Genomic DNA, 57466 nt, shown 5'->3' on the forward strand with positions numbered 1-57466 from the left:
CCGGGCTCCAGCCCGATCACCCACTCCGGATGCGCGCGCGCCACCTCGGAGTCGAGGCTCACCATCTCGGGCTCCACCCACAGCCCGAAGTCCATCCCGAGCGTGGTCACGTGGTCGATCAGCGGATGCAGCCCGGCCGGCCACTTCTCGGGGTCGACGACCCAGTCGCCGAGGGCGCGGCGGTCGTCGGTTCGGCCGAGCATCCACCCGTCGTCGAGCACGAAGCGCTCGACCCCGACCGAGGCGGCCGCGTCGGCGAGGGCCTCGAGGCGCTCGAGGTCGTGGTCGAAGTAGACGGCCTCCCAGGTGTTGAGCATCACCTTCCGCGGCTCGGTGCCGGTCGGCGACTGGGCGCGGGCGTGCGCGTGCAGGCGAGCCGTGAGGCCGTCGAGGCCCTGGTCGGAGTGCGCCGCAACCAGCGACGGGGAGCGGTACCGCTCGCCCGGGGCCAGCACGATCTCGCCGGGCGAGAGCAGCTCGCCGCCGCCGAGCGACTGCCGGCCGGTGGCCGAGGCCTCGGCGAACAGGCGCTTGTCGCCCGACCAGGCGAGGTGCACCGCCCAGACCTCGCCCGAGCGGAAGCCGAAGCCCGGCGTGCCGGCCACCAGCAGGAAGGCGTCGTCGTGACCGGGCCGGCCGTGCCGGCTCTCGCGCAGCCAGGTGCCGTGCTCCATCGCGCGGCGCTGCGGCTGCCGCTCGCGCGGCCAGCGTCCGCTGAAGTCGAGCAGCTCGCGGGCGCGGCCGGGCAGCGGCAACGCGAGCTCGAGGGTGTCGAGCGCGAAGGGGGTGTCGCCGAGGTTCTGCACGGCGGCGCGGCTCTGCAGCACGCCGTGCGGGGTCAGTTCGAGGTCGATCTCGACGCGCACCGGATGCCCGGCGGCACCGCGCGGCACGAGCACCACGCGCACCGCGCTGGGGCTCAGTACCTCGACCGCCTCGAGGCGCAGCGCCGCGGGCGCTCCGCCGGGCAGGCCGAAGCCGGCGAGACCGGGGCGGGACGAGCATCCGTCGACCACCGCGGGGAGAAGAGAGGGCCGGGAGGGCTCGTCGATCGAGCTCGGCCCCACGGCCGGCACGAGCGAGTCGGCGAACGACTCCAGCTCGGCGGGGGAGAGGGCGCCCAGGTCGGCGCCCCAGTGCAGGACGGCGGGCACCGCCGTGCCGCGGGCGTCCAGCACGATGCTGGAGCCCGCGGCACGGAGGTGGTGGATCGCTGAGGTCACTTCGCGACGGGGATGCTCTGCGCCTCGAGAGCGGAGATGGTCTTCTCCTGGCCGTTCTTCAGCGCCTCGGTGAGGGTGCCGGAGCCGCCCAGCACGCCGCCGAAGCCGTCAGCCACGTCGGCGTAGGTCTGGGTCATGGTGGGCCCCCAGGTGAAGTCGGGGTTCACCTCGCCCGAGGCCTCGGCGAAGACGTCGTAGATGGCCTGGTCGCCGTAGAAGGGCACGCCGTCGGCGAGCACGGGCAGGGTCAGCCCGTCCTTCGTGGCGGGGTAGAGGTTGGCCTCCTGGTTCAGCGCGGTCAGCGCCTCGGGGTCGGTGTTCAGCCACAGGGCGAACTTCGTCGCCTCGTAGGGGTGCTCGCTGCCCTTCAGCACGGCGGTCGAGGATCCGCCCCAGTTGCCCGCGGCCTTCTCGCCGGCGTTCCACTGCGGCATCGGCGCGACGGCCCAGTTGCCCGAGGTGTCGGGGGCGCCGGTCGAGATGGAGTTCGCACCCCAGACGGCCGAGATCCAGGTCCAGTCGGAACCGGTGTTGTAGGCGTTGTTCCACTCGTCGGTCCAGGCCGGGACCTTGGAGACGAGGTCGTCGCCGATCAGGCCCTGCCAGTAGTCGGCGACCTTGGCCGACTCGGGGGAGTCGAGGGTCACGTTCCAGGCATCGCCGGAGTTGCTGAACCACTGGCCGCCCGCCTGCCAGACGAGGCCGGCGAACCAGTTCACGTCGTTCTGCGGGAAGTTGGTGATGTAGCCGCCCTGCGCGCGGATCTTCTCGGCGGCCGCCTGGTACTCGTCCCAGGTGGTCGGCACGGGGATGCCGGCCTTCTCGAACAGGTCCTTGCGGTAGTACATGGCCATGGGGCCGGTGTCCTGCGGCACGGCGTAGACCGCGTCGTCCTCGCCGAAGGTGACCTGGTTCCAGGTCCAGTCGATGAACTGGTCCTTCGAGTCGAGCACGCCGTCGCAGGCCGCGATGTTCTCGAGGCCGTCCTGCACGCGGAAGTTCGGCAGCGCGTCGTACTCGATCTGGCCGAGGTCGGGGGCGTTGCCGGCCTCGAGCTGGTTGAAGAAGTTCTTGTAGGTGCCGCCGTTGCCGTTCGGGCCGGTCTGCACGGTGACCTGGATGTCGGGGTTCTTCTCGTTCCAGAGGTCGACGACCTTGTCGATGCCGGGGATCCAGGAGGTGAAGCTCAGCTCCACCTTCCCGTCGGCGGGGGCGCAGTCGGCGGCGGCGGAGCCGCTGGAGCCCGAACCGCTGTTCGAGGCGCAGCCGGTGAGCGCCAGGGCGCTGAGCACACCGAGCGCGACGATGCGCGTGCTGTTCTTGCGGAGCATGGTTTCTCTTTCTGTGGGGTGGTGTGGTGCGGAGGTGATGCGGGGAGAGGAGCTACTTGACGCTTCCCGAGCCGAGGCCGCTCTGCCAGAAGCGCTGCAGGCTGAGGAAGGCGATGATCAGCGGGATGATCGAGACGAAGGCGCCGATGATGACGTAGGTGCGGATCTCGGGGATCTGGTTGACCTGCGAGTTCCAGGTGTAGAGACCGAGGGTCACCGGGAACAGCGACTCGTCGCGCAGCATGATCAGCGGCAGGAAGAAGTTGTTCCAGATCGCCACGAACTGGAACAGGAAGATCGTCACGAGCGCCGGGGTCATCAGCTTGCGGGCGATGGTGAAGAAGGTGCGCACCTCGCCGGAGCCGTCCAGGCGCGAGGCCTCGAGCAGCTCGTCGGGCACGCTCGCCGAGGCGTAGATGCGGGCGAGGTACACGCCGAACGGGTTCACGAGGCTCGGCAGGAAGACCGACCAGAAGGTGTTCGTCGCTCCGACCTGGCTGAAGATCAGGAACAGCGGCAGCGCCAGCGCCGTGGCCGGAACGAGCACGCCGCCGAGCACCACGTTGAACACGAGCTCCCGGCCCGGGAAGCGGTACTTCGCCAGGGCGTAGCCGGCCATGGCCGAGATGACCGTGCCGATCAGGGCGCCGGCTCCGGCGTAGAGCACGCTGTTGAGCATCCACCGCAGGTAGATGCCGTCGTTGTAGGCGAACAGGTTGCCGATGTTCTGGAACAGGTTGAAGTCGGCCAGCAGGAACCCGTTGGTCGAACCGAACTGCTCGCGGCTCTTCGTCGAGGAGACGAACAGCCACCACACGGGAAGTAAGAAGTAGAAGCACGAGACGACCATCACGATCATCGCGGCCGAGCGCGACATCAGCTTCTCGCGGGGGGCGCGGGGCTTTCGGTTCGAACGGGATGCGCCGGGCTCGCCCGAGGCGTCGGGCTTGCGGGCGGGGGCGCTCAGGGTCGCGCTCATTTCTCGGCCTTCCGCTGGGTGAACTTGAGGAACGCGAACGACATCGCGAAGGTGGCGAGGGCCAGCACCACCGACATGGCGGCGGCGAGGTTGACGTTCGGCACGGCCGAGGTGGCGTAGACGGCCATGTTCGGTGTGAAGGTGCTCGACACCGAGGAGGTGAAGCTGCGGAACACCTGCGGCTCGGCGAGCAGCTGCAGCGTTCCGATGATCGAGAAGATCGCGGTGAGCGTGATGGCGGGCACCACGAGCGGGATCTTGATCCGCAGCGCGATCTGCAGCTGGCTGGCCCCGTCGAGCTTCGCGGCCTCGTAGATCTCGGCCGGGATCGACAGCAGCGAGCTGTAGATGATGAGCATGTTGTAGCCCACGTAGACCCAGGTCACGACGTTCGCGATCGACCAGAGCACGAAGTCGGGCGAGAGGAACGAGACTTCGCTGGTCAGCGCCGAGAACGGCGAGAGGTTGGGGGAGTAGAGGTAGCCCCACATGATCGCGGCGATCACCCCGGGCACCGCGTACGGCACGAAGTAGGCCAGGCGGAAGAACTTCTTGCCCTTCACCAGCGGCGAGTCCAGCAGCAGCGCCAGCACCAGGGCGACGCCCAGCATGACCGGCACCTGCACGACGCCGAAGGCGAGCACCCGGCCGACGGACGACCAGAACGCCTCGTTCTGGAACACGGCGATGTACTGGGTCAGCCCGCCGAACACCTCGACCGGAGGCCCGAAGGTGCCGTCGCGCTCGACGACGAGCAGCGACTGGTAGACGGCGTAGCCGATGGGCAGCAGGTAGAACAGCGCGAACAGCACGCCGAAGGGCAGCAGGAAGACGAGCACGGCGCGCGCGTGGGGAACGCGGCGGCGGGGCGTCTTCGCCGGCCGGGCGCCGGCCCGGGTCGGCGCGGAGGGCGCGATCGAGGGAGCGGTCACAGCGCGACCCTCCTTTCGTGGGGGGCGGACGGGGAGGAGGAGTCGGCGTACTCGCGCTCGAGCTGGAGCACGGCCACGCCGCCGGGCGCGATCAGGTGGGTGTCGTCGGTGCTGCCGCTGATGAGCTCGTGGCCCGTCAGGTCGAGGGTGAGCGAGCCGGTGCCGGTGTTGAACACGAAGAGGAAGCGACCGTTCTCACCGCGACGCTCGATCACCTCGAGCTCCGGATGCGCGTCGGGCAGCGGCCGCGCCGCGCCCGCCTCGCCGAGGGCCCGGCCGAGGTGCCGCGCGAGCGAGTCGGCGTCGAGGTTCGTGGCGAGGTACCAGGCGGTGCCCTCGCCGTGGCGGTGTCGCGTCACGGCGGCGACGCCGGGCAGCGGCCCGTCGAGGTAGGAGGCGATGACCTCCGCGCCGCGGGGGTGCAGCAGCTCGGTCCAGATCGTCGCCGACGATCCGTCGTCGAGGTCGACGCTCTCGCCGGCGTGCAGCGGGAAGAACTCCTCGGTGCTGATGCCGAGCACGTCGCGGAGGGCTCCGGGGTAGCCGCCGGTGCGCACGCGGTCGTCGCCGTCGGTGATGCCGCTGAAGAAGGTGACGACCAGGTGGCCGCCCGAGGCGGTGTACCGGGCGAACTCGTCGGCGACCGCATCCGCCACGCTGTGCAGGGCGGGCACCACCACGAGGGAGTAGCCGGAGAGGTCGGCGCCCGGGCGCACGATGTCGACCGTCACGCCGTGCGAGCGCAGGGCCGCGTAGGCGCGGTGCACCTGCTCGAGGTAACGCACCTCGGTGCTCGGGTGGGAGTCGAGGTCGGTGATCCACCACGGCTCCCAGCCGAAGACGAGGGCGACGTCGGCGACGACCCGCGAGCCGGCGACGGGCGCGAGACGGGACAGCGTGGCGCCGAGCTCGACGCTCTCGCGCCACAGCTTCGACGCCGTGCCGGCGTGCGGCAGCATCGCGGAGTGGAAGCGCTCGCTGCCCTGCACCGAGGCGCGCCACTGGAAGAAGCTGATGCCGTCGGCCCCGCGGGCCACGTGCATCATCGTGTCGCGCAGCAGCTGGCCCGGCTCCTTGGCGATGTTGCGGGGCTGCCAGTTGACGGCGCTCGTGGCCTGCTCCATCAGCAGCCACGGCTCGCCACCGGCGAGGCCGCGGGTGGTGTCGGCCGCGAAGGCGAGCTCGGTCAGCGGGTCGGCGAGGCGGTGGTCGAGATAGTGGTCGTTGGCGATCAGGTCCATGTCGCCGGCCCACTGCCAGTAGTCCTGCTTGCTGATGTGCGCGGCGACCATGAAGTTCGTGGTGACCGGCACGCTGCTGTGCCGGCGGATGACCGCGGCCTCGGCCCGGTACTGCCCGAGCAGCTCGTCGGAGCTGAACCGGCTGAAGTCGACGGCCTGGCCGGGGTTGCCGGTCGAGACGGTGAGCCGCGGGGTCTGGATGTGCTCCCACGAGGCGTAGTGCTGGCTCCAGAAGGCGGTGCCCCAGGCGGCGTTCAGGGCCTCCAGCGTGCCGTGGCGCGCCTCGAGCCAGCGCCGGAAGGAGGCGGCCGAGACCTCGCAGAAGCAGTGCGCGTTGTGGCAGCCGATCTCGTTCGAGACGTGCCAGAGCTTCACGGCGGGGTGGCTGCCGTAGCGCTCGGCGACCCGCTCGACCAGGGCGAGCGAGCGCTCGCGGAAGATCGGCGAGCTCGGGCAGAAGGCCTGGCGGCCGCCCGGGAAGCGCACGGTGCCGTCGATCATCACGGGCAGGGTCTCCGGATGCTCGGCCGCGAGCCACGGCGGCGGCGAGGCGGTGCCCGTGCCGAGGTTCACGGCGATGCCGTGCTCGTGCAGCAGCTCGAGCACGGCGTCGAGGCCGCTGAAGTCGTACTGCCCGGGCAGCGGCTCGAGCTGCGCCCAGCCGAAGATGTTGACCGCGACCAGGTTCACCCCGGCCTCGCGCATCAGCCGCACGTCCTCGCGCCAGACCTCGGGGCCCCACTGCTCGGGGTTGTAGTCGGCGCCGTAGGTGAACCGCGGGTGCTGCGGGTCGATCAGCGCGGACACGGGGGTGGTCGTCACGGTGCGGGGGCTCCTCAGTGGTCGGGCCCGTCGTCGCGTTGAGGAGGACGGCCTCGGGAGCGTTTCTGTGAACGCTCCCAGATGTGGCGCCGACAACTCCTCGTCGAGAGTCTGGGAACGCTCCCAGAGTAAGCAGGCGTCCGGTCGCTGTCAACTCCGGATGCTCGCCCCGACCGCTATAGGGTGGTCGCATGCCGCCCAGACGGCCCGTTCAGCGGGCGACCATCAACGATGTCGCCCGGGTCGCCGGGGTCTCGCGCGGCACGGTCTCCCGGGTGCTGAACGGGGAGACGTACGTCTCCGACGCCGCGCGCACCGCGGTCGAGGCGGCCGTCGCCGAGGTGGGCTACGTGCGGAACGCGGCCGCCCGCAACCTGGTCACGCGCCAGTCCGGCGCCATCGGGCTGATCGTGCACGAGCCGCACTCGCTCTTCCTCGAGGACCCGAACATCGGCAGCATCCTGCTCGGCATCAACGCCGTGCTCTCCGAGGCCGACTACCAGCTCGTCTCGCTCGTGGTCGACTCCGACCGCGACGGCGCCCGCGTCGCCGCCTACCTCACGGGCGGCTACGTCGACGGGGTTGTGATCATCTCGGCCCGCGAGAACGACCCGATCGGCATCGCTGTGGCACGGTCGGGGCTGCCCGCGGCGTTCGTCGGGCATCCGATGGACATCGAGGGCGTGCCCTACGTCGGCATCGACAACCGCAGCGCGGCGCGGGCCGTCACCGAGCGGCTGATGGCCACCGGGCGGCAGCGCATCGGCATGATCGCCGCGGGCCTAGACCGCGACTCGGGTCAGGACCGGCTCGCCGGCTTCACGGATGCTCTCGGCGACCGCTTCGACCCGCGGCTGGTGGTCGAGGTGCCGCTGTTCGCGCACTCCAGCGGCATCGCCGGGATGCGCGAGCTGCTCACGCACGACGACCGGGTCGACGGGGTGTTCGCGTCGTCGGACGCCATCGCGGCCGGAGCCCTCGACGCGATGCGCGACGTCGGGCTGAGCGCGCCCGGCGACATCGGGGTCGTCGGCTTCGACGACAGCGCCTGGGCGCGGCGCACGCAGCCGCCGCTGTCGACCGTGCACCAGCCGGCCGACCTGCTCGGACGCCGGGCCGCCGAGCTCGTGCTCGCGCAGATCGAGGGGCGCACGGTCGAGGCCGAGGGCAGCTTCCTCGAGACGTCGATCGTCTGGCGCGACTCGGCCTAGGCGGGCTCTGCCGGCGAGCCCGGCGTCTCCGGCTCGCCCGCCGCGGGCCGCGGGCCGAGCAGGAACCCGACCAGGTCGAGGAAGGCCGGCACGTCGATCTCGTCCTTGCTCAGCACCTCGAAGATCAGGGCGCCGAACACGGCGTGGCCGAGCTGGTCGACCGGGGTGCCGGGCGGCAGCTCGCCCGTCGCCACGGCGGCCCGCAGCCGATCGGCGAGCAGGCGGTCGGCGCCGAAGGCGTCGCTGAGGTGCGCGCCCACGCCCGCCTCCTCGGTGGCGGCCGCGACGAGCGAGTGCAGCAGCGAGCGGCCGGTGGTTGTGTTCAGGAAGTGCAGCACCGGGGTCAGCCAGTCCCGCAGATCGCGCAGCAGCTCGCCCGTGTCGCCCACGGCGGGCTCGACGGCGAAGAACCGGCCGTCGAGCAGGCACTCGGCGACGAGGGCGCCCTTCGACGCCCACCACCGGTAGATGGTCTGCTTGCCCACCCCGGCCGCGCGCGCGATGCCCTCGATGGTGAGCCGGTCCCAGCCCTCGTCGACGAGCAGCCTGGCCGTCGCCGAGAGGATCGCCTCGCGCGCCGCGGCGCTGCGCACGGGCCCGCTGCGGTGCTCGGTCATCCGCTCAGGATAGTGTCAGGAGCTAGACGAGACGTCGCGTATGATCAAAGTCCGACGGCGCGCCCGACCCGACGGCGACCCGTCACGAGGGAGATCGCTCATGGCGTCATCGCTGTTCCGGCTCGGTTCGTTCGCCGCGCGTCGCGCGTGGGCGGTGATCATCACCTGGGTGGTGCTGCTCGGCGTCTCGGTCGGCGCGTTCCTCGCCTTCGGCGGAACGCTGACGAACAGCTTCGACATCCCCGGCACGGCCTCCGGGGCCGTCACCGATCAGCTGGCCGAGAAGCTGCCCGACACCGCGGGCGGCACGGGCACGGTGGTCTACCAGACCGACTCCGGTGAGGAATTCACGGATGCGCAGCGGCAGTCGATCTCCGAGCTCGCCGCCTCGGCCGCCGAGCTCGACGGCGTCGCCGCGGTCATCGACCCGTTCGACGCCCAGAAGCAGCAGCAGGACCAGGGCATCCGCCTCTCCACCGCCGAGGCCCGCCTGACCGAGGGCCGCGCCCAGCTCGACGCCGGGCAGCAGCAGCTCACCGCGGCGCGCGACCAGGCGGTCGCCGCCGGCGCCGGCCCCGAGCAGCTCGCCCCGTTCGACGCCCAGCAGGCCCAGCTCGACGCCTCCCGCACCGAGCTCGAGGCCGGCGCCGCTCAGCTCGAGACCGGCTCCGAGCTGCTCGAGCTCGCGAACGGCATCGGCGTGGTGTCGGAGGACGGCTCGACGGCGATCGTCAACGTCTCCTTCACCGACCCGCGGCTCGAGCTGTCGGAGGAGGTCAAGCAGGGCGTCATCGACCACTTCGACGACTCACCGGTGCCCGGCACGACCGTGGCCTTCGGCACCGACATCGCGCAGGGCGTGCCCCAGATCTTCGGCGTCGGCGAGGCCGTTGGCCTCGTCTTCGCGGCCGTCGTGCTGATCGTGATGCTCGGCTCGCTGCTGGCCGCCGCGCTGCCGATCGTCACCGCGCTCGTCGGGGTCGGCGTGGGCGTCACCGCCTCGCTGTCGCTCTCGGGCGTCATCGACATGGCCTCGGTCACCCCCGTGCTCGGCGTGATGCTCGGCCTCGCCGTCGGCATCGACTACTCCCTGTTCATCGTGAACCGGCACCGCAAGCAGGTGCTCGCCGGCGTGCCGGTGCGCGAGTCGATCGGGCTCGCGACCGGCACCTCGGGCACCGCCGTGGTGTTCGCCGGCTCGACCGTGATCGTCGCGCTGCTCGCACTGAGCGTCACGGGCATCCCGTTCCTCGGCCTGATGGGCACCGTCGGCGCCGTCTGCGTCGCGGTCGCCGTGCTGATCGCGATCACGCTCGCCCCCGCCATCCTCGGTCTCGTCGGCGAGCGGCTGCTGCGCCGCACGGCGCGGGCCTCGATCGGCCGCCAGAAGGAGCAGAAGCCGGCCCGCCCGATGTCGACCGTGCGCGCCGTGACGACCGTGCTGGTGAGCATCGTCGCGCTGCTCGTCATCGCGATCCCGGCCCTGTCGATGCGGCTCGGCCTGCCCGACGGCTCGACCGAACCCGAGGGCTCGACCAGCGCCCGGGCCTTCTCGATCGTCGACGACGAGTTCGGCGAGGGCGCCAACGGCCCGCTGCTGGTGACCGCGGCGCTCGAGCAGGGGGTCTCCGAGGGCGCCCTGCCCGACGCGCAGCTCGCGGTCGCGGAGGTGCTGGGCGCCCAGTCCGACGTCGAGGCGGTGGCGCCGATCGCCGCGTCGGAGGACGGGACGCTGCTGGCCTTCCAGGTGCTGCCGGCCGAGGGGCCGAACAGCGTCTCCACCGAGGAGCTGGTGCAGAGCATCCGGAACCTGCCCCCGGTCACGAGCGACGCCGTCACCGGCGCGATGACGCTCGGGGTCGCGGGCCAGGCGGCCACGAACATCGACATCTCGGAGGGGCTGAGCGCCGTGCTGCCGCTGTACCTCGTGGTGGTCGTGGGGCTGTCGCTCGTGATCATGGTGCTGGTGTTCCGGTCGCTGCTCGTGCCCGTGATCGCCACCGGCGGGTTCGTGCTGTCGCTGTTCGCGACCTACGGGCTGATCGTGTCGGTGTTCCAGTTCGGCTGGGGCGCGGAGCTGATCGGGCTGCACAGCACGGGGCCGATCCTGAGCTTCCTGCCGGTCATCCTCGTGGGCATCCTGTTCGGGCTGGCGATGGACTACCAGCTCTTCCTCGCGTCGGGCATGCGCGAGGCCTATGTGCACGGGGCGGATGCGCGGCTCGCGGTCGCGCAGGGATTCCAGGCCGGCCGCTCGGTCGTCATCGCGGCGGCGCTGATCATGATCGCGGTGTTCGGCGGGTTCATCTTCTCGGAGTCGACGATCATCCGCTCGATCGGCTTCGGGCTCGCGTTCGGGGTGCTGCTCGACGCCTTCGTGGTGCGCATGCTGCTGATGCCGGCGCTGATGCACCTGCTCGGCCGTTCGGCCTGGTGGCTGCCCCGCTGGCTCGACCGGCTGCTCCCGAACGTCGACGTCGAGGGCGCGGCCCTCGACCGCACCCACCCCGGAGCGCACCCCCGGGCTTGACGATTCCCACAACGGATCACCCCCGGCGGGCGGCCCGCCCTACAGTGTCGGCATGGCTGACGACGACGTTGCAGAGGGCCCCCGCCGACGGCGCGTGATCGAGTGGGACGACCCGTTCGAGACCTCGCGCCCCGCCGCCGGGCTGGCCGGGATCGACTACCTCCGGGGGCTGATCGACGGCACGTTCCCGCCGCCGCCGATGGGGCTCCTGATGGGAATGGACCTGATCGAGGTCGAGGTGGGCCGGGCGGTGTTCACCTGCCTGCCCGACGAGTCGCACTACAACACGATCGGCATCGTGCACGGCGGGCTGGTCTGCACCCTGCTCGACTCGGCGGCCGGGTGCGCGGTGCAGTCGACGCTGCCCGCGGGCGTCGGCTACACCTCGATCGACCTGAACGTGAGCTACCTGCGGCCGCTCCGGCACTCCACCGGGCGCATCACCGTCGAGGGCCGCGTCGTGAAGCCGGGCCGCCGGGTGGCCTTCACCGAGGGGCGGGTGACGGATGAGGCGGGCACGCTGCTCGCCACCGCCACCAGCTCCCTCCTCGTCTTCCCCCTCGACCCGCCCGCGCCCCCGCCCGGCCCCGCGCCCGCCTAGCGCCCGGTGTCGACCCCGTCCGTGAGTAGAAGTTGCTCATCCCGCCCCGGGCTCGAGCGGCTGTAGCGTCGCCGGATGCGCAGCCCGCGCGCCGATCCGAAGGACGCCCATGCCCCGCCACCTCCCCGCCCTGGCTCTCGCCGGTGGCGTCATCGCCGCTCTCGTCGTGCTGCCCGCAGTGCCGGCCTCCGCGTTCCAGCCCGTCGTGTCACTGCCGGGATACCGTTCGACCGATCAGGTCGCCGTGGACTCCCCGCTGCACCGGGTGTTCGTTCTCGGCGACGACGATGCCCGCCCGGGTGGTCGGCTCCTCGCGACCATCGACGCGCGCACCGACACCCTCGTCACCGACCCGGTCGCCGTCGCCGGCGGCGACTTCGTCGCGGTCGACCCCGTCAGTCACCGGGTGGTGCTGACCGACAGCGACGCCGGAACGCTCACGATCCTCGACGGGAGGACGGGAGCCACAATCGCGGTCTCGGCATCACTCGGCCTCCACATCGGCCAGGTCGAGGTCGACCCCTACGCCTCCCGCCTGTACGTGCTGAACGACCGTCATCAGCTCCTCACCCTCGACGAGAACGGCGCAGCCGTCGGAACCGGGATCCCGATCCCCCGCAGCGGCTCCCGGCTCGCCGTCGACTTCACGCGGCAGAAGGTCTACGTGCCGACGGACGACCGCCGAGTCGCGGTCGTCGACCTGGAGGCCGGGCGGGTCGTGTCGGACATCGCGCTCGGCGAGGTGCCGGGAGACGTCGTCGTCGACCCCCTCGACGGGAAGCTCCTGGTCTCGGTGCCGAGCGCGGTGATCACCGTCGACACCGGCACAGACACGGTTCTCGGGCGGCGGCCGATGCCGACCGACGCCGGCCGTCGGCTGGGGGTGGACATCGTCGCCCACACCTTCCTCGTGCGGGAGAGCGACACGGCCGTGGTGACGATCACGCGGGGCACGGCGAATCGGCTCGCCGTCGATGCGTTCGGCGCGATGGCGGTCGACTATCTGCTGCACAAGGTCTACGCCGCGTTCGCCGACCGTCCGTGGGTGTCGGTCGTGCATCTCTGAGCCGGGCAGCGAGAAGGCCCCCGGTCGCGGTGGGCGACGCGAGGGCCTTCGGGGAGTCGCGGGTTACTTCGCGCGGTTGGGGGTGCGGTTCTCGGCCGAGACCATCCAGGCGAACTGCTCGAGCTTGTCGATGATCGCGTGCAGGATGTCGGCGCTCGTCGGGTCTTCCTCGTCGACCTCGTCGTGCACCTCGCGCATCGTGCCGACCGTCGCCTCGAGGCGCTGCGTGATGAGGTCGACCGTCTCGGCCGTGTCGACCTCGCCGTTCGGGTACTCGGGCAGCGTCGTGGTGGCCGCGACGGTGTCGCTGCGGCCGTCGGGCGAGGCGTGCAGGGCGCGCAGGCGCTCGGCGACCACGTCGGAGAACTCGCGGGCCGCGTCGATGATCTCGTCGAGCTGCAGGTGCAGGTCGCGGAAGTTCTTGCCCACCACGTTCCAGTGGGCCTGCTTGCCCTGCAGGTGCAGCTCGATCAGGTCGACGAGCACCTTCTGGAGGTCGTCGGTGAGCTGCTTGGAGGCCGTGAAGCCCTTCTCGGCGTTCTGGCGTCGGGTGGTCTTGGCGCCGCCGTCGGCGGGAGCCTCGACAGTGCGTTCGATGGTGCTGGTCATTTACGAATCCTTTCGTCGCTGACCAGACCGACCGTACGCCCGGGCGCCGACATCCGCTCGTCTCTGCCGGGGGCGGTACGGCTAGACCTTGGCGTCCTGCTTCGGGAAGACGACCTTCTGCACGATGATGATCGCCGAGGCGGCGACCGGGATCGCGACGAGCGCGCCGAGCACCGAACCGAGCGTGCCGCCCGCCACCGCCGCGATGACCACGATCGAGCCGGGCACCGAGACCGCGCGGTTCATGATGCGGGGGCTGAGGAAGTAGGCCTCGACCTGCATGTAGACCAGGTAGTAGATCAGGGCGACCAGCGCCGTGACCGGCGAGGCGAAAAGGCACACCAGCACGATGATCAGCGAGCCGCTGAGTGTTCCGACGAGCGGGATGAGCGACGCCAGGAAGGCCACGAAGGCGAACAGCACGGGCAGCGGGGCGCCGATGATCGACAGGAAGATCAGGCTCAGGATGCCGTTGATCGACGCGAGGCCGATCTGGCCCACGACGTAGCGGCCGACGGCGCCGGTGACGTCCTCGGTGAGGGACGCGAACGAGGCCCGCTTGTTGGCCGGCACGAAGCGGTAGGTGACCTTCTTCATGCTGCGCAGCGACGCGAGGAAGTACAGGGTCAGGATGAGCACGATGACCGAGCCGGTGAGGCCGCTGGCGATGCCGCTGCCGACCGCGAGCAGGCCGCCGCCGAGGGCGAGCAGGTTGTTCGGATCCTGCACGAAGTCGGTCGCCGACTGCACGGCCTTGTTGATGTCGACGAAGTCGCCGAGGTTCGTCTGCACGGTCGCGACGAAGTCGCTCTTCTCGAAGTCGGTGACGAGATCGGGGAACTGGCGGAACAGGTTGCCCGCCTGATCGACCACCAGCGGGATGACCGCGAACAGCAGGCCCACGAACAGGCCGATCACCGCGGCGAACACGATCACGATGGCGAGCGGGCGCGGCATGCGGCGCTCGAGCCAGGAGACGAGGGGGTCGAGGCCGAGGGCGAGGAAGAGGGCGACGCCGACGTAGATCAGCACCGTGCTCAGCTGCGTGACGGCGGCACCGATGACGAGCGAGAGCAGCACTCCGAGCCCGCCGACGAGGCCGATGCGGAACGCGTTGATCCGCACCCCCGGCACGCTGTTCGAGCCGCCGACCTCGAGATCGGAGCCCGGCTGGAGCGCCGCCGTCTCGGGGGTGCGCGGCGATTTCTTCCTGAACACGAAGAGCCCTCATCTCGTCTGGTGATCGCAACACTAGCCCGTCGCACACCGGGGCGGCTCTCCGTGCGTTAATGGACTCACACCATCGCGCGCGGGAGGACTCTGGCAATGGGAAAGCTGCTGTACGGCACGTCGGGCATCGAGATCGAGTTCGACGACCGCACCCTCACCCACCTGCAGATCGTGATCGCCGCGAAGCTCCGCCGCAAGGAGAGCTTCTTCTTCTCCTGGAAGGACGACCCGGCCATCGGCGACGGCCGCTCGAGCATCTGGCTCGACTCGTCCATCCCGCTCTACTTCAAGTTCGCGGGCGGCCGCGTGCCCTCGATCAACCGCGAGTGGCTCGACGTGCTCACCGCCTCCTCGAACGGCTCCGGCGGCCTCCAGTTCACCGAGGAGCCCGGCTCGGGCGGCAGCAACGGCCACTCCCACGGCGGCGCCTCGGGCGGCCCCGCCACCGTGCGCTGAGCGGAGCCCGCGCCCGGGCCCGCGCCCGCGCGACCTCGACTCAGAGCGCCTCGGCCTGCGGCCCGGTGCCCGCCACCGGCTCGGTGCCCAGCCAGGTCAGGCGCACGGCGGCGCCGTCGAGCAGCCGCCCCACCTCCGCGGCGTCGATCGGGCTCGCCGCGGTGTAGTCGATCGTGTACCGCTGCTCGAGCTGCTCGTACCCGCCCGAGGCGGACATGGCGGCGTCGTGCTCCTTCAGCAGCGCGAACACTCGCTCGATCGACGCGTTCGACTCCTCGAGCGAAGGCCCGGCCGTGGTGACCACCTCGACGGCGAGCGGTGCCGTCTCCAGCAGCTGCCGCAGCTCGCCGGTCGCGGTTCCGAGCAGCACGACCCGCGCCGGCGGAACCTCGTCGGCCCTCCACTCGCCCTCGACGTACTGCCCCGGGAACCGCAGCGACAGCTCGGTCACCAGGGCGCCGAACTGCGCGTCGTCGCCCGGCTCGGCGCTCCCGAGCACCTCGCGCGCCAGCGCGGGAGCCTCCGTCGTGTCGGCGAGGTCGACCGTCGAGGGGGCCAGGGCGATCGCGGCCGCTGCGGGGGGAGTGGTCGCCGCCGAGGTGGGCGCCGGCGGGGTGGCGGCTGCCGGGGCGGGCGCCGGCGCCGGCGTGGCCGTGCAGCCGGCCACGGCGGCGGTCAGCACAGCGGCGGCGAGCAGAGCGGTGGCGGGCACGGTGCCGGGGCGCATCCTCATGGCGACAGCCTAGGCGCGGCGGGCGGAACGGCGCGGGCGGGTCGACGGCGGTCGGGGCGCGGAACTACGCTCTAGGTCAGATGCCCGGCCGGTGCGGCGGGGCCGTGGAGGAGTGGATGCCCGTGGGGCGGGGTGCGCTGCGGGTTCTGCTGGGGGCGGCGCCCGGCGTGGGCAAGACCGTGGCGATGCTCGACGAGGGGCGGCGGCTGGCCGGCGAGGGCCGCGACGTCGTGATCGCGGTGGTCGAGTCGCACGGGCGCACCGCGACCGAGGCCGCGGCCGAGGGGCTCGAGGTCGTGCCCAGGAGACGGGCCGAGCACCGCGGTGTCGGGCTCGGCGAGCTCGACCTCGAGGCGGTGCTGGCGCGTGCGCCCGAGGTCGCGCTGGTCGACGAGCTCGCGCACACGAACGCGCCCGGTCTCGCGCACGCGAAGCGCTGGCGCGACGTCGAGGCCCTCCGCGACGCCGGGATCGACGTGATCACGACCGTCAACATCCAGCACGTCGAATCGCTGAACGACGTCGTTCAGCAGATCACCGGGGTGCCGCAGCACGAGACGGTTCCGGATGCGGTGCTGCGCGACGCCGATCAGGTCGAGCTCATCGACCTCGCCCCGGGCGCGCTCCGCGAGCGGCTCGCCGCGGGCCGCGTCTACCCGGCGTCCCGGATCGACGCCGCCCTGTCGAACTTCTTCCGCCTCGGCAACCTGACGGCTCTCCGCGAGCTGGCGCTGCTCTGGCTCGCCGACGAGGTCGACTCCGCCCTGCAGCGCTACCGCGACGACCACGGCATCGGCGCCCCGTGGGAGGCGCGGGAGCGCGTCGTCGTCGCCCTCACCGGCGGCCCCGAGGGCGAGACCCTGCTGCGCCGCGGCGCCCGCATCGCGGCGCGGTCGGCCGGCGGCCGCCTGCTGGCGGTGCACGTGAGCGCTCCCGACGGGCTGCGGGAGCGGCATCCCGAGGCCCTCGCCCGCCAGCGCTCGCTCGTCGAGAGCCTCGGCGGCAGCTTCCACCAGGTGGTCGGGGACGACGTGCCGGGCGCGCTCGTCGGCTTCGCCCGCGCCTCGAACGCCACGCAGCTCGTGCTGGGGGCGTCGCGGCGCAGCCGGCTCGCCGCGCTGGTCACCGGGCCGGGGATCGGGGCGACGGTCATCCGCGAGTCGGGCGACATCGACGTGCACATCGTCACCCATGCCGCCGCGGGCGATCGGCGCCGGCTGCCCGGCACCCGCGGGTCGCTGACGGTGCGCCGCCGGGTCGGCGGCTTCGCGTTCGCGCTCGTCGCGGGCCCGCTGCTGACCTGGCTGCTCTCGGCCGTCCGCAGCGACGAGTCGATCACCTCGGAGGTGCTCGCGTACCAGCTTCTCGTGGTGGTCGCGGCGCTGATCGGTGGGCTCGGCCCCGCGCTCTTCTCGGCCGTGCTCTCGGGGCTGACCCTCGACTACTTCTTCGTCGAACCGCTCTACAGCGTCACCATCGCCGACCCGCTGCACGCCCTGGCGCTCGCGCTCTACGTCGTGATCGCGGTGCTCGTGTCGCTCGTGGTCGACCGCGCCGCCCGGCGGGCCCGCGCCGCCCGCCGCTCGGCCGCCGAGTCGGAGCTGCTCGCGACCGTGGCCGGCAGCGTGCTGCGGGGGCAGGATGCGCTGCAAGCCCTGGTCACCGTCACCCGCGAGGCGTTCGGGCTCACCGCGGTGCGGCTCGTGCGCGCCGGGCAGGTGCTCTACGCCACCGAGGGGCCGGCCGGGCCGGTCAGAGCGGATGCGCGGCCCGCGCCCGGCGACACCGACGCCGTGACGCGGGTGCCGCTCGCCGCCGAGGGCGACCCCGACCCCGACTCCGACGGCGACCCCGACGGCGCGGTGCTCGAGCTGCACGGCCGCACGCTCTCGGCCGCGGACCGCCGCATGCTCGCGGTGATCGTGGCGCAGCTCTCCGCCGCCCTCGAGCACCAGGGCCTGGCCGAGACCGCCAGCGGCCTCGCCCCGCTCGCGGCGGCCGACCGGGTGCGCTCGGCGCTGCTCGCCGCGGTGGGCCACGATCTGCGCCGCCCGCTGGCCAGCGCGACGGCCGCCGTGACCGGCCTCCGCTCCGAGCTGCCCGAGGCCGACCGCGAGGAGCTGCTGAGCACCGCCGAGGAGAGCCTCGGCGCCCTCGGCCGACTGCTCACCGACCTGCTCGACGTGAGCCGGGTGCAGGCCGGCGTTCTCGGCGTCTCGCTCGCCCCGGTCGACCTCGACGACATCGTGCCCGCGGTGCTCGACGAGCTCGGCGCCGGGCCCGAGCAGGTCGAGCTCGAGCTGCCGCCGGGGCTCCCGGCCTTCGAGGCCGATCCGGTGCTGCTCCAGCGGGTGCTCGTGAACCTGCTCTCGAACGCGCTGCGCTTCTCGCCCGCCGGGGAGCGGGTGGTGGTGTCGGCCAGCGCGTTCGCGGGGCGGGTGGAGCTGCGCGTCGTCGACCGCGGGCCGGGCATCCCCGCCGACCGGCGGAGCGAGGTGTTCGTGCCGTTCCAGCGGCTCGGCGACCTCGACAACCTCACGGGGCTCGGGCTGGGTCTGGCGCTGTCGAAGGGGTTCGCCGAGGGGATGGGCGGCACGCTCGAGGCCGAGGACACCCCCGGCGGCGGACTGACGATGGTGGTGTCGCTGCCGGTGGCGCACGACGACGAGGCGCAGGAGGCGCACGAATGAAGATCCTGATCGCCGACGACGACCCGCAGATCCTGCGGGCGCTGCGCATCACGCTCGGGTCGCAGGGCTACGAGATCGAGACGGCGGCCGACGGCGCCGAGGCGATCGCGGCGGCCGCACAGAGCTCGCCCGACCTGATCATGCTCGACCTCGGGATGCCGCGGCTCGACGGGATCGAGGTGATCGAGGCGGTGCGCGGCTGGTCGGCGGTGCCGATCCTCGTGGTGTCGGGGCGCTCCGGTTCGGCCGACAAGGTCGATGCGCTCGACGCCGGCGCCGACGACTACGTCACCAAGCCGTTCGCCATGGACGAGCTGCTGGCGCGCATCCGGGCACTGACCCGCCGCAGCACCCCGGGCCCGTCGGGGGGCGAGCCGGTGATCGCGTTCGGCGGCGTGACCGTCGACCTCGCGACGCACCAGGTCACGCACGACGACGACCGCAGCCCGGTGCGGCTGACGCCGACCGAGTGGAAGCTGCTCGAGCTGCTGGTGCGGAACCCCGGCCGGCTCGTCACCCACCAGGAGCTGCTGACCGAGGTCTGGGGCACGCACCGCGTCAAGGAGACGGGCTACCTGCGCCTCTACATCGGGCAGCTGCGCAAGAAGCTCGAGCCCGTGCCGGCGCGCCCGCGCCACTTCGTCACGGAGGCGGGCATGGGCTACCGCTTCCTCCCCGACCCGCCCGAGGCCGCCTGATACCGTCGAGGGCATGTCCCGACCGGTGCGCACCGCCGCGATCACCCTGGTCGCCGTGGGCTCGGCCGGCCTCGTGCTGATGCTCGCGGGCTTCCTGTTCCTGCAGAACGTCTCGACCGGCCTCGACTGCGAGGCCGCCGGGGAGTGCACGGCCCGACCCGACGACGTGGCCTACACGCTCGCCCAGGTGCTGCGGTCGGTGCAGTCGGCGGTCGCCTCGGGCTCCGCGCTGGCCGTGATCCTCGGTCTCGCCGCCCTCGTCGTCCGCGCCCGACCGATCGGAGCCTCCGTGTCCTCTTCCGCCGGGCGGTCGCTGCGCCCCGTCGCACTCGTCGTCGTCGCCCTCCTCGGACTCTCGTTCGCGGTTCTCGTCGTCACCTCGCACCCGATGATGCAGACCTTCTGGAACAGCGGGGTCTGCTCCTCGACGGGCTGCGTCTACCCCGTCGAGGCCCAGCTCGCCCTGCTGCTCGCGGCCCTCGCCCCGGCGGTGTTCTCGGCCGCGCTGATCGCCCTGCCGGTGCTGGTGCTGGTCGGCGCCCTGCTCCGACCGGAGACCGACGGCTCCGCGCCGGCCGAGGCGCCCGAGCGCGCGCGGGTGACGGAGTGGGACGGGCGGGACCTCGCGCCGTTCCGGCGTCCGGAGTAGGTCGGCGCTGGTAGCGTCACTCGGATGGACGCGCAGCACACCCCCGCCCCCCTCGCCATCGTGCAGGTCGCCATGGCCGACGAGGCCGCACCGTTCCTCGCCAGGGCCGAGGGCCCGGCCGGGGGGCCGGCCGGCGAGGGCGAGCGGGTCGGGCAGGCCGTGCTGCGTCACGTCGTGCTCGACGGCCTCCCGGTGCTGCTCGTGCACAGCGGCATCGGCTTCGTCAACGCGGCGTCGGCGCTGACCACGGCGATCGTGCGGGCGCGCGAGCAGGGTGCCGAGCATCCGCTCGTGCTCTCGGCCGGCACCGCGGGCGGTCTGGGCGCGGGCGTGGCCGCGGGCGACGTGGTGGTCGGCAGCCGGTACATCAACATCGACGCCGACGCGCGCGTGTTCGGCTACCGCCTCGGCCAGGTGCCCGGCATGCCCGCGGTCTACGACGCCGATGAGCGGATGCTCGCCGCCGTCGCCTCCCTCACCCCCGACGCCGGGGCGGACTGGGCGCTCCGCACCGGCCCCATCGTCTCGAGCTACTCCTTCGTGACCGCCGACCGCGCCGCGATCGCCCGCGCGAATTTCCCGGAGGCCGCGGCCGTCGACATGGAGTCCTCCGCGATCGCGCAGGTCAGCTACTCCAACGGCCTCGGCTTCGCCTCCGTGCGCGGCATCTCCGACCTCGCCACCGACGACGCCCCCGCCGACCACGTCGACAACACCGACCTGACCGCCGAGCGCTCGGCGCAGATCGTGCTCGCGCTGATCCGGGCCGCCTCGTGATCGTCGACAACGCCGTCTACGTCGAGGGCCGCCGCACCGCCGACCCCGAGTCGCTCGACGAGACCTTCGAGGTGCTGCGCGCCCGGCACGGCTTCGCCTGGATCGGCCTCTACCGCCCCAGCCCCGAGGAGCTCGACGCCGTCACCCGCGAGTTCGACCTCCCGGCGCTCGCCGTGGAGGACGCCCTGGCCGGCCACCAGCGCGCCAAGATGGAGAAGTACGGCACGGCAACCTTCGTCGCCCTGCGCCCGGCCCGGTACCTCGACGCCGAGGAGCGGGTGGAGTTCGGCGAGGTGCACCTGTTCCTCGGCGCCGACTTCCTGATCTCGGTGCGGCACGCCGAGTCGCCCGACCTCGCGCAGGTGCGCCGGCGGATGGAGAGCGACCCGTCGCTGCTCGCGAAGGGCCCGCTCGCCGCGCTCTACGCCGTGCTCGACCAGGTCGTCGACGAGTACTTCCCCGTGGTGGCGGGCGTGGAGAACGACATCGACGAGATCGAGGACCAGCTCTTCAACGGCGACCAGGAGGTGTCTCGCCGCATCTACGAGCTCTCGAGGGAGGTGATGGCGCTGCAGCGGGCCGTGCATCCGCTCGTCGACGTGCTCGAGAACCTGCGCGACTCGCTGAACGGGGCCGACGAGGAGCTGCGGGACGACTTCCGCGACGTGCACGACCACGTGCTGCGCATCACCGACCGGGTCGACTCGTTCCGCCAGCTGCTGCAGAACGCCCTGATGACCCACGCGACCCTCGTCAGTCAGGACCAGAACAACGAGATCAAGAAGATCTCGTCCTGGGCGGCCATCCTGTTCACCCCCACCCTCGTCGGCACGATCTACGGCATGAACTTCGAGTACATGCCCGAGCTGCACTGGGTGCTCGGCTACCCGTTCGCCATGGGGCTGATGCTGGCCCTCGGCTTCGCGCTGTACACGGTCTTCAAACGCAAGGGCTGGCTCTAGGTGGGATAGTTAAGGAGCCTAGGCATCTGCCCGGCGCCGGATCCCTCCGAGAGAGACCCCCACGTGCATTTCCTCGCCGTCCTCAGCATGAAGAACCGGGCGCTGATCGCGCTCGTCACGATCGTCGTCGCCGTGTTCGGCGGGCTCGCGCTGACGAGCCTGAAGCAGGAGCTCATCCCGAGCATCCAGTTCCCGCAGCTGGCGGTGCTCACCACCTACCCGGGCGCGAGCCCCGAGGTGGTGAACGACGACGTGTCGACGCCGATCGAGACCGCGATCGCGGGCGTCGAGGGCCTCGAGACCACGAGTGCGACCTCGAGCACGAACCTCAGCATCATCTCGGCGACGTTCACCTACGGCACCGATCTCGCGACGGCCGAGCAGAAGCTCACCCAGGCGATCAACCGCATCAAGTCGACGCTGCCCGCCGACCTCGACCCGCAGGTGCTGAGCGGCAGCATCGACGACCTGCCGATCATCTCGATCGCCGTCTCGGGCGACGACGCCAAGGCCCTCGCGCAGCAGCTCGAGACCACCGCCGTGCCCGCGCTCGAGGACGTCGAGGGTGTGCGCGAGGCGCAGGTGATCGGCCAGATCGGGCAGCGCGTCACCATCACGCCCGACCCCGCCGCCCTCGCCGCGCGCGGGCTCAGCTCGAGCGCCATCAGCGACGCCGTCGACGCCAACGGCCGGCTGATCCCGGCGGGCACCCTCACCGAGAACGGCCAGAGCTACGCGGTGCAGTCGGGCTCGAAGCTCGCCAGCACCGACGACATCGCGAACCTGCCGCTGCCCGGACTCGACGGCGACGGCAGCCCGATCACGATCGGCGAGGTCTCGACGGTCGCCCTGGTCGACGACCCGGTGACCTCGATCTCGCGCGTGAACGGGCAGGACGCCCTGACCGTGTCGGTCACCAAGCTGCCGAGCGCCAACACCGTCGAGGTCTCGCAGGGCGTGCGCGACCTGCTGCCGCAGCTCGAGGCCGACCTGCCCGGCGCCACGTTCACCATCGTGTTCGACCAGGCCCCGTTCATCCAGGAGTCGATCGAGTCGCTCGCGACCGAGGGTCTGCTCGGGCTCGTCTTCGCCGTGCTCGTGGTGTTCGTCTTCCTGCTGTCGATCCGGTCGACGCTCGTCACCGCGATCAGCATCCCGACCTCGGTGCTGATCACCTTCATCGGGCTGCAGGCCTCGGGCTACACGCTGAACATCATCACGCTCGGCGCGCTGACGATCGCCATCGGGCGCGTGGTCGACGACTCCATCGTGGTGATCGAGAACATCAAGCGGCACCTCGGCTCGCTCGCCGCCGCCGAGCTCGGGCCGCGGGAGTCGGGCATCGCCCGCGCCTCGCTGATCGTCGACGCCGTGCGGGAGGTGGCGGGCGCCATCACCGCCTCGACCATCACGACGGTCGCGGTGTTCCTGCCGCTCGCCTTCGTGGGCGACACCACGGGCGAGCTGTTCCGGCCGTTCGCGCTCACGGTGACGATCGCGCTGCTGGCCTCGCTGCTCGTGGCGCTGACGATCGTGCCGGTGCTCGCGTACTGGTTCATCCGCCCGCCGAAGCCGAAGGCCGCCGCCGCCGAGAACGAGGCCGAGGCCGCTGCCCCGGCTCCGTCGGCCCCGCACAGCCACGCCGGGCCGATGGTCGACGACCCCGCGCTCGACCCCGCCGTCGCCGGAACCCCGGGCGCCGTGCCCGGCACCGCCGTGGCCCTGATCGAGCCCACCCGCCGCCGCGCCCGCCCGAACGCGCACAAGGCGCTCGAGGAGGAGCCGCCCACCGCGCTCCAGCGCCGCTACCTGCCGATCATCGCCTGGACGCTGAAGCACTCCGTCGTCACCATCCTGATCGCGGTCGTGGTGCTGCTCTGCACCCTCCCGCTGACCCTGCTGATGAAGACCAACTTCCTCGGCGGCAGCGGCCAGAACACCCTCACCGTCACGCAGACCGTGCCCGTCGGCTCGAGCCTCGAGGCGCAGTCGGCCGCGGCCACCCAGGTGGAGTCGGTGCTCGAGGGCATCGACGGCGTCGAGACCGTGCAGCTGACGATCGGCTCGAGCGGATCCTCGCTCCGCGACGCCTTCTCGGGCGGCGGCGACAGCTCGATCACCTACAACATCACCACGGATGAGAACGCCGACCAGGAGAAGCTGCAGTCGACCGTGCGCAGCGAGGTCGAGGCGGTGCCCGACGTCGGCGAGATCAGCGTCTCGGCCGCAGCCGGGCTCGGCACCTCGTCCGACATCGCGATCGACGTGACGGCGACCAACCAGGGCGACCTGTCGACTGCCTCCGACGCGGTCGTCGCCGCCATGACCGACCTCGGCGCCGTCGAGCAGGTCTCGTCGAACCTCAGCGCCTCGCGCCCGTTCGTGCAGGTCGCGGTCGACCGGGCCAAGGCGGCCCAGGCCGGCCTCAGCGAGGTCGCCGTGGGCGGCATCGTCTCGCAGGCCATGCAGCCGACGAACATCGGCTCGATCGTGATCGACGACACCAATTACACGATCTACCTCGACAGCCAGAACCCGCCCACCACCCAGGCGCAGCTCGCCGAGCTGACCATCCCGACGGCGGCCGGCCCCGCGCGACTGGACTCGCTCGCCACCGTCTCGGTGGTCGACGGACCGTCGACGATCACCACCCAGAAGGGCGTGCGCACGGCGACCGTCTCGGTCACGCCGAACAGTGACGACCTCGGCACCGCGAGCGGCGAGGTGACGCAGGCGCTGGCCGACGTGTCGCTGCCGGCGGGAGCGACCGCCGCGGTCGGGGGCGTGGTGACCGACCAGCAGGACGCCTTCTCGCAGCTCGGGATCGCGCTGCTCGTGGCCATCCTGATCGTCTACGTCGTGATGGTGGCCACCTTCAAGAGCCTGCTGCAGCCGCTGCTGCTGCTCGTGTCGATCCCGTTCGCGGCGACCGGCGCCATCGGCCTGCAGGTCATCTCGGGCATCCCGCTCGGCGTGCCGTCGATCATCGGCGCGCTGATGCTCGTGGGCATCGTGGTGACGAACGCCATCGTGCTCGTCGACCTCGTGAACCAGTACCGCACCCGGGGTCTCAGTGTGCGCGACGCCCTGGTGGAGGGGGCGAGCCGACGGCTCCGGCCCATCCTGATGACGGCGCTCGCGACGATCTTCGCGCTGCTGCCGATGGCCGTGGGGCTCACGGGCAAGGGCGGGTTCATCTCGCAGCCGTTGGCGATCATCGTGATCGGCGGCCTGGTGTCGTCGACCGTGCTGACCCTGATCGTGCTGCCGGTGTTCTACAACCTCGTGGAGGGGGCGCGTGAGCGTCGTCGGCTCCGCCGGGAGGAGCGGGCACAGGCCACCCCGGCACGCTAGGATGTGTCGATGATCGACGTAAGTCTGCCCGGCCGCGCTCCGAACTCCTCCTCGGGGTCGAATCCGAGCGATCTGTTCCAGATCATGCGCGATGGGCAGCCGCGCACCCGCTCCGAGCTCGCCGCCATGACCGGCCTCGCCCGGTCGACGGTGGCGCTGCGCATCGACGCCCTGATGAAGCTGGCGCTGCTGAAGCCCGTCAGCGACGCGATCTCCACCGGCGGGCGCCCGTCGACGCAGTTCGCCCTCGACCCGGTGGGGCACTCCGTGCTCGGGGTGGACGTCGGGGCGTCGCACGTGCGCGTCGCCATCAGCGACCTCACCGGCGGGGTCGTGGAGGAGGCAGGCGACGACCTCGACATCGCCGCCGGCCCGCGCGAGGTGCTCGACCGGGTGATGCGGATGGGCTCCGAGCTCGTCGCCTCCGCCGGCGAGCGCGTCGGCCCCCTGATCGCGGTGGGCGTCGGCCTGCCCGGCCCGGTCGAGCACAGCACCGGCCGCCCCATCAACCCGCCGATCATGCCCGGCTGGGACCGCTTCGACGTCGCGGGCGTGCTCGGCGCGCACTTCGGCGTGCCGGTGCTCGTCGACAACGACGTGAACATCATGGCGCTGGGGGAGCGCGAGCTCGCCTGGCCGGGGGTCGACGACCTCATCTTCGTCAAGATCGCCACCGGCATCGGCGCCGGCGTCATCTCGGGTGGCGCGCTGCAGCGCGGGGCCCAGGGCACCGCGGGCGACCTCGGGCACGTCTATGTGGCCCGCGGCGCGGGCGTGCACTGCCGCTGCGGCAACGAGGGCTGCCTCGAGGCCATCGCCTCCGGCTCGGCCGTGGCGCGCTCGCTCACCCGCGACGGCGCGACCGTCTCGACCAGCGCCGACGTGGTGGAGCTGGTGCGGCAGGGCGACATCGACGCCATCCAGGCCGTGCGCCAGGCGGGCCGCGACCTCGGCGAGGTGCTGACGACCTGCGTGAGCCTGATGAACCCCTCGACGATCGTGCTGGGCGGGGCGCTCTCGGCCGCCGGCGAGCACTTGATCGCCGGCGTGCGCGAGGCCGTCTACACGCGAGCCATGCCCTTCGCCACCCAGCACCTCGAGATCACGAAGTCGCGCATGGGGGCGGATGCGGCGATCGCCGGTGCGGGCGTGCTCGCCATCCAGTCGGCGCTGTCGGTCGAGCGGATCGACGCGATGGTCGCGGCGCTGGGCGAGGACGGGGACTGACAGGTCCTCCCCGCCCAGCGACGCGGGTCGTGGGGCGGAGGGGCGCTCACGCACCCCTCCGCGGGACGCGCCTCAGCGGGTGCTGAAGGCGGCGTCGAACGAGGCGCTCGGCGCCTCGAAGGCCAGCTTCTTCACGAAGCCGAGGGCCTCGGGGGCGCCGACGAGCCGGTCCATGCCGGCGTCCTCCCACTCCACCGAGATGGGCCCGTCGTAGCCGATCGAGTTGAGCGCCCGGAAGCTCTTCTCCCAGGGCACGTCGCCGTGCCCGGTCGAGACGAAGTCCCAGCCGCGCCGCAGGTCGGCCCACGCGAGGTGGGAGCCGAGCCGCCCGTTGCGGCCGTTGCCGGTGTTCATCTTCACGTCCTTGCAGTCCACGTGGTAGATGCGGTCGGCGAACTCGAGGATGAACGACACCGGGTCGAGCTCCTGCCAGACGAAGTGCGACGGGTCCCAGTTCAGGCCGAACGCCTCCCGGTGACCGATGGCCTCCAGGGTGCGCACGGTCGTCCAGTAGTCGTACGCGATCTCGCTCGGGTGCACCTCGTGGGCGAAGCGCACCCCCACCTCGTCGAAGACGTCGAGGATCGGGTTCCACCGGTCGGCGAAGTCCTGGTAGCCCGCGTCGACGAGCTCCTGCGACACGGGCGGGAACATCGCCACGTACTTCCAGATGCTCGACCCGGTGAACCCGACGACGGTCTTCACCCCGAGGGCGGCGGCGAGCCGGGCCGTGTTCTTCATCTCCTCGGCCGCGCGCTGCCGGACGCCCTCCGGGTCGCCGTCGCCCCACACGACGTCGGGGAGGATGTCGCGGTGGCGCGCGTCGATCGGGTCGTCGCACACCGCCTGGCCCTTGAGGTGGTTCGAGATGGCGTGCACCTCGAGCCCGTGCCGTTTCAGCAGCTCGAGCTTGCCGTCGACGTAGCCCGGCTCGTCCCAGCGCCACGGGTCGAGGTGGTCGCCCCAGCAGGCGAGCTCGAGCCCGTCGTAGCCCCAGGAGGCCGCCAGCCGGGCGATTTCCTCGAGCGGCAGGTCGGCCCACTGTCCGGTGAACAGGGTGATCGGTCTGGTCATGCGTACTCCTCCGTCTCGGCCAGCGCCGTCCAGGCGCTGCCGTTCTGCGAGCTCAGTTCCACGGCCTCGAGGGCCCGCTGCACCTGGAGCCCGTCGTCGAACGAGGGCCGGGGCTGCTCGCCCCGCGCGATCGCGTCGACGAGGTCGCGCACCTGGTGCGAGAACCCGTGCTCGTACCCGATCAGGTGACCGCTCGGCCACCAGGCCTCCATGTACGGATGCTCGGGCTCGGTCACCAGGATGGTCGAGAACCCGCGCGTGGCGGGGTCGGCCGTGCCGTCGTAGAACTGCAGGGCGTTCAGGTTCTCGAGGTCGAACGACAGCGCACCGAGCGATCCGGAGACCTCGAAGCGCAGCGCGTTCTTGCGCCCGGTGCTGAACCGGCTCGCCTCGAAGCCGCCGAGCACCCCGTCGTCGAAGCGCCCGGTGAACAGGGCGCGGTCGTCGACCGTGACGGTCGCCGTGCCGACGCCCGCCGTGCCGCTCAGTCCGTGCGACTCGGCGAGCACCGGCCGCTCGGAGACGAGGGTCTCGAGCGTGCCGCTGACCGACACGAGCTGCCTGCCGGTGACGTACTGGGCGAGGTCGATCGCGTGGGCGCCGATGTCGCCGAGCGCCCCGGAGCCGGCCTGCTCCTTGTCGAGCCGCCAGGTGAACGGGGCGAGCGGATCGACCAGCCAGTCCTGCAGGTACGAGACGCTGAGCTGACGCACCGTGCCGATGCGCCCCGCCGCGATCAGATCGCGGGCGAGGGTGGCGGCCGGCACCCGGCGGTAGGTGAAGCCCACCATGGCGAACACGCCCCGGGAGGCGGCGCGGGCGGCGGCGTCCGCCATCGCCCGCGCCTCCTCGACGGAGTTCGCCAGCGGCTTCTCGCAGAGCACGTGCTTGCCCGCCTCGAGCGCGGCGATCGCGATCTCGGCGTGCGACCAGCCCGGCGTGACGATGTCGACCAGGTCGACGTCGTCACGCTCGATCACGCTCCGCCAGTCGTCCGACGACTCCGACCAGCCCCAGCGGGCGGCGGCGCCGGCCGCGCGGCCGGCGTCGCGCCCCACGAGCACGCTCATGCACGGCTCGAGGGGGAGGTCGAAGAAGCGGGGCGCGACGCGCCAGGCCTGGGAGTGGGCCGCGCCCATGAAGCCGTTGCCGACCATGGCGACCCGGAGCGGGGGAGAGGTTCCCGTCACGGCTCCCGCTCCTACGACTCGAACGCGCTGGGCAGGTAGACCTCGACGTTCTCCTTGGTCACCACCGGTGCGTACAGCTGGATCTTGCGGGGGACGGAGGACTCGACGAGGTCGCTCATGCCCTTCTCCTGCACGACCAGACGGGCCAGTGCGATGCCGTCGGCGGCCTGCGTCGAGGGGTAGATGACCGTGGCCTTCAGCACCGTGTCGTCGGCCTGGATCGAGCGCATGACGTTCGCCGAGCCGGCGCCGCCGACCATGAAGAACTCGTCGCGGCCGGCCGCGTCGATCGCGGCGAGCACGCCGACCCCCTGGTCGTCGTCGTGGTTCCAGATGGCGTCGATCTTGGGAGCGGCCGAGAGCAGCTGGGAGGCCGCGGCCTCTCCGCCCTGCACGGTGAAGTCGGCGGCGACGCGGTTGGACACGTCGAGACCGCAGTCGTCGAGTGCGTCGGCGAAGCCCTTGCTGCGTTCCTGCGTCAGCGGCAGGCTGTCGATGCCGGCGATCTCGGCGACCACCGCATCCTTCTTGCCGTCGAGCTGCTCGCAGATGTAGGTGCCGGCGCTGACGCCCATGCCGTAGTTGTCGCCGAGCACGGTGGTGCGGGCGGCGAAGGTGCTGGAGAACTCGCGGTCGACGTTGATGACGGGGATGCCCGCGTTCATCGCCTTGATCGCGACGTCGGTCAGGGCGGCGCCGTCGGTCGGCAGCAGCACGATCGCGTCGACCTTGTCGTTGATGAAGGTCTCGACCTGGCTGATCTGCAGGTTCGCGTCGTTCGTGCCCTCGGCGACGACGAGGTCGACGTCGGAGTACTTCTCGGCCTCGGCGATGGCGGCGGTGTTGATGGCGCCGAGCCAGCCGTGGTCGGCGGCGGGGCCGGAGAAGCCGATGGTGATCGTGTCACCGGTGGCCGCGTTGTCCTCCACCGTGGTGTCGGCGGCCGGTGCGGCCGCTCCGCCCGAGTCGGGGGTGCCTGCGGTGCAGGCGGTGAGCAGCCCCATCACCGCGAGCGTCGCCCCCGACGCCATCGCGATCCGCGGCCAGATCCTGTGTGTTGATTGCATGTCATCCTCCTGGACAGTCGTCGTTGACGATCCACACAGTAGCAGTTATGTTGATGAAGTGATCAAAGTCGACCATGAAACGTCATTACTCGAGGTGAGGGCGTTGACCAAGGCCTTCGCGGGCGTCCGCGCCCTCGATGGCGTGGAGCTGACGGTGCTGCCCGGCGAGGTGCACTGCGTGCTCGGCCAGAACGGCGCGGGCAAGTCCACGCTCATCAAGACGCTCTCGGGGGTGAACCAGCCCGACTCGGGCGAAATCCTCTGGAACGGGGAGGCCGTGACCATCGCCGACCCGGTGGCCGCCATCCAGCTCGGTATCGCCACGATGTACCAGGAGCTCGACGTGGTCGACGGTCTGACGGTGGCCGAGAACATCTTCCTCGGCCACGAGCACGCGCGGGCCGGGGTGACGGAGCGGCGTCGGAGCGCGAAGGAGGCCGCCGGCCTGATGGCGCGGCTCGGGCATCCGCAGATCTCGCCCTCGCGCGAGGTCGGCTCGCTCTCGGCCGCGAACAAGCAGATCGTGAGCATGGCCCGGGCGCTCAGCCACGACGCCAAGCTGATCGTGATGGACGAGCCCTCGGCGGTGCTCGACTCGGAAGAGGTGAAGAACCTCTTCCGGGTGGTGCGCGAGCTGACCGCGGCCGGCATCGCGGTGATCTACATCTCGCACCGGCTCGAGGAGATCCGGGAGATCGGCGACCGCATCACCGTGATCAAAGACGGGCGCACGATGGCGACCTCGTTGCCGGTGGCGAGCACGCCGACCGCCGAGCTGATCACGCTGATGACCGGGCGCACCGTGGAGAACGTCTTCCCGCCGGCACCCGGGGTGCCCGCGGAGGCGCCCGTGGTGCTGTCGGTGCAGGGTCTCGGGCTCGCGGGCGTCTTCGCCGACGTGAGCTTCGAGGTGCGGGCCGGCGAGATCGTGGGGCTCGCCGGCCTGGTGGGGTCGGGCCGCTCGGAGATCGTCGAGACGCTGTACGGGGCGCGCAAGGCCACCGACGGCACCGTCGAGGTCGACGGGCGGCGGCTGCCCGCCGGATCGGTGCGGGCCGGGGTGCACGCGGGCATGGGGCTCTCGCCCGAGGAGCGCAAGAGCCAGGGGCTCATCCTCGACGAGCCCGTCTACCGCAACGTCACGCTCGCCAGCTTCACCCGCTGGGCCAAGCTCGGGTTCCTCGACGAGCGGTCAGAGCGCCGCATCGCCCGGGAGCAGCTCGACGCCCTCGAACTCCGGCCGGCCGACCCCGACCGCCCGGCCCGCACCCTCTCGGGCGGCAACCAGCAGAAGCTGCTGCTCGCCCGCTGGCTCGTGCACGGCACGCGCATCCTGCTGCTCGACGAGCCCACCCGGGGCGTCGACGTGGGGGCGCGCGCCGAGATCTACGCCCTGATCCGCCGCCTGGCGGAGAAGGGCACCGCCATCGTCGTCATCTCCAGTGAGATCGACGAGGTGCTCGGTCTCTCCGACCGGGTGCTCGTCGTGGCCGAGGGCCGCGTCATCCACACCAGCCGAGCCGACGACATCGACGAGCACCGCGTGCTCGATCTCGTGATGAAAGGAACCGCCGCATGAGCGAGCAGAACTCCGCCGCCACCCTCGCCGGGCCGGCGCCGACCGGAGGCCAGACGCCTGCCGACAAGACCCCGAACGCGATCTCGCGGATGCTTGGGGGGTCGGCCGGGCGCAGCCTCGGCCTCGTCATCGCCCTGCTGGCGCTGTTCGTGGTGGGCACGATCACGGCGGGCGACCGCTTCGCCAGCTTCGAGAACGTGCTGACGATCATCCGCTTCGCCTCGATCATCGGGGTGATCAGCATCGGCATGACCTTCGTGATCACGGCGGGCGGCATCGACCTCTCGGTCGGCTCGGTGATGGGCCTCGCGACGGTCGTGGCCACGCTGTCGTGGGTGCAGGACTTCGCGACCTCGACCAGCTGGATCGTGATGGTGATCGTGGCGCTCGCCGTGGGCGCCGGGGCGGGGCTGATCAACGGGATCGTGATCGCCTACGGCAACGTGGTGGCGTTCATCGCGACCCTCGCGATGCTCGTGGCCGCCCGGGGTCTCGCCGAGGTGCTGGCGAACCGCACCACGCAGATCGTGAAGGAGCAGGGCTTCCTCTCGGCGATGCGCGGTGACCTGATCGGGGTGCCGATCCTGATCTGGATCTTCGTGATCGTCGTGATCGCCGGCTGGTTCCTGCTGAACCGCACCACCTTCGGGCGGCGCACGGTCGCGATCGGTGGCAACCTCGAGGCCGCACGGCTGGCGGGCATCAAGGTGAAGCGCCACATCATGTACGTCTACGTGCTCGCCGGGCTCACCGCGGGCATCGCGGCCGTGATGATGCTGGCCCGCACGACGGCCGGCACCTCGACGCACGGCACGCTCTACGAGCTCGACGCCATCGCGGCGGTCGTCGTCGGCGGCACGCTGCTCGTGGGTGGTCGCGGCACGATCATGGGCACCGTGCTCGGCGTCCTGATCTTCTCGACGCTGACGAACGTGTTCACGCAGAACAACCTGTCGACGTCGGTGCAGGCCATCGCGAAGGGCGCGATCATCGTGGCGGCGGTCATGCTGCAGCAGCGCCTCGCGAACCGCAGCCGCTCGCGCAAACCGTAGCTCTCCACGAGATCGCCGCCGAACTGTGCGGCGATTCCGTGGGGCGTGCGGTTTCGGCCCGGCAGGTGCGGCTCGCCGGGGAGGTCGGGGTGCAGTCACGCAGCGAGCTCGGCGACGAGGGGCTGAACCGGTCGCAGAACTTCACCAGCCCGGTCGCGCTCGTCGCGAAGGTCGCCGGGGCGTCGGCGCGAGCGTGCAAGGCGCGGCTCGAGCTCGGGCGGAAACTGCGGGGTGCGGTGCTTCTGGGTGGGGGCGAGGGGCTGGCGCCGTTCCCGGTAGTGGCCCGCGTGCTCGATCAGGGCGTGCTCGGGGTGGAGGCGGCGACCACGATCGTGAACCAGTGTGGAGTGCTCGCCGACCGCGGATGCTCACCCGACGTCGTGGCCCTCGCCGAGGAGACCCTCGTCGATCAGACCATTTCGTGTCGGCTCACCGCGTATGTGACCGTCAAGGCGGCCAGCCACCTGCGCGAAGATGCAGAATCGAGCGTCAGCAGCCCGCGACGGCGGCTGCGTGTGGCCTAGCTGCGACCGGTCTTTCTCGTACTGCGAGACACATCATGCGAACGAGTGGGTTTCGGACGATCATCCGCCTGGCCGCACTGATATCGACAATGGCGTTCTTCTCTGCCACTTCCACCACTCCCACCTGCACAAATCACCATGGAAACTGACCATGCACGATGGGTGCCTCATCTCATTCCGGCGCGGTGGGTCGATACGGAGCAGAAGCCGATTCCGACCACCCGGCGTCGCACCATCCAGTGACCCGCCGCCTAGCCGGCCACCGCATCCGTGGGCAAGCGCGAAGCGCGCGGCAGCAGACGGGCTGCCGCGCGCTGACGCGCTTGCCCGAGATGGGTATGGCTGGGTCGGAGAGGTGGGGCTAGGCCACCAGGGCGATGACGAGGGTGACGACGCCGATGAGGGGCGCGATGCCCTGGATCGACGCGGGCCGCAGGTTGCGGCGGCCGGTCGAGATGAGCACCGCGGCCGCCAGCACCATCGACAGCCCCGCGAAGAGCGCGATCGCCGCGCCCGCCGGCACCGCCCCCGCCCAGTACAGGATGACGCCGAGCACGACCCCGACCGCGAGGAACAGGTTGTAGAAGCCCTGGTTGTAGGCCATCGGCGCCGTGGTGTCGGCATCGGCCTGCGAGGCGAGGCCGAAGATCTTCCAGGTGGCCGGGTGCCGCCAGCGCAGACTCTCCAGCACGAAGATGTAGACGTGGACGAGCCCCGCCAGAACGAGGAAGACGGATGCGACGACGGCCATGCGGTCAGCTTAGGGTTGGAACCGGCATCCGTCTGCTCATGAAGGAGAGAACATGACCCGAGTCGTCGTCACCGGAGGCAGTGGGAAGCTGGGCCGCGCGGTCGTCACGCACCTGCTCGACAGCGGCTACGAGGTCGTGAACCTCGACCAACGGCCGGGTTCCGACGACCGCGCCCTGTTCGTTCAGACCGATCTGACCGACTACGGCCAGGTGCTGCAGTGCCTCACCAGCGTCGACGATCGCTACGACGGGGTGGATGCGCTCGTGCACCTCGCCGCGATCCCGGCGCCGGGGCTCCGGCCCAACTCGGCCACCTTCGCCAACAACGTGCCGGCGAGCTACAACGTCTTCGCCGCCGCGAAGGCCGCCGGCATCGACAACGTCGTCTGGGCCTCGAGCGAGACTGTGCTCGGCCTGCCCTTCCTCGAGAACCCGCCGCCCTACTTCCCCGTCGACGAGGAGTACCCCGTGCGCCCGTCGACCACCTACTCGCTCGGCAAGGCCGTCGAGGAGGAGATGGCGCGGCACTTCACGCGCTGGAACCCGAACCTCAAGCTGATCGGCCTGCGCTTCTCGAACGTGATGGACGTCGAGGACTACGCCGCCTTCCCCGCCTTCGAAAAGACCCCCGAGAGCCGGTCCTGGAACTCCTGGGGCTACATCGACGCCCGTGACGGCGCCCAGGCCGTGCGGCTCGCGCTCGAGAGCACCCTCACCGGCTTCGAAGCCTTCATCATCGCCGCCGCCGACACCGTCATGACGACGCCCTCGGCCGAGCTCGCCGAGCGCTACTTCCCCGAGGTGCCGTTCACCCGCGAGGTCACCGGCACCGAGACGCTGCTGGGCATCGACAAGGCCCGCCGCATGCTCTGGTTCGAGCCGCAGCACTCCTGGCGCGACCACGCCTGACCGGCCTGATAGGGCCGCGCCGGCGCCTCACTCCTTCGGTCGGTTCGCCACCGTCGGGTAGGCGCCGGTGTACCCGTCGCGCTCCTTCGCGATCGCGAGGATCCGGTCGCGGTAGACGTACCAGCCCACGATCAGCAGCGGCACGATGATCACGAGCGACGCGATCGTGAAGGTGCCCGCCGGGTAGTCGAACGCCATCAGCACGAGCACCGCGACGAGGAACACCAGCGTCAGGTACGAGGTGAACGGCGCCCCGAACAGCCGGAACTTCGGCCGTGTGTACAGACCCTGGTCGGTCAGCTTCTTGAACTTCATCTGGCAGAGCACGATGGTGCCCCAGCTCGACACGATGCCGAGCGCCGAGACGTTCAGCACGATCTCGAACGCCTGCGCCGGCACCACGAAGTTGAGGCCGACGCCGAGCAGCGCGACCGCCGAGGTGAGCAGGATGCCGCCGAACGGCACGCCGCGCTTGCTGATCCGGCCGGTGAACTTCGGGGCGGCACCCGCCGTCGACATCGAGTGCAGGATGCGCCCGGTCGAGTACAGGCCGGCATTCAGACTCGACAGGGCCGCCGTGAGCACCACGAAGTTCATCGCCGACCCGGCGATCGCGGCCACCGTCGGATCGCCGATGCTGGAGAAGAAGGTGACGAACGGGCTCTCGGTGCCCGAGTAGCTCGAGGCGGGCAGCAGCAGGGCGAGCAGCAGCACCGAGCCGCAGTAGAACACCGCGATGCGGAAGACGACGCTGTTGATGGCCCGCGGCATGATCTTCTCGGGGTTCGCCGTCTCGCCGGCGGCCGTGCCGACGAGCTCGACGCCGGCGTAGGCGAACACCACGCCCTGGATCATCACGACCGCCACCACGAGGGTGTTGATGCCGTCGGGGAACAGCCCGCCCTCGGCGACGACCATCGGGATGCCCGTGACGCCCTGGTCGGTGGGGAACGCGAAGGCGAGGAACACGACGCCGATGATCAGGAAGGCCACGAGCGCGGTGACCTTGATCAGCGCGAACCAGAACTCCATCTCGCCGAACACCTTCACCGAGATCATGTTCGCCCCGAGCACGATCGCCAGAGCGATCAGGGCCAGCAGCCACTGCGGCACGTCGGTGAACAGGCTCCAGTACTGCACGTAGACGGCGACCGCCGTGGAGTCGACGATCGCGGTCATCGCCCAGTTGAGGAAGTACAGCCAGCCGGAGACGTACGCGGCCTTCTCGCCGTAGAACTCGCGGGCGTAGCTGACGAACGACCCCGACGACGGCCGGTGCAGCACCAGCTCGCCGAGCGCGCGCAGGATGAGGAAGGCGAAGAAGCCGCAGACGGCGTAGTCGATGACCAGCAGCGGCCCCGCCTCGTGCAGGCGGCCGCCCGCGCCGAGGAAGAGTCCCGTGCCGATCGCGCCGCCGATGGCGATCATCTGGAGCTGACGCGGCTTCAGCGTCTTGTGGTACCCCGCCTGCTCGTCGGCGAATCGCTCGTTGCTCATGGCATGACGCTAGTGCTGTCAAGGCCCTCCGTCATCCCGCCGCGGGGGCGAAGCTGGAAGGAGACCGTCAATCTGACCGATCGTGCAGGCGCTGACCGATCGGTCAGGATACTCTCGAGATCATGCCCATCCAGCCCATCGCCCGCGTCCAGAACGACGTCGGCGCCGAGCTGCGCGGCATCGCCTTGCAGATGTTCGCCGAGAACGGCTACGCCGGCACGAGCCTGCAGCAGATCGCCGACGCGGCGGGCTACTCGAAGTCGAGCGTGCTCTACCACTTCGGCTCGAAGGAGTCGCTCTTCGACGCCGCCCTGCGGCCTGCCGTCGAGCAGTTGTCCCTGTTCCTCGACTCCATCGTCGAGAAGCTGACGGCCGACGACCGCCGCGACGGCTTCGTCACCGAGTTCATCGACCTGCTGCTCGAGCACCGCCTCGCGGCGCACATCATCATCAACCAGGGGCAGACCCTGTCCGACATCGTCGTGGTCGACGAGGCTCGCGGCCTGATCGACCGCATCGGCGAGTCGTTCATGGTCGGTCTGCCCACCCCGGCGCAGCGCATCCGTCTGGGTGTCGCCCTCGCCGGAGCCGCGTACGTGATGGTCGCCTCGCGACCGAGCGTCGCCGAGATCGAAGACGTCGCCGAGGTCAGGGAGGCCCTCATCGACGTCGTCACCGAGCTCATCACCCCGCTGTCCCGCTGACCCCACCTGCTGCACCCGCCGCACCGCTTCACACCGACCCGCTGACCCGAGGAGCCCTCCCGTGGCAACACTGCTCTACCGCATCGGCCGCTTCGCCTACCGTCGCGCCTGGTACGTCGTGATCGGCTGGGTGCTCGTGCTCGGCGCGATCCTCGGCGGCGGTCTCGCCCTCGGCGGACAGACCCAGGAGAGCTTCACGATCCCGGGCACCGAGTCGCAGCAGGCGATCGACAAGCTCGACAGCCTCTTCCCGCAGGCGGCGGGAGCCGGCGCGACGATGGTGGTCTCCGCGCCCGACGGCCAGAACGTGAACGACGACCCGGTGAAGCAGGAGATCTCCGACGTCGCCGACGGCATCACCGACCTCGACCAGGTCGCGAGCGTCGTCTCGCCCTACTCCGAGTACGCCACCGACGCGATCTCCGAGGACGGCACGACCGCACTGATCAAGGTGCAGTTCGACGGGCCGGCGACCGACGTGAAGGACTCGTCGCTCGACGCCCTCGAGGACGCGGGGCAGAAGCTCGTCGACGAGGGCCTGACCGTCTCGTACACGGGCGAGGTGTTCCAGTCGACCGGGTTCGGCCTCACCATCACCGAGGTGTTCGGCGTCGTGTTCGCCTTCGTCGTGCTGCTGGTCACCTTCGGCTCGCTGCTGACGGCCGGCCTCCCGCTGCTCTCGGCGCTGATCGGCGTGGGCGTCGCCATGGGCGGCATCACGCTCGCCGCGGCCTTCACCACCGTGTCGAGCACCGCGCCGACGCTGGCGGTGATGATCGGGCTGGCGGTCGGAATCGACTACGCCCTGTTCATCCTGTCCCGGCACAGGACACAGCTCGCCCTCGGGATGGATCCCGAGGAGTCGGCCGCGCGCTCCGTCGCGACCGCCGGCGCCGCCGTCGTGTTCGCGGGCCTGACCGTCATCATCGCGCTGCTCGGCCTGCTGGTCGTCGGCATCCCGTTCCTGTCGGTGATGGGTGTCGCGGCCGCGTTCGCCGTGCTCGCGGCGGTCTGCATCGCCATGACGCTGCTCCCGGCCATCATGGGCATCGCCCGCGGCAAGCTGGTGCCGAAGGCGGGATCGCGGGCGGCGCGGCGGGCGATCGCCGCGAACGAGCACGCCGACGAGCCGGCGGAGGGCCGCGCATCCGGAGCCCCCTCCTCGAACAGCTCGGGTGACGCCCCCGCGGCGGCACCGGCGGCCAAGCGCGCCAAGCCCTCGCTCGGCGGGCGCTGGGTGGCGCTCGTGATGAAGGCGCCGATCGTGTTCATCGTGCTCGTCGTGGGCCTGCTCGGCGCCGCGTCGATCCCGGCCGCGAGCCTCGACCTGAACCTGCCGACCGCGGCCTCGCAGCCCGAGGGCTCGACCACCCGCACGGCCTACGACACCATCGCCGACAAGTTCGGCGAGGGCAGCAACGGCACCGTCGTCGTGGTGGCCGACATCACGCAGACCACCGACATCCAGAACGACCTCGCGGGCATCCGCTCGGATCTCGAGGCCGTCGACGGTGTCGCCTCGGTGGGCCAGGGCCTGCCCGACGAGACGCTCGACACCGCGATCTTCCAGGTGGTGCCGACGACCGCGCCCGACTCGCCCGAGACCAAGGAGCTCGTGCAGCGGCTGCGCGACCTGAAGGGCGAGATCGAGGATCAGTACGACGTGCCGATCACGGTGAGCGGCCAGACCGCCGTCGCGATCGACGTGTCGACGCAGCTGACCAATGCGCTGCTGCCGTTCGGAGTGCTCGTGGTGGGGCTGTCGATCATCCTGCTCGCGATGGTGTTCCGCTCGATCGCGGTGCCGATCAAGGCGGCCCTCGGCTTCCTGCTCACCGTCGGGGCGTCGTTCGGCGTCACGGTCGCGGTGTTCCAGGACGGCTTCGCGGCCGACCTGCTGAACGTGCACACGACCGGGCCGATCATCAGCTTCCTGCCGATCCTCCTGATGGCCATCCTGTTCGGGCTCGCCATGGACTACGAGGTGTTCCTCGTCTCGGGCATGCGCGAGGAGTTCGTCAAGACGGGGGATGCCCGCCGGGCCGTGCGCATCGGCTTCCAGAACGGGGCGCGCGTCGTCACCGCGGCCGCGCTGATCATGTTCTTCGTCTTCTTCGCCTTCGTGCCCGAGGGGGAGGGGCCGATCAAGGCCATCGCCCTGGCGCTCGCGGTCGGCGTCTTCGTCGACGCGTTCCTCGTGCGCATGACGCTCGTGCCGGCCGTGATGACCCTGCTGGGCCGGCACGCCTGGTACCTGCCGAAGTGGCTCGGCCGCATCCTGCCGAACGTCGACGTCGAGGGCGAGAGCCTGCGCGAGCACCTCGACGAGGCGTCCTGGGCCTCGACGCAGTCGGCCGCGATCGACGCCTCGTCGCTGGAGATCGACGGGGCCGGCGGCCCGCACACCTTCTCGGTCGAGGCCGGCAGCCTCACCGTCGTCACCGGCGACACCGCCGCGCGGCGCCTGGTCGGTGCGGCGATCGCCGGACGCATCGCCCCCTCGGGCGGCCGGCTGCAGGTGCTCGGCCACGGCCTGCCCTCCGAGAACGGCGACGTCGCGCGCCGGGTGACGCTGGTCGACCTCGACTCGCGCCGGCTCGACTCCACGGTGAGCGTCGGCGACGCGCTGAACGAGCGGGTCGCGCTCGGCTCCCCCTGGTTCCGGCGCGACAAGCACGCGGCCTCCCGCCTCGTCGGGCGGGTCAACTCGTCGCTCGCGGCGGTCGGCGGCGAGGTGCCGATCGACGTGCACCGCACGCTCGGCGAGCTGTCGCCGCTGGCGCTCTCGCTCGTCACTGTCGCTCTCGGCGTGGCCGACGGTGCGCCGCTCGTGGTGGTCGATGCGGGTGACGGCGAGTTCGCGCATCCGTCGGGCACCGCCTTCGTGGCCGCCGTCGCGGGCATCGCCGACCCGGGCACCACCCTGCTGCTCGGCCTCTCGGCGGCCCCCGCCGCGCACGCCTCGAGTGTCGGCACGGCCCTCGGCGACCGGATGCTCGGCCGCATCGACCTGGCCACACCGCCCTCCCCCTCCTCCCTCGGCACCGCCTCCGCGAACCCGGCCTCGGCCGCGAAAGGACTCTCGCGATGAGCACCTCGACCTCCACTCCCACCCCGCGCTCGAAGCGGCGCACGCGCCTCGCCCTGATCGTGCTCGCGGCCGTCGCGGTGGCGCTCACCCCGCTCGCGGTCAACGGACTGTTCGCGGGAGCCCTCTCGAACGCCGACACGAACCTCACGCAGGTGCCGGCCGCGATCGTGAACAACGACAAGCTGGTCACGACCACCGCCGCCGACGGCACCCAGTCGGTGAACTTCGCCGGGCGCGGGCTCGTCACCGAGCTCACCGGGCCGGGCGAGAGCGGCTTCGGCTGGGAGCTGACCAACTCGGAGCAGGCGGAGGAGGGGCTGAAGGACGGCACCTACTACGCGGTGCTGACGATCCCCGAGGACTTCTCGGCCACGCTGAACACCCTCGCGACGCCCGACCCGAAGTCCGGGCTGATCGACATCCAGACCGACGACGCGCACGGGTACCTCTCGGGCATCCTCGCCTCGACCGTCGCGTCGGCGGTGCAGGCCGGCTTCGGCCAGACCGTCACGGCGCAGGTCGTGAACGGCGTCTACACGAGCTTCGGCACGCTGGGCACGAGCCTCTCCGACGCCGCCTCCGGCGCCTCCCAGCTCGGCACGGGCGCCGACGGCCTCGCCACCGGCGCCACCCAGCTCGCCGACGGCCTGAACACGATCTCCACGGGTGCGGCGGCGGCGGTGCCCGGTGCGTCCCAGCTCGCGGACGGCCTGACGGAGCTCTCCGCGGGTGCGTCGTCGACCTCGACCGGAGCGGCCGCGCTGGCTGCCGGACTGCCGCAGCTGAGCTCGGGCGTGACCGCGTCGGCCGCGGGTGCGGCCCAGGTCGCGGGCGGTGTGGGCGGACTGGCTTCGGGCGCGGCGGAGTTCTCGACCGGCGTCGACACCTACACCGGGGCGGTCGACCAGTTCGCCGGTGGCGTGGGCCAGCTGGGTCCGGCCTCCGACGGGATCCGGCAGCTCATCGCCGGCATCCCCGCGTACACCGACGGCGTCTCCCAGTCGGCCGTCGGTGCCCAGGCGCTCTCGGACGCCATCGCGGCCGACCCGACCGCCCCTGACGAGCTCAAGGCCGCCGCAGCCCAGCTCGCCTCGGGCCTCGGCACACTCTCCGAGAACGGCACGCTGCTCGCGGGCGGCGCGGCGCAGCTCGCTCCCGTGCCCGACGCCCTCGACGCGCTCGTCGACGCGGGCCCGCAGCTCACGGCCGGCAGCCAGCCCCTGCGCGACGGCGCGAAGCAGCTCTCGGACGGACTGGGCCAGGTCGCGCCCGGCGCCGCCCAGGTGAGCGGGGGTCTCGCCACCATCGCGCCGAACCTCGCCACGGTGTCGGACGGGGTGGTCGAGCTCTCTGGCGGCCTCGGAAGCCTCGCGAGTGGGCTGGCGCAGACGGCGCCGGGAGCCGGCGCGCTGGCCACCGGGGTCGAGCAGCTGTCGGACGGGGTCGCGCAGACCGTGCCCGGGGCCGAGCAGCTCGCCAGCGGGGCGACGCAGCTGGGCGACGGGGCCGAGGAGCTGTCGAGCGGGCTGTCCACCGGCGCCGACCAGTTGAACGCGCAGGCGCCGAGCGACTCGGAGGCGGCCGCGAAGGTCGCCGCGACGCCCGTGGACGTCGACGTGTCGACCGCGAACCAGGTCAACAGCATCGGGCAGGTCGTGTCGACCATCCTGCTGCCGACCGCCCTGTGGATCGGAGCGCTCGCCCTGTTCCTCTGGCTGCGGCCGTTCTCGCGGCAGGTGCTGGCCTCGTCGGTGCCGACCGGGCGCCTGACCCGCCGCACCTTCTCCATCGCCGGTGGCCTCGCCGCCGCCCAGACGCTGATCGTGGTGCTGTTCATCCACATCGCCCTCGGTGTCGAGTGGGCGTCGTTCCCGGCCACCCTCGGGTTCTCGCTCCTGGTCGCGCTCGCCTTCACGGCCTTCCACCAGCTGCTGAGCACCGCCTTCGGCCGTATCGGCTCGGTGATCTCGCTCGTGCTGCTGGCCCTGCAGCTGGCATCGACGGGCGGGCTGTACCCGGTCGAGATCCTCTCGGCGCCGTTCCAGGCGATCAGCGCGGTCACGCCGCTGAGCTACGCGGTGGCGGGCATCCAGGCGATCCTCACCGGGGGCTCGGCGGGCACCGTGCTCTCGGCCGCGGTGGTCATGGTCGTGATGCTGCTGCTCAGCCTCGCGCTCTCGCAGGCGGCCCTCGCCCGGCGCCGGCGACCCGACACGATCGGCTGGACCGTGCCGCAGCGCGCCCGGCCGGCCACCGCGTAGCGCCGGCTCGCGCATCCGCCCGCCCTGCCCCCACCCCGGGGAGCGGGACGGGCGGACCGCCGCGCCGCACCGCGCGTAGCATTGAGCGGATGACCCGTTCAGCGCGCTCCGGCTTCCCGTGGCTGCTCGTCACCGGGATCGTCGCGATCGGGTTCATCCTGCGCGGGCCGATCGTGGCCGTCGCGCCGATCACCCCCGAGATCAGCGGCGACCTCGCGCTGAACGCGGCCCAGGCCGGGCTGCTGACCAGCCTGCCGGTGCTCTGCTTCGCGCTCGTCACGCCGTTCGCCTCGATCTTCATCGGCCGGGCGGGGGCGAACCTGGCGACCACCGTGGCCATCCTCGGCGTCGGTATCGGCTCGATCGTGCGCTCGGCGGGCGGGGCCGAGGCCACGTTCACGGGCACGATCATCATGGGTGCCTTCATCACGATCGGCAACGTGGTGATCCCGGTGATCATCCGCCGCGACGTGCCGACCGCGCGCGTGGGCATCGTCACCGGTGCGTACACCTCGGCCATGAACGTCAGCTCGATGATCACCTCGCTCGCCACCGTGCCGCTCTCGGCGGCCTTCGGCTGGCGGGGCGCCCTGCTCGCCTGGACCGGTTTCGTCGTCATCGCCGCCGTGTTCTGGCTGGTCGCCGTAGGGCCCCGGGCGGCCGTGAAGTGGGGGCCGCTGAAGCCCGCGGTCGAGACCGGCGCCGTCGACACGGTCGCGGTCGACACCCGGGGCATCCCGGTGGCGCCGGCCGAGCCGCGCACCTGGCGCAACCTCTCGGCGGTGCTGCTCGCACTGGCCTTCGCCGGGCAGGCGTTCTCGTACTACGGGCTGACGGCGTGGTTCCCGAGCATCCTGCAGCAGGAGGTCGGATACTCGGCCGCCGCCGCAGGCACCAGTTCCTCCATCTTCCAGATCGCGGCCGTGGTGGGGGCCCTCGGCGTGCCCCTGCTCGCCCAGCGGCTGGGCATCCCGCGCACGTTCATCGGGGTGGCGGTGCTCTGGGTGACGTTCCCGCTCGGGCTGATGCTGGCCCCCGAGGCGTGGCTCGCCTGGGGCTTCCTCGGCGGCGTCGCGCAGGGCGGCGGCATCACGATCGTGTTCATGCTCGTCGTGCAGCTCTCGCTGACCGGCACGCACGCGCGTCGGCTCTCGGCGATGGTGCAGGGCGTCGGCTACGCGCTCGGCGCGACGGCGCCGGCCCTCGTCGGAGCGGTGCACGACGCGACGGGCGCCTGGACGTTGCCGATCGCGGTCGTGCTGGGCGCCACCCTCGTGTTCGCGGTCGCCGGCCTGCTCGGGGCCCTGCGGGCGACGGGTCCGCGGCGACGCTGACGGGGGCGGCGACGGGCTGCGCGGCGACGGGCTGCGCGATCCAGGGCGACGGATGCGCGCCTAGGCTGGTTCCGTGGACTTCAGAATCTTCACCGAACCGCAGCAGGGTGCGAGCTACGACGAGCTGCTCGCCGTCGCGAAGGCGACGGAGGAGCTCGGCTTCGACGCGTTCTTCCGCTCCGACCACTACCTCCGGATGGGCGACGGCGACCCCGGCTACGGGCCGACCGATGCGTGGACGACGCTGGCCGGGCTCGCCCGCGAGACCAGCCGCATCCGGCTCGGCACGATGGTGTCGAGCGTCACGTACCGGTACCCGGGCATCCTCGCGATCCAGGTCGCGCAGGTCGACGCGATGTCGGGCGGGCGCGCCGAGCTGGGGCTCGGCACCGGATGGTTCGAGCAGGAGCACCGGGCGTACGGCATCCCGTTCCCGCCGAAGCGGTTCGACCTGCTCGAGGAGCAGCTCGAGATCGTGACCGGGCTCTGGTCGACGCCGGCCGGTTCCACCTACTCCTTCGACGGTGCTCACTACACGCTCGAGGACTCGCCGGCGCTGCCGAAGCCCGTGCAGTCGCCGGTGCCCGTGATCGTCGGCGGCAAGGGCGCGAAGCGCACGCCGCTGCTCGCGGCCCGGTTCGCGACCGAGTTCAACATCCCGTTCCCCGACCCGGGCACGACGCCCGGGCTGATCGCGGGCGTGCGGTCGGCCTGCGAATCGGTCGGGCGCGACCCCGACTCGCTCACGTACTCGGCGGCGCTCGTGGTGGCGACGGGGTCGTCGGAGGCGTCGTTCCAGGCGCGGGCCGCGGCGATCGGGCGCGAGCCGGCCGAGCTGCGGACGAACGGGCTGGCCGGGTCGGCCGCCGAGGTCGTCGACACGCTCGGCGCGCTTCGCGAGGAGGGGGTGACCCGGGTGTACCTGCAGGTTCTCGACCTGGGCGACCTCGACCACCTCGACTTCATCGCGCGGGAGATCGTGCCGCAGCTGGGCTGAGCCGCCTCGATCGGCTCGGCCCCGCAGTCCGCGCTCGGTGCGCGGGTCAGACCGGGAGCGCCTCGAGGGAGTCGCGGAGCCGGGTGAGCTCGGCGGCGTGCTCCGCGAGCCGGCGGTCCTCGTCGGAGCGCGCCGGAAGCGCCTCGACCGCCCGGGCCCGCCCGTCGGGGCCGAGGTCGACGAAGATCGTCATGCAGTGCGTCGTCAGCCGCAGCTCCTGCGGCGTGCGCGGCGACGCCGCCCGCACGTGCACCGCGATGTGCAGGCTCCGCCCGCCCGTGCGGATCAGCCGCGCCTCCACCTCCACGAGGTCCCCGATCCGGATCGGGCTGAAGAAGTGGATCCCGCCCGAGTACACCGCCACCGCCTGCTCCGACGTCCAGGAGGCGGCGCAGGCGTAGGCCGCCTCGTCGATCCAGCGCAGCACCGTTCCGCCGTGGGCGTTGCCGCCGAAGTTCGCGTCCTGCGGCGCGGCGAGGAAGCGGAAGACCGTGCGCGGGGTCGTTCCCTCGGCGGTGAACCGCTGGGCGAGCATCGCGTCGCGGATGGCCCGGCGCGGGGCGAGCCTCTCCGCGGCGCGTTCGTGGAGCATCCGCTCGTCGTCGTCGGCCGGCACCCACTCGGGCACCGGCTGCGGGGAACCGGTGGCGTCGACCGCCACGAAGACGAGCAGGCAATGGGTGGCGGGTGTGAAGCGGCGGCTCCGTGCATCCGCCGACCCGATCTGCACGAGCACCTGCATGCTCGTGCGCCCCGTGTGGATGATGCGCGCGCGGGCCTCGATCAGCTCGCCCGGCTGCACGCGGCGGGTGAAGTGCACGTTGCCGACGTAGGCGGTGACGCAGTAGGCGCCGCTCCAGCCGACGGCGCACGCGTAGCCGGCCTTGTCGATCCACTCGAGCACGCGGCCGGCGGCGACGGTGCGGCCGTCGGCGGCCGCGTCCTGCGGGGCGGCGAGGAAGCGCAGGGTGATGCGGTCGTTCGAGGTCACCTTGGTCACACTGGCAGATTCCGGATGCCCGTTCCGGGCGCCCGGGCGGAAAGATCGGCCGTTCTTGCGAACCGGGCAAGGCGCGGCAGGGTCGGCGGGCGGCGCGCAACCCGGGGCGCGGCGGTGTCGGCGGGCGGGCGTACTGTGGGCGCATGACCGTGATCTCGCTGCTCGACCTGCGCATCAAGCCCGACCTGCTCGACTCCGCGCCGGAGGTGATCCACTCGGTGCTCGCCGCCACCCGCGCCCGCGAGGGCAGCCTCGGTGTCGAGGTGACCGTCGACGCCGACGACCGCGAGCACTTCATCGTGGTCGAGAAGTGGGAGTCGATGGAGGCCGACGACGCGTACCGCGAGTGGCGGTCGACGCCCGAGGGCGTGTCCGACCTGGGGTCGCTGCTGGCGGCGCCGCCGGTGCTGACGCGCACGGTCGTCACCGACATCTGAGGGCTCGCCGCCCGGGCTCGGGCGGTGGCACTCGACAGGGGTCGGCCGATCGTGTAGTGTCGGTTGGTCGGCTCTGGACACCGTGGGGTTCCCTGCGGTTGGGTTTGTAAGTCTGGTGGGCCGGTTTCCCAGTCAGCGCATGGAAGCGCTGGTCACTGGTGAATGTCGCGTACGACACGGCCCCCGCTACTCCCGGGGATCTAGTTAGCACTGCCAACACGTTCGGTGTTGAGGTGTGCGCAATTCGAGATAACCCAGGAAGAATCATGCCCAAATCCAACAAGTCCGGTGGCTTCAAAGCCGCCAAGAACTACGAGCCCCGCACCCCCGGCAAGGGCGGCCCCAAGGCCGGCAGCCGCAGCCCCTCGCACCGTGGCTTCAAGCCCGCCGACGAGTCGGCGCCGCGCAAGCAGCGCTGGAACGCCGACGAGCGCAGCGCCCGCGGCGCGGCCCCGAGCTCGCGCGGCGAGCGTCCCTCGTACGGCGACCGTCCCGAGCGTCCCGCCTACGGTGACCGTCCCGAGCGCGGCGGCTACAGCCGCGGTGAGCGGTCGGAGCGTCCGTCGTACGGTGACCGTCCTGAGCGCGGCGGCTACAGCCGCGGTGAGCGGTCGGAGCGTCCGTCGTACGGTGACCGTCCCGAGCGCGGCGGCTACAGCCGCCCGAGCCGCGAGAACGGCTTCAACAAGTCCGGCACCGGCACCGGTCGCAGCGAGCGTCCGGCGTACGGCCGCGACGAGCGCCCCGCCCACAACCGCGACGAGCGTCCCTCGTACGACCGCGACGAGCGTCGCGTGCCGCAGCGCACCGACCGCCAGAAGTGGAACGACGCCCGCAACGAGGAGCGCCGCGCCGAGGCCGCCAAGGCCCGCGAGGACGCGCCCAAGAGGACGTGGGAAGAGCGCCCCAAGCGCTCCTTCGACCGCGCTGACCGCCCGGCGCGCAGCTTCGACGACCGCCCGAAGCGCTCGTTCGACCGCGACGACCGTCCGGCTCGCACCGAGCGTCCCGCCTACAACGACCGTCCGGCTCGCACCGAGCGTCCGGCGTACAACGACCGTCCGGCGCGCAGCTTCGACGACCGCCCCAAGCGCTCGTTCGACCGCGACGACCGCCCGGCCCGCAGCTTCGACCGCGACAGCCGCCCGGCCCGCGCCGAGCGCAGCGACCGCGGCAGCGACTTCTACCCGAACCGCGACAGCAAGCCCGCCTTCAACCAGGCCGACGACGTCGTGCTCGAGCGCCTCGAGGCCCAGGCCACCCTCGCCGGAGACGTCGACGGCGTGACCTTCGCCGACCTCGGCATCGGCGGCAACATCACCCGCGTGCTCAAGGAGCTCGGCGCCGAGAGCCCGTTCCCGATCCAGGCGGCCACCATCCCGATGGTGCTCGAGGGTCGCGACGTGCTCGGCCGTGGCCGCACCGGTTCCGGCAAGACCATCGCCTTCGGCGCCCCCCTCGTGGAGCGCCTGATGGAGAACGGCGGCGGCGCGAACCGCAAGCCGGGCCGCAAGCCCCGGGCGCTCATCCTGGCCCCGACCCGCGAGCTGGCCCTGCAGATCGACCGCACCGTGCAGCCCATCGCGCGCGCCGTCGGCCTGTTCACCACCCAGATCTACGGCGGCGTGCCCCAGGCCCGCCAGGTGGGCGCGCTGCAGCGCGGCGTCGACATCATCATCGGCACCCCCGGCCGCATCGAGGACCTGATCGAGCAGCGTCGTCTCGACCTCAGCGACGTCACCATCACGGTGCTCGACGAGGCCGACCACATGTGCGACCTGGGCTTCCTCGAGCCGGTGCAGCGCATCCTGCGTCACACCAAGGACGGCGGCCAGAAGCTGCTCTTCTCCGCCACCCTCGACAAGGGTGTCGCCACCCTGGTCGAGGAGTTCCTCGTCAACCCGAGCGTGCACGAGGTCGCCGGTGAGGACCAGGCGTCCAGCACCATCGACCACCGCGTGCTCGTCGTCGAGAGCCGCGACAAGAGCGAGATCATCAAGCAGCTCGCCGACCGCGAGGGCAAGACGCTGATCTTCAGCCGCACCCGCGCCTACGCCGAGATGCTGGCCGAGCAGCTGGAGGACGCCGGCTTCCCGGCCACCAGCCTGCACGGCGACCTCAACCAGTCGCGCCGCACACGCAACCTGCAGCAGCTCACCAGCGGGCGGGTCAACGTGCTCGTGGCGACCGACGTGGCGGCCCGCGGCATCCACGTCGACGACATCGACCTGGTCATCCAGGCCGACGCGCCCGACGAGTACAAGACGTACCTGCACCGCGCCGGCCGCACCGGCCGTGCCGGCAAGAAGGGCACCGTGGTCACCCTGATCCCGCGCGCCCGTCGTCGCCGCATGGACGAGCTGCTCGACCGCGCCGAGATCGAGGCCGAGATGGTCGACGCCTTCCCCGGCGACGCCCTGCTCGGTGAGATCGCGGCCGACAGCCCGGTCGCACCCCGCTAGAGCCGAAGCCCGAGCGAGAGCCCGAGTGAGCCTCACCCCACCGCCGCACGCCGGCCGTCTGCCCCTCGGGGCGGCGGTCGGCGTCGCCGTCGTGTGCGGCGTGCTGATGGCGACCCAGTCGCGCATCAACGGCGAGTTCGGACGCCGGCTCGGCGACGGCTACACGGCCGCGGCAATCAGTTTCGCGGTCGGCCTGCTGATCGTCGTCGTGATCGTCGCGCTGATGCCCTCGGCGCGGGTCGGTGCCCGCCGGGCCGTCGCCGAGGTGCGCGGCGGCCGGCTTCCGTTCTGGATGCTCTTCGCCGGCGTCGGGGGCGGCATCTTCGTGCTGACGCAGGGCCTCGCCTCCGCCCTCGTGGGCGTCTCGCTCTTCACCGTGGCCTTCATCGGCGGCCAGACCGTGAGCGGCCTCGTCGTCGACCGCGTCGGGATCGGCCCGGGCGGCCGCCGCTACCTGACTCTGCGTCGCGTGCTGGGCGCGGGTATCGCGTTCGGCGTGGTGGTCTGGTCGGTGGCCGCGCACATCGACCCCGAGATCCCGTTCTGGCTGCTCCTGCTGCCGTTCGCGGCCGGCATCGCGCAGGCGGTGCAGCAGGCGGCGAACGGCAGGGTGGCCGCCGCGGCCGGATCGGCCGTGAGCTCGACGCTGTTCAACTTCATCGCCGGCACCGCGCTGCTGCTCGTCATCGCCGTCGTGCACGCCCTCGTGGTGGGCGGCCTGCCGACGTCGTTCCCGCCCGAGTGGTGGCTCTACCTCGGCGGTCCGCTCGGCGTCACCTTCATCTTCGGGCTCGCGACCGCGGTGCGCAGCACCGGCGTGCTGCTGCTCGGCCTCTGCTCCATCTCGGGGCAGCTCCTCGGCTCGATCGCCATCGACCTGATCGCCCCGGGCGCCGGCCACGGCGTCGACTGGACCACCCCGATCGCCGCGGTGCTCGTCATCGCCGCCGTGCTGATCGTCTCGCTGCCCTCGCGCCCGCGACTCTAGCCGCGCCCACCGCGCCCACCGCGCCCCCTGCGCCCACCGCGCCCCCTGCGCCCACCGCGCCCCCTGCGCCCACCGCGCCCACCGCGCGCAGCGGGAACCGCGTCAGGGTCGCTCTGCCCGCGGAACGGTCTCGGGAACGAGCCGCAGGCCTGCCCGCGCCGGCCGCACGTGCGGCCCCGCCGGGATGCGCCACCCCTCGACCCCGCCGATCGCCGCGATCGCGGCCTCGTCGAGCGTGATGCCGAGTCCCGGCTCGTCGCCGAGGCGGATGCCGCCGTCGTCGATCGTCTGGTCGACCGTGAGGCCGACGGGCATGCCGAGATCCTGCACCTCCGTGGTGAAGTGGTTCGGCACGGCGGCCGCCGCGTGGGCGATCGGGTTGGCGTTGTAGCCGACCGGACTGACCGGCAGGTCGCGGGCGTGCGCGATGGCCGACACCCGCAGGAAGTGGGTGATGCCCCAGACCATGCCGGCCTGCACCACGTCGACGCCGTGCGCGTCGAGCAGCGGTCCGTACTGCTCGAGGCCGACGAGGTTCTCGCCCGTCGCGACGGCGGCCTTGACCGCGCGGCTCACGGCGGCGTTGCCGGCCGAGTCCCAGCGGCGCACCGGCTCCTCGATCCAGGTCAGCGGCACCTGCGCCTCGACCTCGGCGATGTAGCGCACGGCCTGCTTGACGTTCCACGACTCGTTCGCGTCGAGCATCAGCGCGGGGCGGGGGGAGTTGCGGCGCAGCGTGTCGGCGACCGCCTTCAGGCGTGCCACGTCGGTGTCGCTGTCGCGGCCGCCCTTGAGCTTGGCGCTGGCGAAGCCGCGATCGGCGTAGCGCGTGTACAGGGCGACGAGCTCCTCGTCGCCGAGGGCGATGTCCAGCCCCGAGGCGTAGCCGGGTACGAAGCGGTCGCGGGCGCCGAGCGTGCGCCAGAGGGGTTCGCCGGCCATCTTCGCCTTGAGGTCCCAGAGCGCCATGTCGACGGCGCCGATGGTGCCGAAGGTGGCACCGGCATGGCCCGTCTTGAAGACGTGGGCGAGCATCCGGTCGTAGAGGGCGACGACCGCCCGCGGGTCCTCGTTCTCGATCGCCGGGAAGACCCGCGCGATGTCGGTGTGCGCACCGAGACCGATGCCGGTGAGGCCGCCGTCGGTGTGCAGCAGCAGCAGGGGCACCTCGGTGACGCCACCGGCCACCACGCCGTTGACGTCACCGACGGGGCGGCCCCAGTCGTGCACGGTGGTCAGACTCGTGAAGCCTGTGATTCTCATCGTGTCCTGCTTTTCTCCAGTGAACCGCACGACGCCTCTCGCGAGAGCGTGTGAACAGCATACATCATATGTTTGGTTACGCCGCAACGAACAGACGTATGACGAGTGGCGGATGCTCGCGCCTAGACTCGTCGCATGAGCATCGACTCCGCCGACACCGCCGTCGCGCCCGTGCTGCCCACCGTCGGGGTGCGCGCCCCCGCCGCCCGGCTCGGCGTGGCCGTCGTGCAGCAGCTCGTCGACGTCATCGTCACCGGAGCCCTGAAGCCCGGCGAGCTGCTGCCGCCGGAGGGGCCGCTGACGGCGCAGTTCGGGGTGAGCCGCACGGTCATCCGCGAGTCGGTCAAGCGGCTGGAGGAGAAGGGCCTGGTGACGGTCGCCCAGGGGCGCGGCACGCAGGTCAATCCGACCTCGGAGTGGAACCTGCTCGACCCGGTGGTGCTCGGCGCGATGATCGAGCACGACGACGCCCTCGGCATCCTGGACGAGCTGAGCAGCGTGCGCTCGGGCCTCGAGTCGTCGATGGCAGCGGATGCGGCCCGGCGCGCCGACCGGGACGCGGTCGACCGGCTGCGGGCCTCGCTGCAGCGCATGCAGGACGTCATCGACGACCCGCCCGCCTTCCGGCAGGCCGACATCGACTTCCATCACCTGGTGATGCGGCTCTCGGGCTCGCGACTCGCCTCGAGCCTCGCCCGTACCCTGTTCGACCGGGCGCTGGAGAGCAGCCGCTACCACGGCCGCGACCCCGAGCACGCCTTCGAGCTCACGATCGACGAGCACGCGGCGGTGCTCGACGCGATCTCCTCCGGCGAGCCGGAGGCCGCGGAGAAGGCCATGCGGGCGCACATCGACGGGTCGTGGAGCCGTCGCCGCCTGCCGGTGCGCGGGCGGGACTGAGTCGTGCCCTACCCCGAACGAGTGATAGCGGAGACTGCTGAGACTTCCTAGGCTTCGTATGCCGCTCGACTGATCGACCGGCGTCGAACAGGGGGATCCGGTGGCCGGCAGGCATGGGAGCGCGCGGGGGCGCGACGAGGCACCGGCTCCCCGGCACGCCCGCGGTCGCTCATCCCACCAGGCGGCGGAGGGCGGGGTCGACCGCCGCGTGTTCCTCGGGGTGCTCGGCGTCGGCGCCGTCGCCGGGGTGTCGGGGTTCCTCGCGCTGACGGGGGCGGCGACACCACCCGTGGCCGGCGGGCGGTCGGCGTCCGGGCTGTCGATGCACACGCCGTCGCCGACGCCGACGACCGCTCCCACCGCGCAGCCCGACGCCGTCGAGCCCGTCCCCGCGGCCGAGCCGGTCGCGACCGAGCCCGCGCTGCCGCCGATCCAGAAGGTGCCGCTGCCCTCGGGGCCCATCACGGCCCTCCCGGGCGAGGGCGCCCTGCTCGCCTGGACGGTCGACGACGGCTCAGACGCCGAGGTCGTGCGGCTCTACACCGAGTTCGCCGCGGCCACGGGAACCCGCCTCACCTTCTTCCTCAACGGCTGCTACGAGGGCTGGACGCAGCACGCCGAGCTCCTGCGACCCCTCGTGCAGTCGGGCCAGATCCAGCTCGGCAACCACACCTTCGACCACGTCGATCTGACGAGCCTGTCCGACGCCCAGGTGATCGCGCAGCTGCAGCAGAACCACGACTTCATCCAGAGCACCTACGGCGTCGACGCCCGCCCCTACTACCGTCCGCCCTACGGCTACCGGGATGCGCGCACCGACCGGCTCGCGGCGAGCATCGGCTACACCTGCCCCGTGCTCTGGTACGGCTCGCTCTCCGACTCCGGCCTCATCACCGAGCAGCAGGTCGTCGACTTCGCGACGCAGTGGTTCCTGCCGCAGCACATCGTGATCGGGCACCTCAACTACCTGCCGGTGACGAACGTCTTCCCGCAGCTGTCGGCGATCGTGGCGGAGCGGGGGCTCCGCACGGTGACGCTGGACGACGTGTTCGTGACGGCCTGACGACGCGCGGTCAGTCGGCCGGCCGGTAGCTCGCGAGCGCGGTGCCGCGGTCGAGCGCGTGCTGCTCGCCGGCCGAGAGCGCGCGGGTCGCGGCGAGGTAGTCCTGCACCCAGCTGCCGTACCCGTCGGCGAGGTCGACGAGCGGCCAGTCCGAGCCGACCATCAGGCGGCGGGGACCGAAGGCGTCCAGTGCGACCTCCAGCACGCGGTCGAGACGCCGCCGGGCGGCCGCCGACGTCCTGCGTTCGGCGATGCCCGACACCTTGGCCACCACGTTCGGCCGCCGCGCGAGCTCACGGAGGCCCCGCTCCCAGACGTCGAACGAGGGCGTCGCGGCGTCGGCCGGCGGCTGTCCGAGGTGATCGAGCACGAAGAGCAGCCCCTCGTGCGCGTCGGCCGCCCGGGCCGCGAGGGGGAGCTGCCCCGCCCGCAGCACCAGGTCGACGGCGAGCCCCGCGCGGGCCACGGCGTCGAGGCCGTGCGCGGTGGCCGCCCGCACCAGCCACTCCGGGTCGGGGTCGATGTGCGCCAGGTGACGGATGCCCGCCAGCCGCTCCCCGCCGGGCGACGCCGCGAGGGCGGCGAGCTGCTCCGCCGCATCCTCGGCCGCGAGGTCGACCCAGCCGACGACCGCCACCACCCCGGATGCCGACGACGCCGCCGTGGCCGACCCCGCCGCCGCAGCCAGCAGCTCCACCGACTCCGCGGCATCATTCACCGCCTGCACCAGCACGAACCCTCCGACGCTCGCCGGAGCAGCCGCCCGCAGCGCCGCGAGGTCGGCGTCGCGATCCACCTCGGGCACCTCGGCGAGCCACTCGAGCCCGGGCCGGGAGCGTCGCCAGATGTGGGCGTGGGCGTCGACGAGCTGGCGGCCCGCGTCGGCCGACGCGGAACCGGGGCCGGGCATCCGCTACTCCTTCGTGCCGCCGGCGGTCATCCCCGAGACGAGGAAGCGCTGCGAGAAGAGGAAGACGATGAGCACCGGGAGCACCGACATGATCGTGGCGAGCGCGAGGGTCGGCAGCTGCACCGAGGCGGCGCCGGCCGAGGACGGGTTGAACGCGGGCGTCGAGGCGAGCAGCGAGGTCAGGCCGACCTGCATCGGGTACTGGTCGCTCGCCGGCAGCATCACGAAGGGCAGGAAGTAGTTGTTCCAGTTCTGCACGAAGCTGAAGAACGCCACGAGCGCCACCACGGGGGTCGCCAGCGGCAGCGCGATGCGGGTGAAGACGCCGAACTCGGTGCAGCCGTCGATGCGGGCGGCGGCCAGCAGGTCGCGCGGGATGGACGTGTTGAAGTAGATGTACGTCAGGTACACGCCGAACGGGAAGAACGAGAACGGCAGGATGACCGCCAGCGGCGAGCCGATCAGCCCCACCGTGTTGAGCTCGAGGAACACCGGCAGCACGAGCGCGGTGTTCGGGATGAGCATCACCACGAGGGTCGTCACGAGCAGCGCCCGACGCAGCCGGAACTCCGTCAGCGCCAGCGCATAGCCGGCCGGCACGCTCACCACGAGCGTGATGGCGAGCGCCACCACCGAGTAGAGCGCCGAGTTGCCGAGCCACCCGACGACCGCGCCGTCCTGGAAGGCGAACAGGGCGTTCCAGTTCACCGCGAAGCCGTCGAGCGAGCCGAACGAGAACGGGTTGTTCTGGATCAGATCGGTGGGCGACTTGGTCGTGGCCAGCAGCAGCCAGACGATCGGGATGGCGAAGAACAGCCCGAAGGCCAGCAGCACCAGCGCCACCACGAAGCGGCCCGACCACTGACCGGGCGTGCCGCGGAGGCCGGCGGGGGAGCGCTTGGCGGGGCGGGCGGCGGCGCGGTCGGCGACGTGGCCGGGGGCGGTCGAGAGCGCGGTCATCGTCAGTCCTTCTCGAAGAGTCCGCCGCGGGCGACGAAGAATGCGGACAGTGCCAGGGCGATCACGAGCAGGAGGATCGAGATCGCGGCCGAGCCGTTGAAGTCGTTCTGCTGGAACGCGTAGAGGTAGGCGAGCTGGTTCAGCGAGTAGTCGTTGGCGACGACGGCGTTGGAGGCCTGCGAGAGCAGCTGCGGTTCGACGAAGAGCTGGGTGCCGGCGGCGAGCGACATGATGCCCATGTAGGCGATCCACTTCTTCATCATCGGCAGCTGGATGCGCACCGCCGTCTGCACGGCGTTCGCCCCGTCGATCTTCGCGGCCTCCATCACCTCCTCGGGGATGTTGTTGAGGGCGCCGTACATGATGACGATCCACCCGCCGGCTCCGGTCCAGAACGCGATGACGGTGAACACGACCGGCAGGTTCGCCGGGTTGATCGTCTGCACGAACGACTCGAAGCCGAAGGCCTCGAGCAGCCAGCCGACCGGGCTGACCGAGGGGTCGAGCACGAACAGCCACAGCATCACGCTCGAGGCGCCGGCGAGGGCGCCCGGGATGTAGAAGATGAACCGCGAGGCGTTCGAGAGCCAGCGGATGCGGATGGCGTGCACGACGAGGGCCAGCAGCACCACCAGCACGAGCAGGCTGACCAGCCAGATCACGAGGTACACCGCGACGTGGCCGACCGCGGGCAGGAAGCGGTAGTCGCCGAGCACCTTCGCGAAGTTGTCGAACCCGGCGAACGAGCCGTCGATCGTGGTGACCGAGAGCACCAGGGCGTACAGCGCCGGGAAGACGCCGAACACCAGCATGAGCACCGTGTACCCCGACACGAACACGTAGCCCATGCGGTTCTTCACCGGGCTCCGCCGAACGGATGCGCGGCCCGCACGCCGGGGCGACCGGCCGAGGCGGGGGGTGACCCCCGCGGCGGCGGTCGCCTCGACGTCGGGAACGGTGGCGGTCATCAGCCGACCTTGTACCCGTTGACCTGCGCCTGGTCCTTGATGGCCTGACCCCACTCCTCGAGGGTGTCGGAGACGGTGCCGCCCGAGGTGATCACGGGGGTCACGGTCTTGGCCCAGACGGCCTCCTGGCTGAAGGTCGGCGAACCCCAGCCCGACCAGACGAGCGAGGCCGAGTCGGTCAGGGCGCTCAGGTCGCCGGCGAAGTAGCCGCTGTCGGCCTGCTTGGCGACCCACTTCTCACCGGCGGCGGCGAAGGCGGGCAGGCCCGGGTTCAGCTCGACCTGGTACTCGTCGCTGGTCGCCGCGAACTCCACGAACTTCTTCGCCGAGGCGAGGTTGGCCGAGTGGCTGGAGATGTACCAGGTGCCGCCGCCGACGTTGCCGGTGACGACGTCCTCGCCGTCCCAGGTGAGCGGGGTGGCGGCGCCGATCTGGCCGGCCGGCACGTTCAGCGAGTCGGGGCTGTTGAAGATGGCCCCGGAGTACCAGACCGGGCCGGGCATCGCGAGCACCTTGCCGGCGTACTTCTGCACGAACGAGGGGCTGAAGACGCTCTCGGTGGTGACCGAGCCGTTGGCGATCGTGGTGTCGAGCAGGTCGGCCATCCGCTGGCACTCCTCGCTCGTGGTGTCGACGGTGATCTCGCGCACGGCGGTCACGTCGCCGGCCTGGCACTTCGAGGCCCACATGTAGATCTCGGGGGTCCAGGCGTCACCGGCGGCGCCGATGATGTAGCCCGGATGCTCGGACGCGACCTTCTCGCCGAGCTCCTGGTACTCCTCCCACGTGGTGGGCAGCGTGTAGCCGAACTGGTCGAAGAGCGTCTTGTCGTACCAGAGCACGTTCTGGGCGAGGTCGTTGCGCAGGCAGTAGACCTTGCCGTCGACGGTGCACGGGTCGAGGGATCCGGGGGTGAAGCCGTCGATCAGCTCGGAGTCGACGAGGCCGCCGTCGAGCTGCGCGGCGAACGGCTGCGAGCCGGGAGTGGTCTGGCTGGCCCAGGCCGCGTCGTTCGTCTGCGTCGACCAGACCACGTCGGGCCATCCCTTCTTCGCCTTGTCGAAGAGCTGGATCTTCGTCTGGAAGCTGTTGCTGCCGTTAGCGCTGCCATCGTACGTCACGACGTCGATCGGCACATCGGGATTGGCCGCCTTGAAGGCGTCGGCCGCAGCCACGCGGGTGTTGTCCACCCAGACCGTGATGGTGCTGTCGGCCTGCTGCTCGGTCTCGGGGAAGCCGAACTCGCCGTTCGAGGCCGAGGAGGAGCCGCCCGCGCAGCCGGCGGCCAGCAGCGCGATGGCGGCAGCACCGGAGAGGAGGGCGAGCGAGCGGAACCGGCGGCGGGGGGAGTGCGTGCGCTCGGGGGCTTGAACCATGAGCCATGTCCTTTTCTGGTCGACGTCATTGACGACTTGCGCTGCCGGATGGCGAGCGAATTCAGTAGATCATACATCACACCTTTAGCGCAATGAGGATGGCCGAGGCCGTCAGCAGCCAGCTGAGCAGCACGAACGCGGTGTCGCGGACGCGCCAGGGGACGAGGTGCCGCTCGGTGCGGGTGGGGTGGGCGCCGAAGGCCCGCGAGTCCATCGCGAGGGCCACCCGTTCGGCGTGCCGCAGTGCTCCGGCCAGGAGCGGCACGAGGTAGCCGACCCGCCGGCGCACGGCGGCGACCGGACCGCGCCCGGGCGTCATACCGCGCACCCGGTGCGCCTGCCGGATCACGTCGAGCTCGTGCCCGAACCGCGGCACGAAGCGGTAGGCGGCCAGGGCCGTGTAGCCGACGCGGTAGGGCACCCGCAGCTGCTGCACGAGCGACCGGGCGAGGTCGGGGCCGGTCGTCGTGAGCCCGCCGATCAGCGAGAGCAGCACGATCGCGGCCAGCCGCAGCGCGGTGGCGGCGCCCGCGAGCAGGGCGCCCTCGTGCAGCCGCACCGGCCCGAGGGCGATCACGAGGGGGGTGACGGATGCGCGGCCCGCGTCGCTCCAGAACGCGAAGCTCAGCGTCAGCACGGCCGTCGCCGCGGGCAGCGCCACCAGCAGTCCGAGCAGCGCGCGGGGCGAGAGGCGTGCGCCCACGAGCACCAGGAGCAGCGTCGCCGCCGCCAGGGCGGCCGGCAGCGCGGATCCGTGCGCGAAGAGCACCGCGACGATCGCGGGAAGCGGGCCGGCGATCTTCGCGAGGGGGTTCAGGGCGTGCAGGAAGCGGCCGCGCGGTGGCGGTGCGGGCGCGAACGGATCGGGCGTCGGCGGCGCGCTCATTCGGCGGCCCCGGCCCCGGCTCCGGACCCGGCGTCGGTCTCGTCGCCTGCGGGGCGCAGCGACGCCAGGTCGGCGAGGCGGGTCACGCCGTGCCACGCGGGATCGGCCGCCGCGCGGAAGGCGCGGGCGAGCGGCGGCGCGATGAGTCCGGCGGCCTCGAGCGCGCCCGAGCCCAGCACCTCGGCGGTCGGGCCGTGGGCGGCGACGCGGCCGCCGTCGAGCACGAGCACGTGCGTGGCGTGCTCGGCCACCAGCTGCAGGTCGTGGGTCACCGCGAGCACTGT

The 57466-nt window shown here is 71.7% G+C and carries 48 protein-coding genes (2 of these 48 only partly in view); 26 read left to right on the plus strand and 22 right to left on the minus strand.

The window, feature by feature from the left end:
* The 5 genes in view from ITJ64_RS09180 to ITJ64_RS09200 are tightly spaced (at most 52 nt apart) and all read right to left on the minus strand, a layout consistent with a single transcriptional unit that may run on beyond the window.
* A protein-coding gene (locus ITJ64_RS09180) for an alpha-galactosidase (RefSeq protein ID WP_370545110.1) crosses the window boundary here: on the minus strand, nt 1–1223 show its 5' portion. The gene continues 934 nt to the left of window position 1, outside the view; 1223 of the gene's 2157 nt are visible here — the first part of the coding sequence; the start codon lies at nt 1221–1223; the stop codon falls past the left edge of the window.
* On the minus strand, nt 1220–2554 hold the full coding sequence (locus ITJ64_RS09185) for an ABC transporter substrate-binding protein (protein ID WP_194680336.1): 1335 nt from the start codon (nt 2552–2554) through the stop codon (nt 1220–1222). The genes ITJ64_RS09180 and ITJ64_RS09185 overlap by 4 nt, the downstream gene beginning before the upstream one ends.
* A gap of 52 nt (nt 2555–2606) precedes the next feature.
* Nucleotides 2607–3533, minus strand: coding sequence for a carbohydrate ABC transporter permease (locus ITJ64_RS09190; protein WP_194680337.1), 927 nt, complete (start codon nt 3531–3533; stop codon nt 2607–2609).
* Nucleotides 3530–4465, minus strand: coding sequence for a carbohydrate ABC transporter permease (locus ITJ64_RS09195; RefSeq protein WP_370545111.1), 936 nt, complete (start codon nt 4463–4465; stop codon nt 3530–3532). Before ITJ64_RS09195 ends, ITJ64_RS09190 begins: the two co-directional genes overlap by 4 nt.
* Entirely contained in the window at nt 4462–6528 is a 2067-nt protein-coding gene (locus tag ITJ64_RS09200; RefSeq protein WP_194680338.1) for a beta-galactosidase, read from the minus strand. The genes ITJ64_RS09195 and ITJ64_RS09200 overlap by 4 nt, the downstream gene beginning before the upstream one ends.
* A 191-nt stretch (nt 6529–6719) precedes the next feature.
* On the opposite strand from ITJ64_RS09200, the gene ITJ64_RS09205 reads away from it, so the two are divergent.
* Nucleotides 6720–7739, plus strand: a complete 1020-nt coding sequence (locus ITJ64_RS09205) for a LacI family DNA-binding transcriptional regulator (protein ID WP_194680339.1) — start codon at nt 6720–6722, stop codon at nt 7737–7739.
* On the opposite strand, the gene ITJ64_RS09210 is transcribed toward ITJ64_RS09205, so the two are convergent.
* Nucleotides 7736–8356: a TetR/AcrR family transcriptional regulator gene (locus ITJ64_RS09210; protein ID WP_194680340.1), complete on the minus strand. Its 621-nt coding sequence runs from the start codon at nt 8354–8356 to the stop codon at nt 7736–7738. The genes ITJ64_RS09205 and ITJ64_RS09210 overlap by 4 nt on opposite strands.
* A 100-nt stretch (nt 8357–8456) precedes the next feature.
* Between ITJ64_RS09210 and ITJ64_RS09215 the strand changes: the two genes are divergently transcribed.
* The 3 genes from ITJ64_RS09215 (at nt 8457) to ITJ64_RS09225 (ending at nt 12553) form a co-directional block, all read left to right on the plus strand.
* Nucleotides 8457–10886 (plus strand): MMPL family transporter, encoded by a 2430-nt coding sequence (locus ITJ64_RS09215; RefSeq protein WP_194680341.1) that lies wholly within the window; start codon nt 8457–8459, stop codon nt 10884–10886.
* A 52-nt stretch (nt 10887–10938) separates the two neighbouring features.
* Nucleotides 10939–11487: a PaaI family thioesterase gene (locus ITJ64_RS09220; RefSeq protein ID WP_194680342.1), complete on the plus strand. Its 549-nt coding sequence runs from the start codon at nt 10939–10941 to the stop codon at nt 11485–11487.
* A gap of 109 nt (nt 11488–11596) precedes the next feature.
* Nucleotides 11597–12553: a YncE family protein gene (locus ITJ64_RS09225; protein ID WP_194680343.1), complete on the plus strand. Its 957-nt coding sequence runs from the start codon at nt 11597–11599 to the stop codon at nt 12551–12553.
* 63 nt (nt 12554–12616) lie between these two features.
* Here ITJ64_RS09225 and ITJ64_RS09230 read toward each other — a convergent pair whose 3' ends face one another.
* Together ITJ64_RS09230 and ITJ64_RS09235 are read right to left on the minus strand one after the other, a co-directional pair.
* A complete protein-coding gene (locus ITJ64_RS09230; RefSeq protein WP_194680344.1) occupies nt 12617–13162 on the minus strand; it encodes a Dps family protein in 546 nt (181 codons plus the stop codon).
* 81 nt (nt 13163–13243) lie between these two features.
* Nucleotides 13244–14380: an AI-2E family transporter gene (locus ITJ64_RS09235; protein ID WP_370545112.1), complete on the minus strand. Its 1137-nt coding sequence runs from the start codon at nt 14378–14380 to the stop codon at nt 13244–13246.
* Between the two features lie 108 nt (nt 14381–14488).
* Between ITJ64_RS09235 and ITJ64_RS09240 the strand changes: the two genes are divergently transcribed.
* Nucleotides 14489–14848 carry an ATP-dependent DNA ligase gene (locus tag ITJ64_RS09240; protein WP_173182515.1) on the plus strand — a complete coding sequence of 120 codons (360 nt, stop codon included), beginning with the start codon at nt 14489–14491 and terminating at the stop codon, nt 14846–14848.
* 40 nt (nt 14849–14888) lie between these two features.
* Here the strand turns inward: ITJ64_RS09240 and ITJ64_RS09245 are convergent, their stop codons facing one another.
* Nucleotides 14889–15581, minus strand: coding sequence for a hypothetical protein (locus ITJ64_RS09245; protein WP_194680345.1), 693 nt, complete (start codon nt 15579–15581; stop codon nt 14889–14891).
* Between the two features lie 122 nt (nt 15582–15703).
* Here ITJ64_RS09245 and ITJ64_RS09250 point away from each other — a divergent pair, with 122 nt between their 5' ends.
* The 7 genes from ITJ64_RS09250 (at nt 15704) to ITJ64_RS09280 (ending at nt 25938) form a co-directional block, all read left to right on the plus strand.
* Nucleotides 15704–18271, plus strand: coding sequence for a DUF4118 domain-containing protein (locus ITJ64_RS09250; RefSeq protein ID WP_194680826.1), 2568 nt, complete (start codon nt 15704–15706; stop codon nt 18269–18271).
* Entirely contained in the window at nt 18268–18969 is a 702-nt protein-coding gene (locus tag ITJ64_RS09255) for a response regulator (RefSeq protein ID WP_194680346.1), read from the plus strand. The genes ITJ64_RS09250 and ITJ64_RS09255 overlap by 4 nt, the downstream gene beginning before the upstream one ends.
* 13 nt (nt 18970–18982) lie before the next feature.
* Entirely contained in the window at nt 18983–19618 is a 636-nt protein-coding gene (locus ITJ64_RS09260; protein ID WP_194680347.1) for a hypothetical protein, read from the plus strand.
* A 24-nt stretch (nt 19619–19642) separates the two neighbouring features.
* Nucleotides 19643–20395, plus strand: coding sequence for a 5'-methylthioadenosine/S-adenosylhomocysteine nucleosidase (gene mtnN / locus ITJ64_RS09265; protein WP_194680348.1), 753 nt, complete (start codon nt 19643–19645; stop codon nt 20393–20395).
* On the plus strand, nt 20392–21357 hold the full coding sequence (gene corA / locus ITJ64_RS09270) for a magnesium/cobalt transporter CorA (protein WP_194680349.1): 966 nt from the start codon (nt 20392–20394) through the stop codon (nt 21355–21357). The genes mtnN and corA overlap by 4 nt, the downstream gene beginning before the upstream one ends.
* Nucleotides 21358–21420: 63 nt before the next feature.
* The gene (locus ITJ64_RS09275; RefSeq protein WP_194680350.1) at nt 21421–24711 is read left to right on the plus strand and encodes an efflux RND transporter permease subunit; all 3291 of its coding nucleotides are present in this window, start codon (nt 21421–21423) and stop codon (nt 24709–24711) included.
* Between the two features lie 9 nt (nt 24712–24720).
* Nucleotides 24721–25938 carry an ROK family protein gene (locus ITJ64_RS09280; protein WP_194680351.1) on the plus strand — a complete coding sequence of 406 codons (1218 nt, stop codon included), beginning with the start codon at nt 24721–24723 and terminating at the stop codon, nt 25936–25938.
* 72 nt (nt 25939–26010) lie between these two features.
* Here the strand turns inward: ITJ64_RS09280 and ITJ64_RS09285 are convergent, their stop codons facing one another.
* Genes ITJ64_RS09285 through ITJ64_RS09295 form a run of 3 tightly spaced genes read right to left on the minus strand, consistent with a single transcriptional unit; the run spans nt 26011 to nt 29269 of the window.
* A complete protein-coding gene (locus tag ITJ64_RS09285; protein ID WP_194680352.1) occupies nt 26011–27012 on the minus strand; it encodes a sugar phosphate isomerase/epimerase in 1002 nt (333 codons plus the stop codon).
* On the minus strand, nt 27009–28169 hold the full coding sequence (locus ITJ64_RS09290) for a Gfo/Idh/MocA family protein (RefSeq protein ID WP_194680827.1): 1161 nt from the start codon (nt 28167–28169) through the stop codon (nt 27009–27011). Before ITJ64_RS09290 ends, ITJ64_RS09285 begins: the two co-directional genes overlap by 4 nt.
* A 44-nt stretch (nt 28170–28213) precedes the next feature.
* On the minus strand, nt 28214–29269 hold the full coding sequence (locus tag ITJ64_RS09295) for a substrate-binding domain-containing protein (protein WP_194680353.1): 1056 nt from the start codon (nt 29267–29269) through the stop codon (nt 28214–28216).
* A gap of 103 nt (nt 29270–29372) precedes the next feature.
* Between ITJ64_RS09295 and ITJ64_RS09300 the strand changes: the two genes are divergently transcribed.
* The 3 genes from ITJ64_RS09300 to ITJ64_RS09310 all read left to right on the plus strand — a co-directional run bounded on the left by ITJ64_RS09300 (nt 29373) and on the right by ITJ64_RS09310 (nt 32424).
* Complete coding sequence (locus ITJ64_RS09300; protein ID WP_228507771.1) at nt 29373–30848, plus strand: sugar ABC transporter ATP-binding protein; 1476 nt, start codon at nt 29373–29375, stop codon at nt 30846–30848.
* Complete coding sequence (locus tag ITJ64_RS09305) at nt 30845–31900, plus strand: ABC transporter permease (protein ID WP_194680355.1); 1056 nt, start codon at nt 30845–30847, stop codon at nt 31898–31900. Before ITJ64_RS09300 ends, ITJ64_RS09305 begins: the two co-directional genes overlap by 4 nt.
* 89 nt (nt 31901–31989) lie before the next feature.
* Nucleotides 31990–32424 carry a hypothetical protein gene (locus tag ITJ64_RS09310; protein ID WP_194680356.1) on the plus strand — a complete coding sequence of 145 codons (435 nt, stop codon included), beginning with the start codon at nt 31990–31992 and terminating at the stop codon, nt 32422–32424.
* Between the two features lie 361 nt (nt 32425–32785).
* On the opposite strand, the gene ITJ64_RS09315 is transcribed toward ITJ64_RS09310, so the two are convergent.
* Nucleotides 32786–33175, minus strand: coding sequence for a DUF1304 domain-containing protein (locus ITJ64_RS09315; protein WP_194680357.1), 390 nt, complete (start codon nt 33173–33175; stop codon nt 32786–32788).
* A 52-nt stretch (nt 33176–33227) separates the two neighbouring features.
* On the opposite strand from ITJ64_RS09315, the gene ITJ64_RS09320 reads away from it, so the two are divergent.
* Nucleotides 33228–34085 (plus strand): NAD(P)-dependent oxidoreductase, encoded by an 858-nt coding sequence (locus ITJ64_RS09320; RefSeq protein WP_194680358.1) that lies wholly within the window; start codon nt 33228–33230, stop codon nt 34083–34085.
* A gap of 27 nt (nt 34086–34112) precedes the next feature.
* On the opposite strand, the gene ITJ64_RS09325 is transcribed toward ITJ64_RS09320, so the two are convergent.
* Nucleotides 34113–35582 (minus strand): amino acid permease, encoded by a 1470-nt coding sequence (locus ITJ64_RS09325; RefSeq protein WP_194680359.1) that lies wholly within the window; start codon nt 35580–35582, stop codon nt 34113–34115.
* 122 nt (nt 35583–35704) lie between these two features.
* Between ITJ64_RS09325 and ITJ64_RS09330 the strand changes: the two genes are divergently transcribed.
* The 5 genes from ITJ64_RS09330 to ITJ64_RS09350 all read left to right on the plus strand — a co-directional run bounded on the left by ITJ64_RS09330 (nt 35705) and on the right by ITJ64_RS09350 (nt 43969).
* On the plus strand, nt 35705–36286 hold the full coding sequence (locus ITJ64_RS09330) for a TetR/AcrR family transcriptional regulator (protein ID WP_194680360.1): 582 nt from the start codon (nt 35705–35707) through the stop codon (nt 36284–36286).
* A gap of 61 nt (nt 36287–36347) precedes the next feature.
* Entirely contained in the window at nt 36348–39377 is a 3030-nt protein-coding gene (locus ITJ64_RS09335; RefSeq protein ID WP_194680361.1) for an MMPL family transporter, read from the plus strand.
* Nucleotides 39374–41638 carry a YhgE/Pip domain-containing protein gene (locus ITJ64_RS09340; RefSeq protein ID WP_194680362.1) on the plus strand — a complete coding sequence of 755 codons (2265 nt, stop codon included), beginning with the start codon at nt 39374–39376 and terminating at the stop codon, nt 41636–41638. Before ITJ64_RS09335 ends, ITJ64_RS09340 begins: the two co-directional genes overlap by 4 nt.
* Before the next feature lie 89 nt (nt 41639–41727).
* Nucleotides 41728–42972 (plus strand): CynX/NimT family MFS transporter, encoded by a 1245-nt coding sequence (locus tag ITJ64_RS09345; RefSeq protein WP_194680363.1) that lies wholly within the window; start codon nt 41728–41730, stop codon nt 42970–42972.
* 73 nt (nt 42973–43045) lie between these two features.
* The gene (locus ITJ64_RS09350; protein ID WP_194680364.1) at nt 43046–43969 is read left to right on the plus strand and encodes an LLM class F420-dependent oxidoreductase; all 924 of its coding nucleotides are present in this window, start codon (nt 43046–43048) and stop codon (nt 43967–43969) included.
* A 46-nt stretch (nt 43970–44015) separates the two neighbouring features.
* On the opposite strand, the gene ITJ64_RS09355 is transcribed toward ITJ64_RS09350, so the two are convergent.
* Nucleotides 44016–44969 (minus strand): acyl-CoA thioesterase, encoded by a 954-nt coding sequence (locus ITJ64_RS09355; protein WP_370545113.1) that lies wholly within the window; start codon nt 44967–44969, stop codon nt 44016–44018.
* 143 nt (nt 44970–45112) lie between these two features.
* Between ITJ64_RS09355 and ITJ64_RS09360 the strand changes: the two genes are divergently transcribed.
* The 3 genes from ITJ64_RS09360 (at nt 45113) to ITJ64_RS09370 (ending at nt 48856) form a co-directional block, all read left to right on the plus strand.
* The gene (locus tag ITJ64_RS09360) at nt 45113–45406 is read left to right on the plus strand and encodes a putative quinol monooxygenase (protein ID WP_194680365.1); all 294 of its coding nucleotides are present in this window, start codon (nt 45113–45115) and stop codon (nt 45404–45406) included.
* Between the two features lie 266 nt (nt 45407–45672).
* Entirely contained in the window at nt 45673–47868 is a 2196-nt protein-coding gene (locus tag ITJ64_RS09365) for a DEAD/DEAH box helicase (RefSeq protein WP_194680366.1), read from the plus strand.
* Between the two features lie 25 nt (nt 47869–47893).
* Nucleotides 47894–48856, plus strand: a complete 963-nt coding sequence (locus tag ITJ64_RS09370) for a DMT family transporter (RefSeq protein ID WP_194680367.1) — start codon at nt 47894–47896, stop codon at nt 48854–48856.
* 102 nt (nt 48857–48958) lie between these two features.
* On the opposite strand, the gene ITJ64_RS09375 is transcribed toward ITJ64_RS09370, so the two are convergent.
* Entirely contained in the window at nt 48959–50119 is a 1161-nt protein-coding gene (locus tag ITJ64_RS09375; protein WP_194680368.1) for a mandelate racemase/muconate lactonizing enzyme family protein, read from the minus strand.
* A gap of 135 nt (nt 50120–50254) precedes the next feature.
* Here ITJ64_RS09375 and ITJ64_RS09380 point away from each other — a divergent pair, with 135 nt between their 5' ends.
* Both ITJ64_RS09380 and ITJ64_RS09385 read left to right on the plus strand, forming a co-directional pair.
* Nucleotides 50255–51019 carry a FadR/GntR family transcriptional regulator gene (locus ITJ64_RS09380; RefSeq protein ID WP_194680369.1) on the plus strand — a complete coding sequence of 255 codons (765 nt, stop codon included), beginning with the start codon at nt 50255–50257 and terminating at the stop codon, nt 51017–51019.
* A 100-nt stretch (nt 51020–51119) separates the two neighbouring features.
* Nucleotides 51120–52082, plus strand: coding sequence for a polysaccharide deacetylase family protein (locus ITJ64_RS09385; RefSeq protein WP_194680370.1), 963 nt, complete (start codon nt 51120–51122; stop codon nt 52080–52082).
* A gap of 10 nt (nt 52083–52092) precedes the next feature.
* Here the strand turns inward: ITJ64_RS09385 and ITJ64_RS09390 are convergent, their stop codons facing one another.
* From ITJ64_RS09390 to ITJ64_RS09415, 6 genes are all read right to left on the minus strand, one after another.
* On the minus strand, nt 52093–52992 hold the full coding sequence (locus ITJ64_RS09390) for an amidohydrolase (protein WP_194680371.1): 900 nt from the start codon (nt 52990–52992) through the stop codon (nt 52093–52095).
* Between the two features lie 3 nt (nt 52993–52995).
* Nucleotides 52996–53952 (minus strand): carbohydrate ABC transporter permease, encoded by a 957-nt coding sequence (locus ITJ64_RS09395; RefSeq protein ID WP_194680372.1) that lies wholly within the window; start codon nt 53950–53952, stop codon nt 52996–52998.
* A gap of 2 nt (nt 53953–53954) precedes the next feature.
* Nucleotides 53955–54920 (minus strand): carbohydrate ABC transporter permease, encoded by a 966-nt coding sequence (locus ITJ64_RS09400; protein WP_194680373.1) that lies wholly within the window; start codon nt 54918–54920, stop codon nt 53955–53957.
* Nucleotides 54920–56296: an ABC transporter substrate-binding protein gene (locus ITJ64_RS09405; protein ID WP_194680374.1), complete on the minus strand. Its 1377-nt coding sequence runs from the start codon at nt 56294–56296 to the stop codon at nt 54920–54922. Before ITJ64_RS09405 ends, ITJ64_RS09400 begins: the two co-directional genes overlap by 1 nt.
* A 76-nt stretch (nt 56297–56372) precedes the next feature.
* Nucleotides 56373–57182 (minus strand): energy-coupling factor transporter transmembrane protein EcfT, encoded by an 810-nt coding sequence (locus ITJ64_RS09410; protein WP_194680375.1) that lies wholly within the window; start codon nt 57180–57182, stop codon nt 56373–56375.
* Nucleotides 57179–57466 carry the 3' portion of an energy-coupling factor transporter ATPase gene (locus ITJ64_RS09415; RefSeq protein ID WP_194680376.1) on the minus strand. 1467 nt of this gene lie beyond the right edge of the window, so 288 of the gene's 1755 nt are visible here — the last part of the coding sequence; its start codon lies off the right edge, out of view — the gene reads right to left on this strand; it ends in the stop codon at nt 57179–57181. Before ITJ64_RS09415 ends, ITJ64_RS09410 begins: the two co-directional genes overlap by 4 nt.

The organism is Herbiconiux sp. VKM Ac-1786 (genome assembly GCF_015350805.1).
In the GTDB taxonomy this organism is placed as follows: domain Bacteria; phylum Actinomycetota; class Actinomycetes; order Actinomycetales; family Microbacteriaceae; genus Herbiconiux.

Bases quoted from the DNA above. Each gene is read 5' to 3' on its own strand.
- ITJ64_RS09185 (WP_194680336.1), bottom strand. From the start codon at position 2,554: ATGCTCCGCAAGAACAGCACGCGCATCGTCGCGCTCGGTGTGCTCAGC.
- ITJ64_RS09190 (WP_194680337.1), bottom strand. From the start codon at position 3,533: ATGAGCGCGACCCTGAGCGCCCCCGCCCGCAAGCCCGACGCCTCGGGC.
- ITJ64_RS09205 (WP_194680339.1), top strand. From the start codon at position 6,720: ATGCCGCCCAGACGGCCCGTTCAGCGGGCGACCATCAACGATGTCGCC.
- ITJ64_RS09210 (WP_194680340.1), bottom strand. From the start codon at position 8,356: ATGACCGAGCACCGCAGCGGGCCCGTGCGCAGCGCCGCGGCGCGCGAG.
- ITJ64_RS09215 (WP_194680341.1), top strand. From the start codon at position 8,457: ATGGCGTCATCGCTGTTCCGGCTCGGTTCGTTCGCCGCGCGTCGCGCG.
- ITJ64_RS09220 (WP_194680342.1), top strand. From the start codon at position 10,939: ATGGCTGACGACGACGTTGCAGAGGGCCCCCGCCGACGGCGCGTGATC.
- ITJ64_RS09225 (WP_194680343.1), top strand. From the start codon at position 11,597: ATGCCCCGCCACCTCCCCGCCCTGGCTCTCGCCGGTGGCGTCATCGCC.
- ITJ64_RS09230 (WP_194680344.1), bottom strand. From the start codon at position 13,162: ATGACCAGCACCATCGAACGCACTGTCGAGGCTCCCGCCGACGGCGGC.
- ITJ64_RS09240 (WP_173182515.1), top strand. From the start codon at position 14,489: ATGGGAAAGCTGCTGTACGGCACGTCGGGCATCGAGATCGAGTTCGAC.
- ITJ64_RS09245 (WP_194680345.1), bottom strand. From the start codon at position 15,581: ATGAGGATGCGCCCCGGCACCGTGCCCGCCACCGCTCTGCTCGCCGCC.
- ITJ64_RS09255 (WP_194680346.1), top strand. From the start codon at position 18,268: ATGAAGATCCTGATCGCCGACGACGACCCGCAGATCCTGCGGGCGCTG.
- ITJ64_RS09260 (WP_194680347.1), top strand. From the start codon at position 18,983: ATGTCCCGACCGGTGCGCACCGCCGCGATCACCCTGGTCGCCGTGGGC.
- mtnN (WP_194680348.1), top strand. From the start codon at position 19,643: ATGGACGCGCAGCACACCCCCGCCCCCCTCGCCATCGTGCAGGTCGCC.
- ITJ64_RS09280 (WP_194680351.1), top strand. From the start codon at position 24,721: ATGATCGACGTAAGTCTGCCCGGCCGCGCTCCGAACTCCTCCTCGGGG.
- ITJ64_RS09285 (WP_194680352.1), bottom strand. From the start codon at position 27,012: ATGACCAGACCGATCACCCTGTTCACCGGACAGTGGGCCGACCTGCCG.
- ITJ64_RS09290 (WP_194680827.1), bottom strand. From the start codon at position 28,169: ATGGTCGGCAACGGCTTCATGGGCGCGGCCCACTCCCAGGCCTGGCGC.
- ITJ64_RS09295 (WP_194680353.1), bottom strand. From the start codon at position 29,269: ATGCAATCAACACACAGGATCTGGCCGCGGATCGCGATGGCGTCGGGG.
- ITJ64_RS09305 (WP_194680355.1), top strand. From the start codon at position 30,845: ATGAGCGAGCAGAACTCCGCCGCCACCCTCGCCGGGCCGGCGCCGACC.
- ITJ64_RS09315 (WP_194680357.1), bottom strand. From the start codon at position 33,175: ATGGCCGTCGTCGCATCCGTCTTCCTCGTTCTGGCGGGGCTCGTCCAC.
- ITJ64_RS09320 (WP_194680358.1), top strand. From the start codon at position 33,228: ATGACCCGAGTCGTCGTCACCGGAGGCAGTGGGAAGCTGGGCCGCGCG.
- ITJ64_RS09325 (WP_194680359.1), bottom strand. From the start codon at position 35,582: ATGAGCAACGAGCGATTCGCCGACGAGCAGGCGGGGTACCACAAGACG.
- ITJ64_RS09330 (WP_194680360.1), top strand. From the start codon at position 35,705: ATGCCCATCCAGCCCATCGCCCGCGTCCAGAACGACGTCGGCGCCGAG.
- ITJ64_RS09340 (WP_194680362.1), top strand. From the start codon at position 39,374: ATGAGCACCTCGACCTCCACTCCCACCCCGCGCTCGAAGCGGCGCACG.
- ITJ64_RS09345 (WP_194680363.1), top strand. From the start codon at position 41,728: ATGACCCGTTCAGCGCGCTCCGGCTTCCCGTGGCTGCTCGTCACCGGG.
- ITJ64_RS09360 (WP_194680365.1), top strand. From the start codon at position 45,113: ATGACCGTGATCTCGCTGCTCGACCTGCGCATCAAGCCCGACCTGCTC.
- ITJ64_RS09365 (WP_194680366.1), top strand. From the start codon at position 45,673: ATGCCCAAATCCAACAAGTCCGGTGGCTTCAAAGCCGCCAAGAACTAC.
- ITJ64_RS09375 (WP_194680368.1), bottom strand. From the start codon at position 50,119: ATGAGAATCACAGGCTTCACGAGTCTGACCACCGTGCACGACTGGGGC.
- ITJ64_RS09380 (WP_194680369.1), top strand. From the start codon at position 50,255: ATGAGCATCGACTCCGCCGACACCGCCGTCGCGCCCGTGCTGCCCACC.
- ITJ64_RS09390 (WP_194680371.1), bottom strand. From the start codon at position 52,992: ATGCCCGGCCCCGGTTCCGCGTCGGCCGACGCGGGCCGCCAGCTCGTC.
- ITJ64_RS09395 (WP_194680372.1), bottom strand. From the start codon at position 53,952: ATGACCGCGCTCTCGACCGCCCCCGGCCACGTCGCCGACCGCGCCGCC.
- ITJ64_RS09400 (WP_194680373.1), bottom strand. From the start codon at position 54,920: ATGACCGCCACCGTTCCCGACGTCGAGGCGACCGCCGCCGCGGGGGTC.
- ITJ64_RS09405 (WP_194680374.1), bottom strand. From the start codon at position 56,296: ATGGTTCAAGCCCCCGAGCGCACGCACTCCCCCCGCCGCCGGTTCCGC.
- ITJ64_RS09410 (WP_194680375.1), bottom strand. From the start codon at position 57,182: ATGAGCGCGCCGCCGACGCCCGATCCGTTCGCGCCCGCACCGCCACCG.